Annotated in this window: 54 protein-coding genes and 1 pseudogene (1 of these 55 running past the window's edge); 40 read left to right on the forward strand and 15 right to left on the reverse strand. The window is 61.1% G+C overall.

Annotated elements, in window-relative coordinates:
* Nucleotides 1–354: pseudogene (locus YWU_RS18345) on the forward strand (hypothetical protein); the annotation flags it as partial.
* Between the two features lie 50 nt (nucleotides 355–404).
* Here the strand turns inward: YWU_RS18345 and mtr are convergent.
* Nucleotides 405–1,838, reverse strand: coding sequence for a mycothione reductase (gene mtr / locus YWU_RS0107515; protein ID WP_027019991.1), 1,434 nt, complete (start codon nucleotides 1,836–1,838; stop codon nucleotides 405–407).
* Between the two features lie 28 nt (nucleotides 1,839–1,866).
* Nucleotides 1,867–2,907: an alpha/beta hydrolase gene (locus YWU_RS0107520; RefSeq protein ID WP_034647458.1), complete on the reverse strand. Its 1,041-nt coding sequence runs from the start codon at nucleotides 2,905–2,907 to the stop codon at nucleotides 1,867–1,869.
* Between the two features lie 165 nt (nucleotides 2,908–3,072).
* On the opposite strand from YWU_RS0107520, the gene mqo reads away from it, so the two are divergent.
* From mqo to YWU_RS0107535, 3 genes are all read left to right on the forward strand, one after another.
* Nucleotides 3,073–4,569, forward strand: a complete 1,497-nt coding sequence (gene mqo, locus YWU_RS0107525) for a malate dehydrogenase (quinone) (protein ID WP_027019993.1) — start codon at nucleotides 3,073–3,075, stop codon at nucleotides 4,567–4,569.
* A gap of 76 nt (nucleotides 4,570–4,645) precedes the next feature.
* Nucleotides 4,646–5,767: a magnesium chelatase ATPase subunit I gene (locus YWU_RS0107530; RefSeq protein ID WP_027019994.1), complete on the forward strand. Its 1,122-nt coding sequence runs from the start codon at nucleotides 4,646–4,648 to the stop codon at nucleotides 5,765–5,767.
* 1 nt (nucleotide 5,768) lies between these two features.
* Nucleotides 5,769–6,527 carry a vWA domain-containing protein gene (locus tag YWU_RS0107535; protein ID WP_027019995.1) on the forward strand — a complete coding sequence of 253 codons (759 nt, stop codon included), beginning with the start codon at nucleotides 5,769–5,771 and terminating at the stop codon, nucleotides 6,525–6,527.
* Here the strand turns inward: YWU_RS0107535 and YWU_RS0107540 are convergent.
* Nucleotides 6,524–6,979, reverse strand: a complete 456-nt coding sequence (locus tag YWU_RS0107540) for a GNAT family N-acetyltransferase (RefSeq protein ID WP_027019996.1) — start codon at nucleotides 6,977–6,979, stop codon at nucleotides 6,524–6,526. The two genes, YWU_RS0107535 and YWU_RS0107540, sit on opposite strands and share 4 nt — an antisense overlap.
* Nucleotides 6,980–6,988: 9 nt before the next feature.
* The gene (locus YWU_RS17550) at nucleotides 6,989–7,954 is read right to left on the reverse strand and encodes a DUF4352 domain-containing protein (protein ID WP_051260161.1); all 966 of its coding nucleotides are present in this window, start codon (nucleotides 7,952–7,954) and stop codon (nucleotides 6,989–6,991) included.
* Between the two features lie 169 nt (nucleotides 7,955–8,123).
* Between YWU_RS17550 and cobO the strand changes: the two genes are divergently transcribed.
* From cobO to cobA, 3 genes are all read left to right on the forward strand, one after another.
* On the forward strand, nucleotides 8,124–8,744 hold the full coding sequence (cobO, locus tag YWU_RS0107550) for a cob(I)yrinic acid a,c-diamide adenosyltransferase (protein ID WP_027019997.1): 621 nt from the start codon (nucleotides 8,124–8,126) through the stop codon (nucleotides 8,742–8,744).
* Complete coding sequence (locus tag YWU_RS0107555; protein ID WP_027019998.1) at nucleotides 8,738–10,117, forward strand: cobyrinic acid a,c-diamide synthase CobB; 1,380 nt, start codon at nucleotides 8,738–8,740, stop codon at nucleotides 10,115–10,117. The genes cobO and YWU_RS0107555 overlap by 7 nt, the downstream gene beginning before the upstream one ends.
* Nucleotides 10,118–10,181: 64 nt before the next feature.
* Nucleotides 10,182–11,255, forward strand: coding sequence for a uroporphyrinogen-III C-methyltransferase (gene cobA, locus YWU_RS0107560; RefSeq protein WP_027019999.1), 1,074 nt, complete (start codon nucleotides 10,182–10,184; stop codon nucleotides 11,253–11,255).
* Here the strand turns inward: cobA and YWU_RS0107565 are convergent.
* Entirely contained in the window at nucleotides 11,252–11,977 is a 726-nt protein-coding gene (locus tag YWU_RS0107565; protein WP_027020000.1) for a YaaA family protein, read from the reverse strand. The two genes, cobA and YWU_RS0107565, sit on opposite strands and share 4 nt — an antisense overlap.
* Nucleotides 11,978–12,043: 66 nt before the next feature.
* On the opposite strand from YWU_RS0107565, the gene YWU_RS0107570 reads away from it, so the two are divergent.
* Nucleotides 12,044–13,792 (forward strand): proline--tRNA ligase, encoded by a 1,749-nt coding sequence (locus YWU_RS0107570; protein ID WP_027020001.1) that lies wholly within the window; start codon nucleotides 12,044–12,046, stop codon nucleotides 13,790–13,792.
* 12 nt (nucleotides 13,793–13,804) lie between these two features.
* On the opposite strand, the gene YWU_RS15790 is transcribed toward YWU_RS0107570, so the two are convergent.
* Nucleotides 13,805–14,803 (reverse strand): DUF4439 domain-containing protein, encoded by a 999-nt coding sequence (locus tag YWU_RS15790; protein WP_169718892.1) that lies wholly within the window; start codon nucleotides 14,801–14,803, stop codon nucleotides 13,805–13,807.
* A gap of 43 nt (nucleotides 14,804–14,846) precedes the next feature.
* Between YWU_RS15790 and rimP the strand changes: the two genes are divergently transcribed.
* The 14 genes from rimP to YWU_RS0107645 all read left to right on the forward strand — a co-directional run bounded on the left by rimP (nucleotide 14,847) and on the right by YWU_RS0107645 (nucleotide 29,633).
* Nucleotides 14,847–15,458: a ribosome maturation factor RimP gene (rimP, locus tag YWU_RS0107580; RefSeq protein WP_027020002.1), complete on the forward strand. Its 612-nt coding sequence runs from the start codon at nucleotides 14,847–14,849 to the stop codon at nucleotides 15,456–15,458.
* A gap of 5 nt (nucleotides 15,459–15,463) precedes the next feature.
* Nucleotides 15,464–16,450, forward strand: coding sequence for a transcription termination factor NusA (gene nusA / locus YWU_RS0107585; RefSeq protein ID WP_027020003.1), 987 nt, complete (start codon nucleotides 15,464–15,466; stop codon nucleotides 16,448–16,450).
* 132 nt (nucleotides 16,451–16,582) lie between these two features.
* Nucleotides 16,583–16,942 carry a YlxR family protein gene (locus YWU_RS15795; RefSeq protein ID WP_051260172.1) on the forward strand — a complete coding sequence of 120 codons (360 nt, stop codon included), beginning with the start codon at nucleotides 16,583–16,585 and terminating at the stop codon, nucleotides 16,940–16,942.
* Between the two features lie 116 nt (nucleotides 16,943–17,058).
* Nucleotides 17,059–19,905: a translation initiation factor IF-2 gene (gene infB, locus YWU_RS0107595; RefSeq protein WP_027020004.1), complete on the forward strand. Its 2,847-nt coding sequence runs from the start codon at nucleotides 17,059–17,061 to the stop codon at nucleotides 19,903–19,905.
* A gap of 182 nt (nucleotides 19,906–20,087) precedes the next feature.
* The gene (rbfA, locus tag YWU_RS0107600; RefSeq protein ID WP_027020005.1) at nucleotides 20,088–20,531 is read left to right on the forward strand and encodes a 30S ribosome-binding factor RbfA; all 444 of its coding nucleotides are present in this window, start codon (nucleotides 20,088–20,090) and stop codon (nucleotides 20,529–20,531) included.
* Nucleotides 20,531–21,574: a DHH family phosphoesterase gene (locus tag YWU_RS0107605; RefSeq protein ID WP_051260163.1), complete on the forward strand. Its 1,044-nt coding sequence runs from the start codon at nucleotides 20,531–20,533 to the stop codon at nucleotides 21,572–21,574. The genes rbfA and YWU_RS0107605 overlap by 1 nt, the downstream gene beginning before the upstream one ends.
* On the forward strand, nucleotides 21,571–22,881 hold the full coding sequence (locus YWU_RS0107610) for an MATE family efflux transporter (protein WP_034647460.1): 1,311 nt from the start codon (nucleotides 21,571–21,573) through the stop codon (nucleotides 22,879–22,881). Before YWU_RS0107605 ends, YWU_RS0107610 begins: the two co-directional genes overlap by 4 nt.
* 136 nt (nucleotides 22,882–23,017) lie before the next feature.
* Nucleotides 23,018–23,827, forward strand: coding sequence for a metallophosphoesterase family protein (locus tag YWU_RS0107615; RefSeq protein WP_027020008.1), 810 nt, complete (start codon nucleotides 23,018–23,020; stop codon nucleotides 23,825–23,827).
* Complete coding sequence (locus YWU_RS0107620; protein WP_156892760.1) at nucleotides 23,827–24,477, forward strand: 4'-phosphopantetheinyl transferase family protein; 651 nt, start codon at nucleotides 23,827–23,829, stop codon at nucleotides 24,475–24,477. Before YWU_RS0107615 ends, YWU_RS0107620 begins: the two co-directional genes overlap by 1 nt.
* Before the next feature lie 38 nt (nucleotides 24,478–24,515).
* On the forward strand, nucleotides 24,516–25,382 hold the full coding sequence (locus YWU_RS15800; RefSeq protein ID WP_240484083.1) for a phosphate/phosphite/phosphonate ABC transporter substrate-binding protein: 867 nt from the start codon (nucleotides 24,516–24,518) through the stop codon (nucleotides 25,380–25,382).
* A gap of 27 nt (nucleotides 25,383–25,409) precedes the next feature.
* Nucleotides 25,410–26,258 carry a phosphonate ABC transporter ATP-binding protein gene (gene phnC, locus YWU_RS15805; protein ID WP_034647463.1) on the forward strand — a complete coding sequence of 283 codons (849 nt, stop codon included), beginning with the start codon at nucleotides 25,410–25,412 and terminating at the stop codon, nucleotides 26,256–26,258.
* Nucleotides 26,255–27,895, forward strand: coding sequence for a phosphonate ABC transporter, permease protein PhnE (phnE, locus tag YWU_RS0107635; RefSeq protein WP_027020010.1), 1,641 nt, complete (start codon nucleotides 26,255–26,257; stop codon nucleotides 27,893–27,895). The genes phnC and phnE overlap by 4 nt, the downstream gene beginning before the upstream one ends.
* 44 nt (nucleotides 27,896–27,939) lie before the next feature.
* A complete protein-coding gene (locus YWU_RS0107640) occupies nucleotides 27,940–28,617 on the forward strand; it encodes a phosphonatase-like hydrolase (protein ID WP_027020011.1) in 678 nt (225 codons plus the stop codon).
* Nucleotides 28,614–29,633, forward strand: coding sequence for a zinc-binding dehydrogenase (locus tag YWU_RS0107645; protein WP_027020012.1), 1,020 nt, complete (start codon nucleotides 28,614–28,616; stop codon nucleotides 29,631–29,633). The genes YWU_RS0107640 and YWU_RS0107645 overlap by 4 nt, the downstream gene beginning before the upstream one ends.
* On the opposite strand, the gene truB is transcribed toward YWU_RS0107645, so the two are convergent.
* Nucleotides 29,630–30,541, reverse strand: a complete 912-nt coding sequence (truB, locus tag YWU_RS0107650) for a tRNA pseudouridine(55) synthase TruB (RefSeq protein WP_027020013.1) — start codon at nucleotides 30,539–30,541, stop codon at nucleotides 29,630–29,632. The genes YWU_RS0107645 and truB overlap by 4 nt on opposite strands.
* Nucleotides 30,542–30,570: 29 nt before the next feature.
* Between truB and YWU_RS0107655 the strand changes: the two genes are divergently transcribed.
* The 3 genes from YWU_RS0107655 to YWU_RS0107665 all read left to right on the forward strand — a co-directional run bounded on the left by YWU_RS0107655 (nucleotide 30,571) and on the right by YWU_RS0107665 (nucleotide 34,405).
* Entirely contained in the window at nucleotides 30,571–31,551 is a 981-nt protein-coding gene (locus YWU_RS0107655; protein ID WP_027020014.1) for a bifunctional riboflavin kinase/FAD synthetase, read from the forward strand.
* A 149-nt stretch (nucleotides 31,552–31,700) separates the two neighbouring features.
* Nucleotides 31,701–31,970 (forward strand): 30S ribosomal protein S15, encoded by a 270-nt coding sequence (gene rpsO, locus YWU_RS0107660; RefSeq protein WP_027020015.1) that lies wholly within the window; start codon nucleotides 31,701–31,703, stop codon nucleotides 31,968–31,970.
* A 188-nt stretch (nucleotides 31,971–32,158) separates the two neighbouring features.
* The gene (locus YWU_RS0107665) at nucleotides 32,159–34,405 is read left to right on the forward strand and encodes a polyribonucleotide nucleotidyltransferase (RefSeq protein ID WP_027020016.1); all 2,247 of its coding nucleotides are present in this window, start codon (nucleotides 32,159–32,161) and stop codon (nucleotides 34,403–34,405) included.
* A gap of 90 nt (nucleotides 34,406–34,495) precedes the next feature.
* On the opposite strand, the gene YWU_RS0107670 is transcribed toward YWU_RS0107665, so the two are convergent.
* Nucleotides 34,496–35,944 (reverse strand): MDR family MFS transporter, encoded by a 1,449-nt coding sequence (locus YWU_RS0107670; RefSeq protein ID WP_027020017.1) that lies wholly within the window; start codon nucleotides 35,942–35,944, stop codon nucleotides 34,496–34,498.
* A 294-nt stretch (nucleotides 35,945–36,238) separates the two neighbouring features.
* Between YWU_RS0107670 and dapB the strand changes: the two genes are divergently transcribed.
* From dapB to YWU_RS0107725, 11 genes are all read left to right on the forward strand, one after another.
* Nucleotides 36,239–37,000, forward strand: coding sequence for a 4-hydroxy-tetrahydrodipicolinate reductase (gene dapB / locus YWU_RS0107675; RefSeq protein WP_027020018.1), 762 nt, complete (start codon nucleotides 36,239–36,241; stop codon nucleotides 36,998–37,000).
* 6 nt (nucleotides 37,001–37,006) lie between these two features.
* The gene (thyX, locus tag YWU_RS0107680; protein WP_027020019.1) at nucleotides 37,007–37,774 is read left to right on the forward strand and encodes an FAD-dependent thymidylate synthase; all 768 of its coding nucleotides are present in this window, start codon (nucleotides 37,007–37,009) and stop codon (nucleotides 37,772–37,774) included.
* 137 nt (nucleotides 37,775–37,911) lie between these two features.
* Complete coding sequence (gene dapA, locus YWU_RS0107685) at nucleotides 37,912–38,817, forward strand: 4-hydroxy-tetrahydrodipicolinate synthase (protein ID WP_027020020.1); 906 nt, start codon at nucleotides 37,912–37,914, stop codon at nucleotides 38,815–38,817.
* Nucleotides 38,818–40,905, forward strand: a complete 2,088-nt coding sequence (locus YWU_RS0107690; RefSeq protein WP_027020021.1) for a ribonuclease J — start codon at nucleotides 38,818–38,820, stop codon at nucleotides 40,903–40,905.
* A gap of 99 nt (nucleotides 40,906–41,004) precedes the next feature.
* Nucleotides 41,005–41,619 (forward strand): TIGR03085 family metal-binding protein, encoded by a 615-nt coding sequence (locus tag YWU_RS0107695; protein WP_027020022.1) that lies wholly within the window; start codon nucleotides 41,005–41,007, stop codon nucleotides 41,617–41,619.
* Between the two features lie 87 nt (nucleotides 41,620–41,706).
* Nucleotides 41,707–44,694, forward strand: coding sequence for an FtsK/SpoIIIE family DNA translocase (locus tag YWU_RS15810; RefSeq protein WP_034647482.1), 2,988 nt, complete (start codon nucleotides 41,707–41,709; stop codon nucleotides 44,692–44,694).
* Nucleotides 44,695–44,897: 203 nt separating this feature from the next.
* On the forward strand, nucleotides 44,898–46,025 hold the full coding sequence (locus YWU_RS15815; RefSeq protein ID WP_084141948.1) for a TerC family protein: 1,128 nt from the start codon (nucleotides 44,898–44,900) through the stop codon (nucleotides 46,023–46,025).
* Nucleotides 46,026–46,039: 14 nt separating this feature from the next.
* Nucleotides 46,040–46,666, forward strand: a complete 627-nt coding sequence (gene pgsA, locus YWU_RS0107710; RefSeq protein WP_027020023.1) for a CDP-diacylglycerol--glycerol-3-phosphate 3-phosphatidyltransferase — start codon at nucleotides 46,040–46,042, stop codon at nucleotides 46,664–46,666.
* 2 nt (nucleotides 46,667–46,668) lie between these two features.
* Nucleotides 46,669–47,145 (forward strand): CinA family protein, encoded by a 477-nt coding sequence (locus YWU_RS0107715; RefSeq protein ID WP_420805299.1) that lies wholly within the window; start codon nucleotides 46,669–46,671, stop codon nucleotides 47,143–47,145.
* Nucleotides 47,146–47,291: 146 nt separating this feature from the next.
* Entirely contained in the window at nucleotides 47,292–47,657 is a 366-nt protein-coding gene (locus tag YWU_RS15820) for a helix-turn-helix domain-containing protein (RefSeq protein WP_084141950.1), read from the forward strand.
* 110 nt (nucleotides 47,658–47,767) lie between these two features.
* Entirely contained in the window at nucleotides 47,768–48,589 is an 822-nt protein-coding gene (locus tag YWU_RS0107725; protein WP_027020025.1) for a PspA/IM30 family protein, read from the forward strand.
* 64 nt (nucleotides 48,590–48,653) lie between these two features.
* Here the strand turns inward: YWU_RS0107725 and YWU_RS0107730 are convergent, their stop codons facing one another.
* From YWU_RS0107730 to YWU_RS0107740, 3 genes are read right to left on the reverse strand one after another with little or no spacing between them, the layout of a single operon-like run.
* Nucleotides 48,654–49,277 carry an energy-coupling factor transporter transmembrane component T family protein gene (locus tag YWU_RS0107730; RefSeq protein ID WP_027020026.1) on the reverse strand — a complete coding sequence of 208 codons (624 nt, stop codon included), beginning with the start codon at nucleotides 49,275–49,277 and terminating at the stop codon, nucleotides 48,654–48,656.
* 1 nt (nucleotide 49,278) lies between these two features.
* The gene (locus YWU_RS0107735) at nucleotides 49,279–49,962 is read right to left on the reverse strand and encodes an energy-coupling factor ABC transporter ATP-binding protein (protein ID WP_027020027.1); all 684 of its coding nucleotides are present in this window, start codon (nucleotides 49,960–49,962) and stop codon (nucleotides 49,279–49,281) included.
* A 9-nt stretch (nucleotides 49,963–49,971) separates the two neighbouring features.
* Entirely contained in the window at nucleotides 49,972–50,586 is a 615-nt protein-coding gene (locus YWU_RS0107740; protein ID WP_027020028.1) for a biotin transporter BioY, read from the reverse strand.
* 94 nt (nucleotides 50,587–50,680) lie between these two features.
* Between YWU_RS0107740 and YWU_RS0107745 the strand changes: the two genes are divergently transcribed.
* The 3 genes from YWU_RS0107745 (at nucleotide 50,681) to YWU_RS0107755 (ending at nucleotide 52,855) form a co-directional block, all read left to right on the forward strand.
* Nucleotides 50,681–50,893: a DUF3046 domain-containing protein gene (locus YWU_RS0107745; RefSeq protein WP_027020029.1), complete on the forward strand. Its 213-nt coding sequence runs from the start codon at nucleotides 50,681–50,683 to the stop codon at nucleotides 50,891–50,893.
* A 217-nt stretch (nucleotides 50,894–51,110) separates the two neighbouring features.
* Entirely contained in the window at nucleotides 51,111–52,220 is a 1,110-nt protein-coding gene (recA, locus tag YWU_RS0107750) for a recombinase RecA (protein ID WP_027020030.1), read from the forward strand.
* Nucleotides 52,221–52,252: 32 nt separating this feature from the next.
* Nucleotides 52,253–52,855: a regulatory protein RecX gene (locus YWU_RS0107755; RefSeq protein WP_027020031.1), complete on the forward strand. Its 603-nt coding sequence runs from the start codon at nucleotides 52,253–52,255 to the stop codon at nucleotides 52,853–52,855.
* A 12-nt stretch (nucleotides 52,856–52,867) separates the two neighbouring features.
* Here the strand turns inward: YWU_RS0107755 and YWU_RS0107760 are convergent, their stop codons facing one another.
* From YWU_RS0107760 to gluA, 4 genes are read right to left on the reverse strand one after another with little or no spacing between them, the layout of a single operon-like run.
* Nucleotides 52,868–53,806, reverse strand: coding sequence for an amino acid ABC transporter permease (locus YWU_RS0107760; RefSeq protein ID WP_027020032.1), 939 nt, complete (start codon nucleotides 53,804–53,806; stop codon nucleotides 52,868–52,870).
* Nucleotides 53,806–54,489, reverse strand: coding sequence for an amino acid ABC transporter permease (locus tag YWU_RS0107765; RefSeq protein ID WP_027020033.1), 684 nt, complete (start codon nucleotides 54,487–54,489; stop codon nucleotides 53,806–53,808). Before YWU_RS0107765 ends, YWU_RS0107760 begins: the two co-directional genes overlap by 1 nt.
* 9 nt (nucleotides 54,490–54,498) lie before the next feature.
* Nucleotides 54,499–55,392 (reverse strand): glutamate ABC transporter substrate-binding protein, encoded by an 894-nt coding sequence (locus YWU_RS0107770; protein WP_027020034.1) that lies wholly within the window; start codon nucleotides 55,390–55,392, stop codon nucleotides 54,499–54,501.
* 12 nt (nucleotides 55,393–55,404) lie between these two features.
* Complete coding sequence (gene gluA, locus YWU_RS0107775) at nucleotides 55,405–56,133, reverse strand: glutamate ABC transporter ATP-binding protein GluA (protein WP_027020035.1); 729 nt, start codon at nucleotides 56,131–56,133, stop codon at nucleotides 55,405–55,407.
* Nucleotides 56,134–56,319: 186 nt separating this feature from the next.
* On the opposite strand from gluA, the gene miaB reads away from it, so the two are divergent.
* A protein-coding gene (gene miaB / locus YWU_RS0107780; RefSeq protein ID WP_051260168.1) for a tRNA (N6-isopentenyl adenosine(37)-C2)-methylthiotransferase MiaB crosses the window boundary here: on the forward strand, nucleotides 56,320–57,671 show its 5' portion. The gene runs 235 nt beyond the window's last position; the window shows 1,352 of its 1,587 coding nt (coding positions 1–1,352); its start codon is at nucleotides 56,320–56,322; the stop codon falls past the right edge of the window.

The following is a 57,671-nucleotide window of genomic DNA, read 5'->3' on the forward strand; positions in this document are numbered from 1 at the left end:
GAGAATCTGCAGGCCTTGTGCCAGCGGCACCACAACCTCAAGACCGACAAGCTCTTCGATGTCATCCGGTATTCCGATGGCCGCACCGTGTGGTCCTCTGGCGCTGATGGAACCTCGGCGACGACATATCCGGCCGGACCTGCCAATGGTCCGGGTCGGGTGAGTGTGTCGGCGCGGCTTCGTCGTCGATCTGCTCGGGTGCGTGACTACAACGAACAGCGCATGGGCGGGGCGGACCCGCCGAAGGAGGAGGGACTGCCGCCATGGGAGGAGCCACCACAGCAGGACTGCAAGGCACTGCCTCCGGGCAAGTCCGCAGGTCCGCCTGACCCCGGCGAAAACGAAGGAGCTTGAAGCCGGTCATATGCCCGGGCGGTCAGCCATGCCCAGAGACGAGAGGTGCTCTAGAACTCCAGGCCCAAGAGAGCGTTTTCCAGAACCTCCGGCAGTGCCGGGTGGATCCAATACTGGTTGGCCGCGGCGTCACGGCAGTCGATACCAAACGCCATCATTTGGATGCACTGATGGACCAAGGTAGCGGCCTGCTCGCCGAGGAAGTGAGCTCCGAGGAGCTGTCCGGTCTGCTTGTCAGCGATGAGTTTGCAGATCCCGTGCTTGTCTTCAAGAGCCCAGCCGTAGGCGACGTCGCCGTAATTCTGGACCTTGATGGTGATCTCGGTTCCGTTCGACGCGGCCCAGTCTCGGGCCTCATCTTCGGTCATTCCCACTGCGCCCACCTGAGGGTGAGAGAAAACGGCGGCGGGAACGAAGTCATGATTAATGCTCCGAAGTTCATTGTCGCCGTTGACGGTAGCGAGGACGTTATGGAACACGACCTTCGCCTCGTGGTTCGCGACGTGCTTGAGCTGGTGAGGGGAGGAGACATCGCCCAGGGCCCAGACACCTTCTGCGCCGGTGAAGCCGTGGGTGTCGACGTCGATGCGGCCGTCGGGAAGCAGTGCAACACCAGTGGATGCGACATTCATCTGGTCCCCATTGGGGGTGCGACCAGTGGCGACGAGAAGTTCGTCGCCCTCGATGGTTGTCCCGTCGGAGAGCTTCGCGATGATCCGTCCATCTGATTTCTCCTCAAGAGACTCGACGAGAGTCTCGGGGTGGACATCCCAGTTGGTCGATGCGACCTCGGTGAAACGAGAGGAGATGTCCGCGTCATGCTTGCGAAGGAGCCTCGAGGACCGGTTGACCAGGTGGACCTTGGTGCCGAGTCCGGAGAAGACGTGCGCAAACTCGCACGCAATGAATCCGGCTCCGAGGACAATCAGTTCCTTCGGCAGTTCCTGCAGCCGCATGATGTCCTCGTTCGTGCGGTAACGAACGCCGGACTCCTTGACCACGTCGGGGACCACGGGGCGAGCGCCGGCCGCAATGATCACCTGGTCGCCCGAGATGACCTTCTCCGCGGAACCCTGCCCGGTGCGGATGGTGCGAGGACCGACAAATGAACCGTGCTGGTCGTAGACGGTGATGTTCGGGGTCTCATCGCCGCGTCGGTAGGCTTCGCCGCCGTCGGCGATGGCGTCGACACGCTGGGTAAAGACCCTATCCTGGATCTGCTTCCAATCAATCGAATCGACGGTTGCGTGAACGCCCAGCCGGGATGCTTCCCGGGCATTCTGTGCGGCGTCGGCGGCGAGGACAAACATCTTCGTCGGGATGCATCCGACGTTCATGCAGGTGCCACCGAAACGGCCAGACTCGACGATTGCGATGGAGAGATCGTCGTAGGCAGGGGAAGGGATGGAGTTGCCGGAACCGGCGCCGATGATGATGACGTCGTAGTGAGCGTCAATCGTGTCGGTCTCAACCTGGTCGGACATTGTGATGTTCTCCTGTGGAGGTGTGCTGCTAGTTAACGTACTGACCGAGAAAGTCTACAGATATATCGAATGCACTGTCGCGCACTGGCTTTACTGATAGGTAGACATCGTGTCGGGCTGAGGGGATCTCCCGCTGTACCACCGTGGAGCCCAGGCGAGCGGAGTACTTAGCGATGGCATCGGTGTAAAGAACCGCATCGGAACTGTCTGTCTCTGGTCCATAAGGTTGGCTGACGGAGGAGGCGTCGGAGTACATGGACAACGTCGGTACACCAGTGTCGATCCCACCGTGCACCTTCTTTTGCCCCTCGATCACCGCATTGACCCACGAGAACTTCTTCTCGACCCCGGAAAGCGGTTTGAAGTTCAGGTCAAAGTCCCACTCGCCGTGCTCATCCTTGTGGATGGAGAGCCCGTAGCCACCGAGGCTTGTCGGCGGTGTCCAGGTGTCTGGTGCCACCCGGGCAATCAGCGGAATAGCGAACTTATTGATGGCTAACGATATTCCCTTAAATGGGAGCTCCAACCAGGGACTATTCAGCATTGCTGCGGTTACCTTGGCATGTCGTTCCGGATCAGTGGTTCGCAAACGGTCCAGCCACAACACCACCAGCAGGCCGCCGGTCGAGTGTCCAACAGGCACGATGCCATGGTGGCCAGCCTCGGAGATGGCGTCGAGTGAGGCGTTGAGCTCGACGTCGTAAAGCGAAAGATCGGTGATGTGGTGCCGGACTTGGCCCGGACGATGCGACCGTCCGCACTTGCGGAGGTCGAGCGCGTACACCGCGTAACCCTCAGCGTGGAAACGCTCTGCAACGTGAACCTGGAAGAAATAGTCAGACATGCCGTGCACGAACAGCAGCGCCGGGCGAGAGAAGAAACCATCCGCGGCGGCCTCATCGGCAGATGAATAGGGGAGGTAGCGGATTAAGGTCGCGAAGATGTCGGTCTCGCGATCCGGGTCGTCGCCCAGCGGCATCGTCGCGGCCTGGAAATCAGGCCCGAGGATGTCCTCCTCCCAACGCAGATCCGTGCCGGGAGTGGGAACCGAGAAATAGTCAGATGTCACGGCTCTGAGGCTACCGGTCTATCCGCTGTAGTGAGGCCGGAAGCGAAGCTCATTGCGGAAACTGAGTGGGGCCTATGTCAGAATAGTTGGGTAACCGTGAAATAGTCCGGGGCGACGTTCGGTCGCCGGCCCGGTTTCCAAACTCATCTAAGGATGGCTACTGCCGTGTCTGAGAACAAGAATTCTGCCAAGGTCGGAGACGAGGTGGACGTTGCGCTGATCGGCGGCGGCGTCATGAGTGCAACCCTCGGAATTCTCCTGAAGGAACTCGAGCCGACCTGGACCCAGATCCTGTTCGAGCGCCTGGACGCTCCCGCCGAAGAATCCTCCTCCCCGTGGAACAACGCCGGAACCGGCCACGCCGCATTGTGCGAGCTGAACTACACCCCTGAGGTGAACGGCAAGGTCACCGCCGAAAAGGCCGTCAAGATCAACGAGCAGTTCCAGGTCTCTCGCCAGCTCTGGACCTCCCTTGTTGGCAACGGCACCCTCGGCGATCCGTCCGAGTTCATCAACGCCGTCGACCACACCACCTTTGCCCAGGGCGAGGATCAGATGGCGTACATGCGTCGTCGCTACGAGGTTCTGCAGAACGAGCCGCTGTTCTTCGGTCAGGAAATGATCGAGGACAACGACCGTTTCTCGGAGCTCCTCCCGCTGATGGCTGAGGGTCGCGACTTCTCCACCCCGGTCTCCGCGATCCGTAACCCCAACGGAACTGACGTCAACTTCGGTGCGCTGACCAAGCAGTACCTGAAGGCTCTCGCCGAGCATGGCACGGAGCTGCGCTACGGCCACGAGGTCAAGACCATCAAACGCGAGGGTGGCAAGTGGGTCATCACCGTCAAGAACGTGCACACCGGTGACCTGCGCACCGTCCGCGCGAACTTCGTTTTCGTCGGTGCCGGCGGAAACGCACTGCCGCTGCTGCAGAAGGCCGGAATCCCGGAGATCAAGGGCTACGGTGGATTCCCCGTCTCCGGCCAGTGGCTGCGCTGCACCAATGAAGAGCTCATCGAGCAGCACGCTGCGAAGGTCTACGGCAAGGCTTCCGTTGGCGCACCGCCGATGTCCGTGCCGCACCTGGACACCCGCATCATCGACGGCAAGAAGGGCCTCATGTTCGGCCCGTACGCCGGCTGGACCCCGAAGTTCCTCAAGTCCGGTTCCTACCTGGACCTGGTCAAGTCGCTGCGCCCGAACAACGTCCCGTCGATGGTTGGCGTTGGACTTCAGGAGTTCGGTCTGACCAAGTACCTCATCACTGAGGTCGTCAAGAACTTCGACGCACGCATGAACTCCCTCCGCGAGTACGTGCCGTCTGCCCGCAACGAGGACTGGGAGATCGTCCACGCAGGTCAGCGCGTGCAGGTCATCGCCCCGGCGAAGGCCCCTAAGTTCGGTTCTCTTGAGTTCGGTACCGCTGTGGTTAACTCCGCGGACGGTTCCATCGCAGGCCTCATGGGCGCCTCCCCGGGCGCATCCATTGCACCGGCAGTCATGATTGATCTGCTGGAGCGTTGCTTCCCGGCACAGGCTGATTCCTGGACCTCGAAGCTCAAGGAGCTCATCCCGTCCTACGGCCGCAAGGTCTCTGATGACAAGGGACTGCTGGAGCAGGTCTGGGACGAGTCCCAGTCCGTGCTGAAGCTGGAGCGTTAGTTCCTCTTGCCGATTCTGGCCTGAAGACCCGGACCCTGTTCAAGGGGTCCGGGTCTTCTGCTGTAAACATGGGTTCATGACTGCTTCGACCGTTCCGGGGTACCCGTTCACCGCCATCGTTGGCCAGGACGACCTGCGGCTGGCCCTGTTGCTCACTGCGATTTCGCCGGGTATTGGCGGTGTGATCGTCCGTGGTGAGAAGGGCACGGCGAAGACCACCACCGTCCGGGCCCTCGCCCCGCATCTGTCGGGGCGTTTGGTGAATCTGCCGCTGGGGGCGACGGAGGACCGAGTTGTCGGAAGCATCGATATTGAGACCGTGCTGACCACCGGTCACGCAACGGTCCAGAAGGGTCTGCTTTCTGAGGCTGACGGTGGGCTCCTGTATGTCGACGAGGTGAATCTCCTTCCGGACCACCTTGTCGATGTGCTTCTCGACGCCGCCTCCACCGGACGCATCACCATCGAACGCGACGGAGTGTCGCAGGTACAAGACACCTCATTTGTATTGGTCGGCACGATGAATCCGGAGGAAGGCGAGTTGCGCCCGCAGCTGCTGGACCGGTTTGGTCTGGCGGTAGATGTCGTTGCCTCACGGGAGCCGTCAGTGCGTGCACAGATCCTCCGCAGCCGGCTGAGCTATGAGGATGATCCTGTTGGGTTTGTGAGTAATTTCGCGGATGATGAGTCGGAACTGGGGGAGCGACTCGGCCGCGCGATGGAGCTGCTCGGCCAGATTGAACTTGACGACACGACTCTTGGGCGCATCGCGACGCTGTGCTCTGATTTCGATGTTGATGGCATGCGAGCGGATTTGGTGATTGCTCGTACAGCCCGCGCCCATGCAGCGTGGCGCATCGCCGCTGATGGCGGTGATCTGCGGATCACCGATGAGGACATCCGAATCGCGGCCTTGTTTGCCTTGCCGCACCGCCGGCGCCGCGACCCGTTCGACGAGCCAGGTATCAACGAAGATCAGCTTGACGACGCCCTGGACCACGCCCGCAACGACTTCCCCGACGAGCAGCCGGAGGATCCGGAGGAGCCGGAGTATGACGACTCTGCTGATCCGGAACAAACCGAGCAGCAGCAGACTCCCGACGGCACTGAAGCCGAGAAGGACACCTCGAGTGACGAGCAGGCTCCGACCCAGGCAGGAGGTCGCGCCGCACAGGGCGCACCCTTTCTCCGTTCGTGAGTTGAAGCTTGAAGGAGCGGGCTCGGGTACTTCGGGGCGTCGTTCGGCATCGACGGGTTCTCGCGGATCGACCGTTCGGGCGAAGCGTGGAGCCTCCGGGGTTCACATTCCGGGCACTATCGTTGCTGCCGCAGAGCGTGGCGCCCAGGTGCAGACGGGCCGAGTCCCCCTTTTGTCGACCGACCTGCGCGGAGCGGAAAAGCGAGGAACTGAGTCGAATCTGGTGGTGTTCTTGGTGGACGCTTCCGGTTCGATGGCAGCCAGGGACCGCCTCTCTGCGGTAACCGGTGCGGTCACATCGTTGCTTCGCGACGCGTATCAAAAGCGCGACAAAGTCGCCGTCGTTGCCTTCCGCGGCGCGGAAGCGGACATTGTGCTGCCCCCAACGAAGTCTGTCGATATCGCGGTGAAAAGACTGGAGAACCTCACCACCGGAGGTCGAACGCCATTGGCCGAAGGGCTGGCGTCGGTGGAGGAGATTCTGGCGAGGGAGAGCAGGCGCGAGCCGGAGCGCCGGGCCATGCTGGTGGTGCTGTCCGATGGACGGGCGACCGGCAAAAATGGCCGCCTTCGCGCACGCACCGTGGCCGACTCGATCCGCCGGAAGAAGCTTGCAGGCTCGATCGTCATCGACTGTGAGAGCGGACGCGTAAAGCTTGGTCTCGCCGGGGAACTGGCGACCAGCTTGGGCGGGACTTTGGTGTCCCTCGGCTCACTCGACGCTGATTCAGTCGCCGGGGTCGTACGCGCCGGAATTTAGGCCCTGCGCATGGGAACGTGAGGGATTCCCTCGTCCAGGAAATTTTCTCCATTGCGCTCGAACCCAAACGAGGAATACCACTTCTCGAGGTACTCCTGGGCATCCAGGACGAATACGCCACCTGATTGATCCAGCGCTTCCTCCATCAGGACGCTGGCGATGCCTTTGCCGCGCTCATCTGCAGCAACGCACACTCGGCCAATGCGAAGTGCGCCTTGTTCATCAGCATCCGGGAACACCCGGGCAACCCCAAGTGGCTCGTCCGACTCATCCCCGTACGCCACCAGATGCAGTGTGGTGGGTTCTGCGTCGGTGTCGTCGATTTCGGCGAAGGGTTGGCGCTGTTCGTGGACGAAGACGTCGACACGCAGCTTGTAGATGCGGTGCACGTCGATTGCCCGCAGATCAGTGAGGCGGGCGGACATGACGGTAACGGCGGGGCTTTCAGACATACCGACAGATTACGGGCCGGAGTACCACTGACCGTTGGAGCACAGGAGTAGCCGTCCCTGCGCGTCCTGTCCGCCCTGCTCACCTTCTGTGCACGAACCTCCCAATTCTGCGGTGCCTGCCCCGCGGGGTGCAGGGCCGTAGACCCATGAGAATCCGGACGCGCCCATTCCCGTGCAGACGAGGTTGGAGCCGTCCGGCCCGGTCGCGGGCATGCCTGCCTGGCCCGCGGAGCAGGAAGCGCCGTAAGCGGGCGACGATGCCGCAGGTTGCTGGGTAGTAGTCGTCGTGGTTACTGCAGCAGTGGTCGCAGCGTCGGTAGTTTGCGTTGCCTCTGTTGTAGTGGACGGGTTCGGGCCGTCCGAGTGCCGCTCGCTCTTAGACTCGTAGTCTGCGAGGGAGATACGGGTTTCGCGTTGTTCTTCTATGGTGACCGTGCCGTCGTACCGGTAGAAACCGAATTTGGTCGGCTTCTCATTCTCAGGTATCTCGAAGATGTATTTGGCAGTCTCGGTCAGCCCGGGGCCCAGATCTACCAGGCACGACCCTTGATAGTTGACGGTAAATTCCTGGTCGCTTTGAGCGGTGTAGGCGCGGTCGCCAACATAGAGGTTCTCGCCAAGATCTCCGCCGCACGTTGGGTTCATTGAGCCATCACCGGTGTTCTCGACCGTGGCTCCTACAACAACGTACGTGGCACCTGACCGGGGAGTCAGCACTGCTTCGGGGTCGGTGTAATCGCTCTGAATGAAAGGTTCAAGGTCGTCGGTGAGCTCCACGTAGTCGACGGTCATCGCTACGCCGTCGCCCTCGGCCTTCTCACCGATTCCCGGCAATTCGGGGGCAGCGTCCTCGGCAGTGTTCGAGTCGTTGGTGTTGTTGACATCGGCGCCGGCTGGTGCCGTTCCGCCGTCCGAGCATGCACTAAGAGTGAGCACGGACGCGGCGAGCGCCGCGAGCAGTGACAGCTTCTTCATTCTGGGGTCCTCTCCCAAAGGATCAAAGTCGATCAGAGTGTATTTCTGTGACCGACATATGGGATATCGTATTGGCCCGGAAATCACTCACCTGTTCGGGGTTGTGGACGCAGTACGGGTTAGGCTGATCCAGACAATTCAGGCCTACCGACCTAGAAGGAGCCTTTTCGTGCCCCAAGGACAAGTCGCCCCGGAGAACATCCCCGATGACGGACTCACCACGAGGCAGCGTCGACAGCTTCCGATTACTGCGGTGCACACCGGTACGGGCAAGGGAAAATCCACCGCGGCATTCGGCATGGGGTTGCGGGCCTGGAATCAGAGGATGGACATCGGAGTGTTCCAGTTCGTGAAGTCGGCGAAGTGGAAGGTCGGGGAGGAGTCCGTCTACAAGCGCTTGGGGGAATTTCACGACGAAACCGGCGAGGGCGGATCCATCCAGTGGCACAAGATGGGCGAGGGCTGGTCCTGGTCTCGTAAGCGAGGTTCTGAAGAGGACCACGAGCGCGACGCGGCCGAGGGCTGGGCAGAGATCAAGCGACGCATCCTGGCTGAGGAACACGACTTCTACATCCTCGACGAATTCACCTATCCGATTAAGTGGGGATGGGTGGATGTGGATGATGTCGTCGAGACGCTGCGTACCCGACCGGGTAAGCAGCACGTGGTGATCACCGGGCGCAATGCCGACCCGAAACTGATCGAGGTCGCAGATCTGGTCACCGTGATGGAGAAAGAGAAGCATCCGATGGATCAGGGGCGCAAGGGCCAGAAGGGCATCGAGTGGTAACCACTACTGCGCCGGCTGTAGTCATTGCGGCTCCAGCCTCGGGGACAGGAAAGACGACGATCGCGACGGGAATCATGGCCGCATTGGCTCGTCGTATGGAGGTCGCGCCGTTCAAGGTTGGCCCCGATTACATCGACCCTGGCTATCACACGTTGGCGGCAGGTCGGATTGGCAGGAACCTTGATTCCGTCATGTGTGGACGGGATCGCATCGGGCCGTTATACGCGCATGGTGCGGCTGGCACGGACATTGCTGTCGTCGAAGGTGTGATGGGGCTGTATGACGGCCGTATCGGCGGCGACCCTCTAGATGCTGAAGGCTCCACCGCCGAGATCGCCAGGCTCCTGGGAGCGCCAGTGATTCTTGTCGTCGATGCGCGGCACATGAGTCAGTCGGCGGCGGCGTTGGTCCACGGCTTCGCGACAATCGACGACCGAGTGCGTATCGCCGGGGCGATTATCAATCACGTGGGCTCGCCGAGACATGCGGACATTGCGACCCAGGCCGTGGAAGCGGTGGGAGTTCCAGTGTTGGGAGCGATCCCACGAGTCGATGACATTGAGGTGCCCTCGCGTCACCTGGGGCTCATCACCGCGGCGGAGTCGGGGCAGCGCGCGCATGATGTGGTGCAGACGATGGCTGATCTGGTCGAGAAGCATGTGAACCTCGATGAGCTAGTTCGCCTGGCGTCCCTTAATTGGACAGGTGTGCCATGGGATCCGGAGGCTGAGGTCGGGAAGACCAATTGTCCGGGCACGAAGATTGCCATCGCCGGAGGCCCCGCCTTCACTTTCGCCTATGCAGAGCATCGTGAATTGTTGGAGGCCGCCGGCGCCCAGGTGGAGGTATTCGATCCGCTTTCCGACGACCTGCCCCACAGCGACGGCTTGATCATTCCGGGAGGATTTCCGGAGGAGCATGCTGCAGAACTTGCTGCACGAGAGGATTTGTCGAGGGACTTGAAGCAAGCCGTCGATGGGGGACTGGCGGTGCACGGCGAATGCGCCGGATTGCTGTGGCTCCTGGACTCCGTAGATGGCCACCGAATGTGTGGAGTAATCCCTGCGGAGGCAACCATGGATCGGAGGCTGACTCTCGGGTACCGGTCTGCAACGGCGTTGGGGGACAGTGTCGTCGCACAGCCGGGTCACCGGGTCACAGGTCATGAATTCCATCGGACCGGACTCGTGGGGGACACCAGCCAGGCACGGGAGTCGGGCTGGGTGCCGGTTTGGGGATGGCGCGACTGGCTAGGTGCTCCTGTGACAGAGGGCTTTGCCTCGCCCGACGGTCGGGTTCACGCCTCCTACCTTCACGTTCACCCGGCAGGCTCGCCGGGGTCTGTTTCCAGGTTCGTGGAGGCGTGTTCCTAACCGCACCACGCGAAGCGGTACCTGAAGCAAGCATGGCCCAGCCGCGCTGACTAAGCTCACGGGCATGAGTCTGCTGCTGAAGGGTCGTTCCGTGTTGGTCGTCGGTGCCGGGGCGGTCGCTGAGCAGGTGATCCCCAGATTGATCGCCGCGGGAGCGAACATCACTGTTTGCCATGAGGGAACAATTAGCGCTGACATTGACGACTGGGCCGAAGACGGCAAGATCCGCGTCGAGCGAGTGGCCTTCGCTCCCGCGATGCTCTGGGCAAAGGCAATGGTCGTGTGTTGTGACGCAAATGCGCTTCGCGACGTTGTGGTCCACGCCGACAAATACGGCGTCCTCGTCGAAGACCTCACTGACGGCGAGGAGCAAGACCTCAGCCCGGTGCAAGGCCGACGTGCCTCCCGTGCCGGCGATCTGGCAGGAACGGTCGCCCTCATTGGCGGAGGCCCAGGAGAGCCGGATCTGATCACGGTCAAGGGACGTCGACTGCTGCGCCTTGCCGATGTGGTTCTTACCGACCACCTGGGGCCGTTGTCGCTACTGGAAGAGCTTGATCCAGACGTCGAGATCATCGACGCCGCGAAGCTTCCGTACGGACGGGCAATGGCACAGGAGCGCATCAATGAGCTCTTGATCGAGAAGGCAAAGCAGGGACTGTTCGTCGTCCGACTCAAGGGTGGCGACCCGTACGTCTTCGGCCGCGGATACGAAGAGGTTCTCGCGCTGCGCGATGCGGGGATCAAGGTCAAGGTCATTCCCGGCATTACGTCGGCGATCTCAGTGCCGGCGGCGGCAGGAATCCCGGTGACGCAGCGGCGGGTAACGCATGACTTTACGGTCGTCTCCGGACACGTTCCCCCGGGACACCCGACTTCCTTGGTCAACTGGGAGGCTCTCGCCCAGATGAACGGCACCCTCGCGGTAATCATGGGCGTCAAAAACGGCCCAGCCATCGCCGAAGCACTGCTAAAGGGTGGCCGCTCCTCCGCGACACCAGCGGCAGTAATCCAGGAAGGCACCACCGCGAACCAGAAGGTTCACCGGTGCACCCTCGGCGGCCTCGCCGACACGATCCGAGACAACGGCGTGATGCCGCCGGCAGTCATCCTCGTTGGGGACGTCGCGGCGCTCTAATTCGCGGGTGTCGTAATGACGATGACGTCGCCGTCCGCAGCAGCAGTCAACCCTGCGGACTGAGCGACCTTCACAGCCTCCGCCACTGACTCCGCCGGAGACTGCGCCAATGCTCGGGCCAACAGGCCCTTGTGATGCTTATTGAAGTGGGACACAACCTTCCCCTCCGGAGTGACCACTTTCGCTGTAACCGCGCCGGGCACTTTCCCCAAATTCTGATAGGTGCCAGACCTCAGATCCACGATCAGGTCATCGCGACCTGACAAAGTCTCGGTGATGGTCCGGCCCCAGCGTTTGCGCATTGTGGGGAGGGAACCGTCGGGAAGCGGAAGTTTTACAGTCCCCGAGAGACGGTACGCGGGGATCAGATCCTCGCCGCCGACGACACCGAACAATGCGGACCCCACCGCCAATCGCCCCCGCGACTCCGCATCGAGTGTCGCCGGGTCCAACGCCTCGAAGAGTACACCGGTGTACCGGTCCAATGCCGGAGTAGTCGGTGAGGTGCGGAGCTCGGAGTTCAGTTCAACCTCGTCGGCTGACTTCGGGCCCAAACCCAGAACATCGCAGGCCACCGGGGCATCTGAACTAAGTTCGCGCAGATCATCGATCAGCGATTTTCGCGTTTCATTAAGCGAGGCGAACGACAGGGAATCCAGATCGAGGGGCCCGCAGTCGCCGCCACGGGCCTTCGTCTCAGACGGAGGGAGGAGGATGAGCATGGACTGCATGGTAGCGAGGGTGGTCCCGACGCAATTAACGGGTACCGAGGGGCTAGTATTTCCGACATGATCACGCGAATGTCCCAGCTGTTCCTGCGCACCCTGCGCGAGGACCCAGCTGATGCCGAGGTAGCCAGTCACAAGCTCCTCGTCCGAGCCGGTTACATCCGGCGAACCGCTCCCGGCGTCTACTCTTGGCTGCCTCTCGGGCTGAAAGTCCTGCGGAACGTTGAGAACGTCGTCCGCGAGGAAATGAATGCCATTGGGGGACAGGAGATCCAGTTCCCGGCGCTGCTGCCGCGCGAGCCGTACGAGAAGTCGAACCGGTGGACCGAATATGGCGATGATCTGTTCCGACTGAAGGACCGCAAGGGCGCCGACTACCTGCTTGGACCCACACACGAGGAGATGTTCACTCTTGCAGTGAAGGACCTCTACTCGTCCTACAAGGACTTCCCGGCGAAGCTTTATCAGATCCAGACCAAGTACCGGGATGAGGCGCGTCCGCGTGCCGGTCTGCTGCGTGGCCGTGAATTCATCATGAAGGACTCGTACTCCTTCGACATGGACGACGAAGGGCTGGTCAACTCCTACCAAGCCCACCGTGGCGCGTACTGCCGGATTTTCGACCGTCTGGGCATCGACTACGCGGTCTGTTCCGCAGTCTCCGGCGCGATGGGTGGCTCCGCCTCTGAGGAGTTCCTGGCGATCTCTGAGGTCGGTGAGGACACATTCGTGCGCTCGACGGCCTCGGGTTACACCGCGAACGTAGAAGCTGTGACAACCCCGGCTCCGGCTGCTGAATCCATCGAGGGCAAGCCGGAGGCTGTCGTCCACGAGACCCCGGATGCCACGACCATCGAGGCGCTGGTCGATTGGGCCAACAGTGCTGAACTCGGTCGCGGCGAGATCACTGCCGCTGACACGTTGAAGTGCGTCATGCTTGCCGTCACCGAGCCTGGCAAGGACGAAGAACTCCTTGCCGTGGGTGTGCCCGGTGACCGCGAGGTCGAGATGAAGCGTGTCGAGGCGTCACTCGCGCCGGCTGAAGTGCGTTTGCTTGACGACGCCGACTTTGCCAAGAACCCCTTCCTCGTCCGCGGCTACATCGGACCGCGGGCACTGGTCGAAAACGAAGTTCGATTCCTGGTGGATCCGCGCATTGTCGAAGGGTCCGCCTGGATCACCGGTGCGGACGAGTCGAATCGCCATGTCGTGGACCTGGTTGTCGGCCGTGATTTCACCCCGGAGGGCACCATCGAGGCCTCGGACGTCCGCCAGGGCGATCCGGCTCCAGATGGGGAGGGCACGCTGACCCTGGAACGCGGCATCGAGATCGGTCACATCTTCCAGCTCGGCCGAAAGTACACAGATGCCTTCGAGGTCGACATTCTGGACGTCAACGGCAAGCGGTCCCGGCCCACCATGGGCTCCTACGGCATCGGTGTGTCGCGACTGGTTGCCGTCCTGGCTGAGCAGAACCACGACGAACGTGGTCTGAGCTGGCCGCTCGCAGTTGCACCGTTTGCTGTCCATGTGGTGATCGCGAACAAGGACGCGGAAGCAGGAGAAGCCGCGGCAGCGTTGGCGGAGCAGATTTCCGCAGCGGGCGTCGAGGTGCTCTTCGATGACCGTCCGAAGGTCAGCCCAGGCGTGAAGTTCAAGGACTCCGAGCTCCTTGGTGTCCCGTACGTGGTGGTGCTCGGCCGGGGGTTCCAGGAAGGGAACGTCGAACTGCGGGACCGCCGCACCGGAGAGACCCGCGTGCTGCCCTGCAACGAGGCAGCAGCGACCACTTTGGAGCTCGTGCGGTAGCTGCCGCTGGAGTTAGTTCTCGTCTTCGATCGGCGCGGGAGTGACCGCGTCGTCGAAGCCGGGCATCGCGGCCGTGGGGGAGCCGCTGAAGATGGAGGCACCGGCTTCACTGAGGCCGGCCGCCTGCAACGCGAACTGGCGAACCTGCGGGGACCTAGCCTCCAGCAGGACCGTGCGCCACGATCCGGCAACGGAGCGCTCGAGCGCGGTGGCATACGCCGCGGGGTCCTCATCGACTTCGTGTCCGTCGACCGTTGCTGAATAGCCGGGGGCGGGCACGGGGACATCGACGCCGGATTCACCAAGGATCCGGACAACCTCGTCACGAACGGCGCGGTGGCGGTCAGCAGACGTTGCCGTTGACTCAGACAATTCCGCGGAGACTCGCGGAGCGGCCACGCCCATGCCGTAGATCAGCGCGTACTCAGAGTCCAGCGCTTGAGCCAGGAGATCGGCGTCCGAACCATTGAGGTCTGTGCCCTCTGGGAACTGCGGGGACAAGTCAGTCCAGCTCACGCCGAGCTCTCGGGCCGACAGAACGATTCCACCGGTGACTGAGGAGGCGAGGAATGCGGGATATTCCTGACGCAGCGCATCCCTGCTGTCCAATGCTTCGTACATAGAATCGGAGGGGTCCAGTGAATTGAGAAGCAGCTGGGCTTGGTGGCTCAGGTGGACGTCGCCGTCGACGGTAATGTCCTCAGCAGGGGAGGGAAGCGCGAGGCAATCCTCCGGTGCGGAGCCGTCGCGGTGGGTGCCGCAGGCCCTCGCCACTTCCTCCTCCAGCGACTGGGATTGGGTGGCACGAGACTCTGCAGGAGCCCCCTCCAACAGGTCCGCATCGCGCAGCGACAGCGACAGCATGTGGTCAATAACCGGATCCGGCTGAGGTGCAGTCAGGGTGGAACATCCGGACACTGCCAGGGACAACGCCCCAAGTGTCGCGCCTACGGCACCGATTAAGGTCCTTCTCCGCAGTCGCGGACGCTGATTGAGTCTCAGATCTCTCACACCGACCATCGTGCCATGACGAGGGCTCGATAGAATCGACCGCATGCCACTTCCCAGTCAAGAGATCCTCACCGACATCATCGATCCCGCGCTCGCCGAGCATGGTTGTCTCGTTGAAGACATCAAGGTCGTTCGCGCCGGTGCTAAGTCACAGATCACGGTGCTCCTGGATGCCGTCGAGGGCCGCCCGAGCCCCGATCTCGACCAGTTGGAGATCCTCACCGCGGTGGTCAACGACGCCATCGACGCCGCTGAGGAGTCCGGGAAGGTCGATTTCGGAACTCAGCCGTTCACCCTGGAGGTATCCACCCCAGGCGTCACTCACCCGCTAACTTTGCCGCGCCATTGGAAGCGCAATCGCGGTCGCCTTGTGAACCTTCGGGACACCAATGACGTGCAGTCGGTATGGCGCATTGGCGCTGTCTCGGAGGACGGTAGCCAGGTGATTTTGGTTCCCACTGCCCAGGCTGGTTCCGCCAAGGGAGCCAAAAAGAAGGCTCCGAAGACTGGCGACGGAAGTGTGGTGCGTGTCCTCGAATTGGAGCAGGTGAAGTCCGCAGTGGTAGAAGTTGAGTTCTCAACTGCACCGGACCATGAGGTGCAGCTCGCGGGAAAAGATTTCGATGACGCCGCAAATGCGCGGCTGGAGGACTGAAACAAGTGAAGATTGAATTGGCAGCACTCAGGACCCTGGAAAAGGATCAGGGGATCCGGGTTCAGGAGATGCTGGGACTTTTGTCCCGTACCCTCCGTGAGTCCTACCGCGAGACCACCGCTCCGGCCGATTACGCCCGAATCGACATTGATTCGGTCACCGGCGAGGTCACCGTCTTCGCGCAGGAGCGCGACGAAGATGGCAATCTCATTGCTGAGTGGGAGGACACTCCGGAGAACTTCGAGGCTGTCGCAGCGCACAAGGTCCGCCAGACGATCCTCAGCCGCCTTCGTGACGCCCGGAATACTGAGATCTTCGACGAGTACTCTGATCTGACCAACCAGGTTGTGTCCGGCGTTGTGCGCAAGGATGTCTGGGCGAACGAGAAGGGCATCCTGGTCGTTCACATCGGCTCAGAGGTCAATGGACGCGACGGAATCCTGCTGCCGGCCGAGCAGCTGCCGGGTGAGAACCTCACCCACGGTGACCGCGTGAAGTGCTACGTTGTCGGTGTCGACAAGACCCCTCGCGGCGTCACGATCAACCTGTCGCGGACGCACCCGGAACTGGTTCGGAAGCTGTTCGAGTTGGAAATCCCGGAAGTTGCTGACGGCGCCGTGGAGATCGTTTCGATCTCCCGCGAGGCCGGACACCGCTCGAAGGTTGCAGTCCGTCCCTTGGTGAAGGGCCTGAACGCCAAGGGCGCCTGCATCGGTCCGCGCGGTCAGCGTGTCTCCGCGATCATGGAGGACCTTGGCGGTGAAAAGATCGACATCATCGACTACAACGATGACCCGACCGTGTTCGTTGGGAACGCGCTCGCGCCGTCGAAGGTTGTCTCCGTCGAGGTTCTCGACGCGGAGGAGCGTCGCGCACGCGTCGTCGTTCCGGACTACCAGCTGTCTTTGGCTATCGGTCGTGAAGGCCAGAATGCGCGCCTCGCAGCTCGCCTGACCGGATGGCGGATCGATATTCACTCCGACGCGGAGTAGCTGCTTGGGCGGCGGGCTGGAAAAAGTTGCCCCCGCCGGGTTATGCTGAAAGACGGTCGAAGAACTGGTGACGGCAGGAAAGCGGGTAGGACGCTGCGTAAGGGAGATTTCCGGGTGAGTAGCCCGGAGGAGATCGCGGATGGAACGGAAGTTCCGACCGCGGAGTCAGCCCTGAAGCGTCCGATTCGCACTTGTATCGCCACCAGGCGCCGCCACACGGACTCGGAGTTACTCCGGGTCGTGGTCCGGCGCACCGGGGATGACATTTCAGTTGTTCCTGACCCGAACCGGTCAATGCCGGGTCGGGGCGCATGGTTGACACCCACGCTTGATGCGTGGGAGATCGCCGAGAAACGACGCGCATTCGGCCGCGCACTGAAGGTGTCCATGACCGTGGACGCTGACCCTGTCCGTACCTACCTCGCGAAAATCGGGGATCCGGTGGAGCGTAGCTCCGGTGGAGCAGGGTCCGAGATCAATAGAAAGACCTGAAAACTGATGAGCATCCGATGAAGCATCAGCGATGAACGGCAGTAATTAGTCGGAGTCGAATCTCTTCCGTGGGCGGTACGTCCCGGAGCTGTTCGACTCCGTAAGTGAGGAGAACAGTGTCCGGAAAGCTTCGTGTCCATGAGCTGGCTAAGCAGCTCGGGGTCACCAGCAAGGAACTTCTCGCCGAGCTCAAAGAGCAGGGCGAGTTCGTCAAGACCGCGTCGTCGACGGTGGAAGCACCCGTCGTCCGCAAGATGAAGAAGGTGTACGCCGAGAACTCCGGCGACACCAACGCAAAGGAATCGGCTGCAAAGCCGGGCGCAGCTAAGCCGGGTCCGGCTGCTGCGAAGCCTGGCGCGGCTAAGCCGGGTCCGGCAGCCAAGCCGGTTGCGGCTGCGAAGCCGGGCGCTAAGCCCGCTTCCAAGCCGACCCCGGGCCCGCGTGCACCCAAGGAGACCCCGGCTGCTGAAGAGCAGCAGCCGGCGGCTCCGCAGGAAGCACCGAAGGCTGCTCCGGCAGCTCCGGCTACCCCGAAGCCAGCCGCAGCTAAGCCGGGCGCAAAGCCCGGTCCGGCTCCGCGTCCGCAGGGTGGAGCATCGAAGCCGGGCGCCAAGCCTGGTGCCCGTGCCCCGCGGGTCGCTAACAACCCCTTCTCTACCGGTGGCGGTTCCGACCGCCCGGCCCCGCGCCCGTCGGCTATGCCGCGTCCGCAGGGTCGTCCCGGTGCAGCAGCCGGTAAGCCCGGCGGCGGCCCCGGCGGCAAGCCGGGCCCGCGCTCCCAGGGCGGACCTCGTCCGCAGGGCGGTCAGCGTCAGGGCGCACCCGGTAAGCCCAGTGGCACCGGTGAGCGCCGTGGCGGTCCTCGTCCCGGTGGCGCAGCAGGTGGCGGTCGTCCGTCGCCGTCGGCAATGCCGGCGTCCCCGAGCCCGGGACAGATGCCCGCTAAGTCTGCTTCCGGTGGACGCGGCGGCCGTAGCGGTGGACCCGGTGGGTCTGCCGGTGGCGGCGGACCTCGTGGTGGCCGTGGTGGCCGTCGCGGCGGTACCGCAGGTGCCTTCGGTCGTCCGGGTGGAGCACCCCGCAAGGGTCGCAAGTCGAAGCGGCAGAAGCGGAATGAATACGAGGCGCTGCGCGCACCTTCCGTCGTCGGTGGCGTGAAGCTGCCGAGCGGCCAGGGTCAGACTCTGCGTCTTGCACGCGGTGCCTCCCTGTCCGACTTCGCTGAGAAGATCGGTGCAGATCCGGCAGCATTGGTTCAGGCACTGTTCAACCTCGGTGAGATGGTCACGGCAAACGCCTCTGTCTCCGATGAGACGTTGCAGCTGCTGGGCGACGAGATGGACTACAAGGTCAACGTTGTCTCCCCGGAGGACGAGGACCGCGAGCTTCTCGAGTCCTTCGACCTACAGTTCGGTGAAGATGAGGGCGGCGATGACGATCTCGTCATCCGTCCCCCGGTGGTCACCGTCATGGGCCACGTCGACCACGGTAAGACCCGCCTTCTGGACTCGATCCGTAAGGCGAACGTCGGTGGCGGCGAGTCCGGCGGCATCACCCAGCACATCGGTGCATACCAGGTTGGCGTCGACTTCGAGGACTACGAGCGTCGGGTTACTTTCCTGGATACCCCGGGTCACGAGGCCTTCACGGCTATGCGTGCCCGTGGTGCTCAGGCAACCGATATCGCGATCCTGGTCGTCGCAGCCGACGACGGTGTCATGCCGCAGACGGTTGAGGCGATTAACCACGCCAAGGCCGCCGGTGTCCCAATCGTCGTTGCAGTCAACAAGATCGACAAGGAAGGTGCTGACCCGCAGAAGATCCGCGGCCAGCTCACCGAGTACGGTCTGACCGACGAGCAGTGGGGCGGCGACACCATGTTCGTCGACATCTCCGCTAAGCAGGGCCTGCACATTGAGGATCTGCTGGAGGCCGTTCTTCTGACGGCTGACGCAGAGCTCGATCTGCGCGCCAACCCGGAGATGGACGCACAGGGCCTCGCCATTGAGGCACACCTTGACCGCGGCCGCGGTCCGGTGGCGACCGTCATCATTCAGCGCGGTACCCTCCGCGTCGGTGATTCGATCGTCGTCGGTGATGCCTATGGTCGTGTCCGTCGAATGATCGACGAGTACGGCAACGATGTCACTGAGGCTGGTCCGGCTCGCCCGGTCCAGGTTCTCGGCTTGACCTCCGTTTGTGGTGCAGGCGATAGCCTGCTCGTGGTGAACGAGGACCGCACGGCACGTCAGATCGCTGACCGTCGTGACGCACGCCGCCGTAACGCGCTCCAGGCGCGTAACCGTAAGCGTGTCTCGCTCGACAACCTCGACGAGATCCTCAAGCAGACCAGCACCCTGAACCTCATCCTGAAGGGCGATAACGCCGGTACGGTTGAGGCTCTGGAAGAGGCGCTGCTGAAGATCGAGGTGGACGACGAGGTCCAGCTGAACATCATTGACCGCGGTGTCGGTGCTGTGACGCAGACCAACGTTGACCTGGCATCCGCATCGGACGCTGTCATCCTTGGCTTCAACGTTCGTGCGGAGGGCAAGGCCACCGAGCTCGCCACCGCCGAAGGTGTGGATATCCGTTACTACACGGTCATCTACCAGGCCATCGACGACATCGAGCTTGCTCTTAAGGGCATGCTTAAGCCGATCTACGAAGATCGCGATCTGGGCCGGGCCGAGATCCGCGCCATCTTCAAGGCCTCCGCAATCGGTCTCATCGCCGGTTGTATGGTCGAGTCCGGCAAGATGCGTCGTAACGCGAAGATCCGCCTCATCCGTGACGGCAACGTCATCACGGAGAGCGCAAAGATCGAGTCGTTGCGCCGTGAGAAGGACGACACGACCGAGGTCAGCGCCGGCTACGAGTGCGGTATGGTCCTGTCCTACCCGGACATCCAGGTCGGAGACTTCATCGAGGCTTACGAGCAGGTTGAGGTCCCCCGCGACTAATCTGTGCGCCGGAGGGTGAACCTCCAAGAACACAGGTGACTGAAGGCCTGTCCGATCCCATGAGAGGGGTCGGGCAGGCCTTTGTCGTTCGGTACGTTCTTACGGTTAAAGTGTGGGGTGAATGTTCATGTTCGGGGCGGTGATTAATCCGCGTCCGGACCTCGTTTCGAGGAGTGGTAGTCATGGCTGATCAAGCACGTGCCCGCAAGTTGGCGAAAAGGATCCAAGAGATTGTCGCGACGGCCGTGGAGCGGGAGATCAAAGACCCCAGGTTGCAGTACGTGACGATCACCGACTGTCGTGTCACCGGTGATCTGCATGACGCGACGATTTTTTATACCGTCCGTGGCAAGACGCTGAACGATGATCCTGACTGGGAAGAGGCCGCTGACGCCTTGGAGAGTTCCAAGGGGCTGCTGCGGAGCATCGTTGGCCGCGGCACCGGGGTGCGTTTTACCCCGACCTTGTCCTTCGAAGTGGATACCGTTCCGCAGGCCTCCGCGCATATGGAAGATCTTCTTGAGCGCACTCGCCGTCGAGATGCTGAGTTGGCAGAGGCTTCTCGCGGTGCGACCCCGTCGGGCGGAGACAATCCGTACCGCTCCGAGGACGAGGATCAGAGCTAGTGGCGGTCGACACCCCGCAGACGACCGTCCCGCCGCAGCAGGCGATCAGCCGAAAGATGTCTGCGGCATTCGAGAAGGTGTCGAATGCGCTCGCAGAGACCGAGGTCGCTGTGGTCGTTTGCCATGTGCATCCTGATGCAGATGCGGTCGGATCGGCCTCTGCAATGGTGATGGCGCTGCGTCAGCGTGGCATCCGAGCGGTGTGGACCTACGGGGAGACGGACGCACCGAGCAAGTCCTTGCTCACGATTCCTGGTTGGGACGCGTTTGTTCCTATGGACGAGCTGCCGGAGGACATCCGGATCGACACGTGGATCGCCGTCGATTGCGCTTCCACGCAGCGCCTCGGTGCGCTGGCTGACCGGATGGTTTCTGCTGACCGCCTCGTCGTTATCGATCATCATGATTCGAACGAGAACTTCGGTGACATCAACATGGTTGACGTCGAGGCGGAGTCCACGACCATGCTCCTGCTCGACTTCTTCGAGGTCTGGGGTGTGAAGCTCACCCCGGATATGGCGCATGCGCTCTATGCAGGGCTGTTGACTGACACGGTCCGTTTCCAGTTTGGCCGTCCGCGGATGCACCTCGCGGCGGCGAAGCTTCTGGGTAGGGGCCCGGATCCGCGTTTGATCGGTGAGCAGTTGACCGGTGGACACCCCTTTGAGTTCCTTCCCTTCGTTGGCGCGGTGTTCTCTACAGCGGAGTTCGCTCCCGAGTGGGGAGGTGGTGCTGGACTGGTTCACGTCACCGTGTCCAATGAGACGATGAAGTCTGTCGGACATGACGAGGTCGAGGCGGTCGTAAACATCGTCCGGACCACGACCTCAGGCGATGTGACGGTGGTGCTGAAGGAGTACGAGCCGAACTACTGGACTTTGTCGCTGCGTTCGACCAAGGACATCGACGTATCTCAGGTTGCTGGATTCCTCGGCGGTGGCGGCCACATCAGGGCCGCTGGCTGCAGCGTTGAGGGGACCCGTGAGGATGTCCTCGCCGCCCTACAGTCGGCATCGGAAACTGCCATCGCTTCCCGACGGTGACTTCTCCCGACTCCTACAACCGGGTCACACCGGGACGAATTCTCGGTCTTGCACTTCCAGCTCTGGGCGTGTTGACCGCGGTCCCGCTGTATCTCCTGTTGGATACTGCTGTGATCGGCCGTCTGGGCGCAACCGATCTAGCAGCCTTGGCGGCAGGCGCGACCATCCTCGCGGTGGTTACGACCGACCTGACCTTTCTCGCTTATGGCACCACCGCGCGTGCATCACGGGCATTTGGCCGTGGCGACATGCCAGGGGTTGTTCGCGAAGGAGTCCAAGCCACCTGGGTGGCGATTGGCGTCGGCTCGATTCTGTTCTTGCTCATCCAATTATTCGGCCACGTGCTGACTCGGTGGATTGCGCCAGCGGACGGCGTCGGTGCTGCTGCTGCGTCGTGGTTACAGGTCGCTGGGCTAGGTATCCCACTGGCGCTGATCTCTCAGGCCGGCAACGGCTGGATGCGTGGACTACAGGACACTCGGCGCCCGCTCCTTTTCGTTCTCGCTGGAGTAATTCCCTCTGCGCTCACGGTCGTGCCTTTAGTTTTGATGTTTGGACTGGTCGGATCCGCATGGTCCAACGTTCTTGGACAGTCGATCACCGCACTGTTCTTCCTCTTTGTTCTCGCCCGTGAAGCGAAGCGCCGGGACGTATCGCTTCGGCCGGATTTCCCCTTGATCAAGGCGCAGTTGGTACTCGGTCGCGATCTCATCCTTCGATCCGCCGCCTTTCAGATTGCCTTCCTGTCGGCTGCGGCGGTGGCCGGGCGAATGGGAGCGCCGTCGTTGGCCGGACACCAGGTGCAGCTCCAACTGTGGAGCTTCCTGACCCTGGTGCTGGATTCGTTGGCAATTGCCGCGCAGATTCTCGTAGGTGCGGCACTCGGGGCAGGTTCGGCTGCTACCGCAAGATATGCCGGACGCAAGGTCATTCTCTGGTCGATGATCTTTTCTCTGGTTCTCGCAGCAGTTTTTGCAGCGGGGCACTCGTTGATCCCGCGCATGTTTACCAACGATCAGTCAGTCCTCGAGGTGCTTGGAGCCGGCCCCTGGTGGCTGCTGGTGCTCTTGATCCCTATCGGCGGAGTTGTCTTTGCGATTGATGGGGTCTTGTTAGGAGCTGGGGATGCCGCGTTTCTTCGAAATGCGACGATCCTCTCAGTCGTAACTGGGTTCCTGCCACCGGTGTGGATGTCCTACGTCTTCGATTGGGGACTAACCGGTATTTGGTGGGGGTTGGTCCTCATGCTGGTAGTTCGTTGTGCCGCAGTTGTTCTGAGGTACCGAGGTGACGCGTGGATCAAGTGAACGGTGTTATGGTAGGCCTTAGCGCATTTTAGTGATCTGCATCACGGGGCTGCTATTCTGCGGCCGAACTGTTATTATTCCGTGATTATAGGCGTGTGCTGAGAACGAATTCGACCGACGATCCATGGAGGCCCTTGTGACGGAAACCGACCGTCCGACGGTGTTATGGGCTGTTGCGGACCTCCACGTGGCGAACCGTGACAACCGGAACATCGTCGAACGTCTGGTTCCGCCGAATCCGGATGATTGGCTCATCGTTGCAGGGGACGTTGCGGAACGCCCCGAGCTCATCTTGGACACCCTCCGGTCGTTGTCTGAACGCTACGCACAGGTGATTTGGGTGCCTGGCAACCATGACCTTTTCTGCCGTGGCACAGACGAGATCACTGGGGAGGCTCGTTACTGGCAGCTCATCGAAGGCTGTCGGTCCATGGGGGTTCTCACCCCGGAAGACCCATATCCGGAGTTTGGCGGAGTGACGGTGTGTCCGTTGTTCGTGCTCTATGACTACTCATGGCGTGATCAGTCCATGACCGTCGACGAGGCGGTGAACTACGCAGTAGAGCAGCAGATGATCTTCACTGACGAGTTCGCCATCAAGCCGTTCGAGGACCCGATCCTGTGGTGCCGGCGTCGCTTGGATTGCACAGTCCGGAGGCTGTCCCGTGTCGAAGGTCCGACGATTCTCATCAACCACTGGCCCCTTATCCGGGAGCCGGTAAACGCGATGGCGTTCCCCACCCTCGGGATGTGGTGCGGGACGAGGCACACGGAGGACTGGCCCCAGCGTTACCGCGCAGAGGCAGTCGTCTATGGGCACCTGCACATCCCGGACGACAGGATGTATGACGGAGTCCGTCACATCGAAGCGTCACTCGGATATCCCAGGGAATGGCGGCGTCTGCCGTCCGACCGCACATGGCCGGTATCGGTCAAGGAGGTTTAATGTCTGTGCTCACCAAGTCAATGCTTCCCGTTGAATCCGCCTTCCATCAGATGCGGACTAACGGAGTTGATCTGAGCAACTACAACGGTCTCCAGGAATCGGAGAAGGCGCTGGTCTCCGGTGCCATCGATTCTCGGAAGGCTGAGTTTGGCGACGCCCGCACCTGCGCGCACTCTGCCATTGCGGAACTCACCGGAGCCCCATCGCTGACGCCGATTCTGCGCGGCCGACGTGGGATGCCGGTGTGGCCGGAGCCGGTGATCGGCTCGATGACCCACACCGATGGATTCCGAGCTGCCGTCGTGTCGCCGCGCTCTCTGGTGCGGAGCATCGGCATCGACGCAGAACTGGCACAGCCGCTTCCGGCAGGAGTGGTGGATTCCATCTCGACGCCGCAGGAGCGCAAGGCACTCAAGTCCTGGGGAGCGGACTTCGGAAGCCGGCTGCTCTTCTGCGCCAAGGAAGCCACCTACAAGGCGTGGTACCCGGTGACAGGCAAGTGGCTCGGTTTCGAAGACGCTCAGGTGGATCTCCACCCGGATGGAACCTTCATCTCGTACATTCTCTTGCGGCCGACCATGATCCACTTCATTGAAGGCAACTGGAGTGTTGAAGACGGTTACGTTATCGCCACTGCCGTGGTGCGTTAGCCGGATCATCGTCACCGGCAACGATGGTGAACGGTGGGGTGGAACCCCGTACCGTCGTTAGTACGAAGTTGGTCATATCTGGCAGGTATCGGTCGTCGGAATCCTCGCAGTCGCTCGCTGGTTCCTTCGAGAACGTAGTGCAGGTAATTGAGCAGGCGACCGGCAAGACCGTCGAATTTCAGTCCGCCTCTGACTACGCCTCAGTCATCGAGGGTCAGCGCGCCGGCCAGATTGATATCGTGTCCTACGGTCCGTTCTCCTACGTCATCGCAAAAGACAGTGATGTCGATCTAGAGGCAGTCGTCGCCCCGGTGAATGCCGAAGATGAATCCCCGTCCTACACCGCGCTTGCGTACGTCAAGCAGGGCTCGGACATCTCCAGCTTGGAAGATGCAAAGGGTAAGAAGGTCTGCTTCGTCGAGGCCGCTTCCACGTCCGGGTACCTGTTCCCGTCCGAAGGGCTGATGGAGGCCGGACTGAACCCGGAAACCGACATTGAACCTGTGATGGCCGGAGGTCACGACGCGTCCTTGCTGGCATTGGAATCTGGCCAGTGCGAGATTGCCTTTGCCCATGATGCGATGCTGCCGACGCTGGAGCGCACCGGCCAGATCCAGGAAGGTGCCCTGGAGCCGGTGTGGGAGTCAGCCGGAATCACTGAAGATCCGATCGCGCTGAACCTGTCGACTTTGGATCCCGAAGACGTCGATGCGATCACCACCGCCATGCGCGAGCGTGCCAACAAAGAGGCAATGGTCGAGGACGGTATCTGTGACTCCGTCGACGATTGCATTCTTCCGGAGGAGACCGAGTGGGGCTACGTGTCGGTAGCTGACTCTGACTATGACTCGATTCGCGAGGTATGCGAGGCCACTGCGGCTGACGCATGCCGGAGCGTCGGGTAACCGGCCCGAGGAACTGGAGACGACAACATGAACGTTCAGCACAACCCGGACCGCATGACCCCTGAACTGCAGCGAGAGCTCGACGCCATTTACGCGGTGCAGCTTCGCCACGTCACCAAGGAGTTTCCGGGAGGAGTGAAGGGGCTTGACGACGTCAACGTCGGTTTCCGTACCTGTGAGACCACCGTTTTGCTCAGATTGTCCGGATCTGGAAAGTCCACCTTGTTGCGGCACCTCAACGGTCTGCATACCGCGACAGAGGGCACGATCCGAGTGCTCGGCGAGGATCTTGGCGCCACGGACCGGAAGGCACTGCGCGAACTGCGCCGGGACATTGCCGTGATCTTCCAACACTTCAATCTCATAGGCCCCATGTCGGTCCTAGAGAATGTCTGCACCGGCCGACTCGGATCACTACGTGGGCCGCGGCTAAGCCTGTTGATGTACCCGAAGTCGGTGCGGGAAGAAGCCCTCACTCAGCTGGATCGGGTTGGGCTGGCAGACAAGGCGTACCAGAGGGCGGACACTCTCTCCGGAGGGCAGCAGCAGAGAGTCGCCATTGCCCGTGCGCTAATGCAAAAGCCCCGGATCTTGCTTGCCGACGAGCCGGTCGCCTCCCTCGACCCGGTGAGTTCCCTGCAGGTGATGAACCTGCTGCGGGAGATCTCTGTCGAAGACAACCTCACGGTCATCGCCTCGTTGCACCAGGTGCAGTTGGCGATCGATTTCGCTGACCGGATCGTCGGGCTGCGCTCGGGTGAAGTAGTGTTCGACCGGAACACCGGCGACATCGATGCCACTGAAGCGAGCCGAATCTATGAATCCGTCGCCGGCACCCGCGAGAGCGTCGACGAGGTTCAGGTGGAGCGCCGATGAGCAGCCGAACCCTCGAACGGCCGGCGCGAAGGGCCACCTTTAGCGGCGTCGCCGTTCCGCTCGTACTGGTGGCAATGGTTGTTGTTGGTGCCTGGTCTGTCTATGACCTTGGGATCAACCCGGCATCGATTATCAATTCCATGGAGAACGCCGTCGCCTTCACCGGCCGGATGTTCCCGCTGGACTTTCCACCCATTGGGGAACTGCTCTCCCTGATCGCAGAGACCTTCGCCATCGTGTTCCTCGCGACAGTGCTGTCGGTGCTGTTCTCGGTGCCGATCGCCGTCGCTGCAGCCTCATCCACTGCTCGCAACAAGCTTGGCCGCGGCACTGCCCGCACTGTCATCGTTATCGCCCGAGCAATCCCAGACTTGGTCCTGGCCATCTTGTTTGTCCGAGTCTTCGGACTGGGCGCAACCGCAGGCATTCTCGCGATGGGCATCCACTCTGTCGGCATGGTGGGCAAATTGTATGCCGATGCCATCGAAGAGCTTGACGACGGCCCGCGCACCGCCATCGAATCCGCCGGTACCCGCAGAAGCCAGCAGTTATGGGCGGCGATTCCTCAGAAACTCATGCCCCAGCTCATCGCCACGGCGCTGCACCGTTTCGACATCAATCTGCGTACGTCGGTCCTTCTCGGATACGTGGGAGTCGGTGGTCTCGGTCTCGCCATTGCTGATGCTCTGCGAGTCCTGGACTACCAACGCGGCATGGCGCTGGCCCTGGTGGTGCTGGCGATATGCATCATTACCGAGTTGATCTCCGGAACAATCCGGGCAGCACTACTTGGCGGCTCGCATGCAGCGAAGGGGACCTGGGTTGATCGGATGTGGGGTGGACGTCGGGAAGCAACTGGCACTTTGCCCCCATGGTCCGTGGACCGTGTTCGACGGGTTCTCACCTTCGTCGCTGTGATCGGGCTGGTTCTCTGGTCGTGGTCAGTTGCCAACATCTCGGTCGCGAACCTCGCCACCGGCGTGATGAATCTCCCCGAGGTCCTAGCGCTGTTCTTCCCGCCCTCGGCCGGCGGCATCGGCACCGTGATTTGGCAGCAAATGCTGGTGACTGTGCAGATCGCCTTCGCAGCAACATTCCTCGGTGCGATCCTCGCACTGCCAATTGGCATCTTTGCCGCGCGCAACATAGTCCGCAATCGGTATGTCCATGGCTTCTTCCGAATGATCATCGTGGTCATCCGCGGCATCCCGGAGCTGATCCTGGCGATCATCTTCGTGGTGATCTCGGGACTGGGCGCGGTGGCAGGAACTCTCGCGCTGGCGGTCGGTGCGGTGGGCTTGTTGTCGAAGCTCAGCGCTGACTCGCTGGAAGAAACGGACGTACGGGTCCAAGAGGCTATCCGCACTGGTGGTGCCTCCGAACCACAAGTGTTCTTCTCAGCGACAGTCCGGCAGTCCGCACCCGCGTTCGTCGCGCACATGATTTACCTGCTGGACACGAACATCAGGTCAGCCACGTTGCTGGGAGTTGTTGGCGCCGGAGGAATCGGATTCCAGCTGCTCAACGCCACCCGGGTCAACCAGTTCGAGGTGGTCACCTACATCCTGCTGATGCTCATCGCCGTTGTCCTCATCATCGAATTGCTGGCGATGTGGATCAGAAAATCTGTCCGCTAGACCAGCCACAGCGCACCATCAACAACACACAATCAGGAGAGACAATGAAGACCCTCGCAGTATTCGACATGGCCGGCACCACCATTGACGACGGAGACCACGTGTACCGCGTGCTTCGCGAGTCCGTGGAAAGGGAAGGAGCCGTATTCACCGACGCGGAGTTCCAGCAGTGGATGGGAACAGAGAAGAAGTGGGCAATCCGCAACCTCTTCGAGATCGGAGGCGTGCCTGCCGATGACACGCTCGTTGAGCGCACCTTCGGCTGGTTCCTCGGGGAACTTGCCACCGCGTACCGCGAAGATCCGCCGGTCCCGCTGCCGGGAGTGGAGGACGCTCTGCAGCGATTGCGCTCTGCCGGCACTAAGGTCGCGCTGACCACGGGATTCTCCCGTCAGATCGCGGACCTCATTCTTGGGCAGCTTGGGTGGGGAACAGAAGGAGAAGAAGATCTGCTTCTCGACGCCGTCGTGTGCGGCGATGAAGTCTCCGCCGGACGCCCGGCCCCAGATCTAATCTTCGCTGTTATGGAGAAGACCGGAGTCACTGACCCCGAGAGTGTCATCTCGGTGGGAGATACCGTGGTGGACGTGGAATCGGCGAAGGCCGCAGGGGTTACCTCCGCTGGAGTGCTCACCGGTCACCTCACCGGAGCGGATTTTGAGACTGCTGGAGCGGATCTTGTTCTCGGATCGGTTGCGGACCTCGCACTGGAGACCGTGTGAGCGCGAGCGCACTGGTCTGGCTTGGCGGCTCCGACTTCGAGCTAAGGGCCATTGACCTCCCTCAGCCCGGTGACGGCGAGATACTCGTTCGGGTGGACACAGCAACTGTGTGTGGTTCCGACCGGCATTCAGTCACCGGACGCCGGCCGGCAGCGTTTCCATCGATTCTTGGACATGAGGGCGTTGGGCACATCGAGGCCACCGGCTCAGACGCGGTATTGGTTGACGGAAGCCCGGCGAGGGTCGGGGACCGGGTGGTGTGGTCGGTTACCGCCCCGTGCATGCAATGCGATCGATGCATCCAAGGTCGAACGGCGAAATGCCGCGCGGTACTGAAGACCGGCCATGAGCCGATCGACGGACCGTGGCCGCTGTCCGGTACCTATTCGACCCACATTCTGTTGCGTCAGCACCAACCGGTGGTGCAAGTTCCCCCTGAGGTGGCCGACGGTAGTGCGGCTGCTGCAGGGTGCGCACTGGCGACAGTGATGGCTGCAGTGGAGGCCGCTGGCACTCTCAACGGTCGCAGTGTCCTAATCAGTGGAGTGGGCATGCTCGGGCTTATGGCGGCAGCAGTGGCTTTGACCCAAGGAGCAGCGTTGGTCGAGGTATCTGACCCCGACCCGCGCCGGGTAGCCCTAGCGGCGGAGCTCGGAGCTGAGGAAAGCCTCAGTGATGCACCGATGGACGTGGTCTTTGACTTCTCCGGGAACATCGGTGCTGTCGGAGACTGCTTCGAGCGCCTGGACATCGGGGGAGTGCTGGTCCTCGTTGGCAGCGTCAGCCCTGGCCCTGTGGTGCCCATTGATCCAGAACGACTCGTCCGTGGCTGGCACACCATCACTGGCGTCCACAACTATGAGCCGCGGCATTTGCAGGAGGCAGTGGACTTCCTCACGACATATGGCCGGATGATCGATTGGGATCAAGTGCTGTCCGAATCGGTCCGATTGGACGAAGTGCCGGACTTGTTCAACCGCCGCCCAACCGCTCTGCGTGAGGTCGTCTCAATTTAGAGCGTCGAAGGGCGCAGGACGAACGACGTCTTCAGACGCTTGCCTGATTCCTCGACTAAGGCAGGTACTCGACCATCCGGGGTTCGAGCAGCGTGAACGCCCTTCAGTCCCCGGGCAGTGAGCCACTTGCCCTGAGCCAACGCGGCACCGTCCTCGGCTGTGATGTCTACGGCAGGGAAACACCGCAGCGCGGCCTCATCAAGAGACATCGATGGCACGGGCTCTGCCTCAAGCTGTTCCAGGGTCCGAGCGTCTGCAATCGTGAACGGCCCGGCCGCAGTGCGCCGCAGAGCTGTGAGGTGCCCACCCACGCCGAGGGCAGCGCCCATATCCCTCGCTAGCGACCGAATAAACGTGCCGGCTGAGCATTCCACCACAACATCCAGGTCCACCCACGTGTCTGTACGGCGGATGGCCGTGACGTCAAAACGCGACACCGTCACCGGCCGCTCTGGAAGCACTACATATTCACCACGACGGACCCGCTCATGTGCCCGTACACCATCAATCTTCACCGCAGACACCGATGCCGGTCGCTGCATGATGTCGCCGCTAAGAGCCAGAACTTGCTTCTCGACGTCCTCATCCGACACCCCAGAAGCATCCGCTTCCGACAGCACCTCACCTTCCATATCGTCAGTGAGAGTCGATGCCCCGAGCCGGATCGTTGCCTCATAAGCCTTCGTGTCCGCATGCACCGACGGAAGAAACCTCGTGCCCCGGTTAAGCCCCAGCACCAGCACACCCGTCGCCATCGGGTCCAGCGTCCCCGAATGCCCCACCCGCTTAGTTCCGAAGATCCGACGGAGCCGCGAAACCACGTCATGGCTAGTCATTCCGGACGGCTTATCGACGATAACGAGACCGGAATCCGCAAGCGGATCCGGAGTGAGAACCGATTCATTCATGTCAGCATCGTATGTCGTAGTCTGGCGGAGTGGACATCTGGCACGGACTGAATGAAGTACCCGAAAACTTCGACCGCTCAATTGCGACGGTTGGATTCTTCGACGGCGTACACCGCGGACACCAGGAGCTCATCCGTACCGCGGTCGCTGCAGCGAAGAGCAAGGGGCTTCCCTGCGTTCTCGTTACCTTCGACCCGCACCCGAGGGCAGTGTTCGCGCCGGGTACTGAACCTGCAGCGTTGCTGTCAGTTGAGCGCAAAGCGGAGCTTGCGGGGGCGCTGGGCGTGGACCACATGCTGGTGGTCCCGTTTACCAAAGAATTTGCGGCCCTGTCGCCGGAGCAGTTCGTCGGGGACATCCTTCATGACGCTCTAGGTGCGCAGGAAGTCTTCGTTGGAGACAACTTCACCTATGGCTCCAAGGCAGCCGGAACTGCGAAGACGCTTCCAGGTCATGCTTCAGCGCACGGGATGTCGGCGACCATTGTTGACCTGTTGGAGCAGACAGACGAGACGGTGTCGTCGACTCGGATCCGGCGAGAGCTGGCGGAGGGGCGAGTCGACATAGCGGCAGAACTCCTCGGACGCCCGCATCGGCTCACCGGCGAAGTGATCAACGGTCAGGGCAGGGGAGGCGCACAGCTCGGCTTCCCGACGGCCAATCTTGACCTTTCCGAAGGCACCGCCGTCCCTGTTGACGGTGTGTACGCGGCCTGGTTTGCCGTCACCGACGGTCCGGTCCGAACCGGGTCAGATCCAGATGGTGACATGCTCCTGGGTGTGAAGTACCCGGCTGCGGTCAGCGTGGGCACCAACTCCACCTTTGATGCCACTGAACGCACCGTGGAGGCTCACGTCATTGGGCGCAGTGCTGATTTGTACGGTTTGACCGGACACCTCGACTTCGTTGGGTTCATCCGAGGCATGGTGAAGTTTGACAATGTCGACGACCTCATTGACCAGATGAACGCCGACGTGCGTACGGCGATGGAGCTTCTCGGGGAGAACTAACCAGCCGGCGGTGCAAATTAACCGAACACCGGAAGCACCGTGTAACATTCTCCTCTGGTCGCGACTGTGGTCCACGAACAGTTGCTGCATCCAGAACTCTGGAGACCACTGTGGACTGAAATAACCGATACAACAGAAGGAGTCGCGCCATGTCGCTGACCACTGAGCAGAAGTCCGAAGTTCTCAAGGAGTTCGGCCTGCACGAGACCGACACCGGTTCGCCGGAGGCTCAGGTCGCACTGCTGACCACCCGTATTCGTCAGCTCACCGAGCACCTCAAGACCCACAAGCACGATCACCACTCCCGTCGTGGTCTGCTGCTGCTGGTCGGTCGTCGCAAGGGACTGCTGCAGTACCTGCAGGACAACAACGTCGAGCGCTACCGTGCGCTGATCGGCAAGCTCGGCCTGCGTCGCTAAGCTTTCCGTAGAGAGCCCCGCACCTATGAGGTGCGGGGCTTTTTCAGCTCTGTGTGGCTGAGCTCATCTGGGAAACCAGCGTTTCGCCTGTTAATGTGGTCGTGATGTCCCGTGAAAGAAGAACAAAGAGGGCGACACCGATGATCGCCCTGGGGGACACATGATCGAAAGACGTGAATTAGCACCGTATGAGTGATAACAACCAGTTTGACTATGACGATGACTACGACGACATCATCGAAACCGTAGCCGTCATTGACAACGGTGATTTCGGTAAGCGTGAGATCCGCTTCGAGACCGGTCAGCTTGCACTGCAGGCTGACGGGTCGGTCACCACCTACCTGGACGACGACACGATGCTGCTGTCTACCACCAGCGCATCTAACAAGCCCCGCGAAGGCTTTGACTTCTTCCCGCTGACCGTGGACGTGGAAGAGCGCATGTACTCCGTCGGCCGCATCCCGGGCTCCTTCTTCCGTCGTGAAGGTCGCCCGAGCACCGACGCCATCTTGGCCTGCCGCCTGATCGACCGCCCGCTGCGCCCGACTTTCGTGAAGGGTCTGCGCAACGAGGTCCAGATCGTAGTGACCGTGCTGTCTCTCGACCCGAAGGACATGTACGACGTCGTCGCGATCAACGGCGCTTCCGCCTCCACCGCGCTGTCCGGCCTGCCGGTCTCCAGCCCGGTCGGCGGTGTCCGCATGGCACTCGTCGTTGACGAGAAGCACCCGAAGGGCGCCTGGGTTGCCTTCCCGACCCACGAGCAGCACGAGAACTCTGTGTTCGAGATCGTTGTTGCCGGCCGTCTGGTCGACGACAAGAAGTCCAAGGGCCGCGGCAAGAAGAACGACAACGTCGCCGTCATGATGGTCGAGGCAGGTGCGACCGACAAGGTCTCCGCACTCGTCGCTGATGGCGCCCAGGCGCCCACCGAGTCCGTCGTCACCGAGGGCCTCGAGGCTGCCAAGCCGCACATCGCTGAACTGTGCCGTGCACAGCAGGCGCTGGCCGACGAGGCTGCCAAGGAAACCCGTGAGTTCCCGCTGTTCCCGGCCTATGAGGACGATGTCTTCGCTGCCGTGAAGAAGATCGCTGCCAAGCGACTTCCGAAGCTGCTGAAGCAGGCGAACAAGCAGGATCGCGATGACGCGACGAATGAGCAGATGGCTGAGACCGTCGAGAAGCTCTCGGAGCAGTTCCCGGGCCGTGAGCAGGAGATTCGTAACGCCTACAACGGCCTGATGAAGGACGTTGTTCGTGAGCTCATTCTCACCGATGGCTTCCGCATCGACGGCCGTTCGGTCGACGCGATCCGTGACCTTGGTGTCGAGATCGACCTGATCCCGCGCGCCCACGGCTCCGCACTGTTCGAGCGCGGCGAGACCCAGATCCTGGGTGTCACCACGCTGGACATGATGAAGATGGAACAGCAGATCGATTCGCTGAGCCCGGTGGACTCCAAGCGGTACATGCACCACTACAACTTCCCGCCGTACTCCACCGGTGAGACCGGTCGCGTCGGTTCCCCGAAGCGCCGCGAAATCGGCCACGGCGCACTCGCCGAGCGCGCCATCGTGCCGGTCCTGCCGTCCCGCGAGGAATTCCCCTACGCGATCCGTCAGGTCTCCGAGGCACTGAGCTCCAACGGCTCCACCTCCATGGGTTCCGTCTGTGCATCGACCCTGTCGCTGTACAACGCCGGTGTCCCGCTGAAGGCCCCGGTTGCCGGCATCGCTATGGGACTTGTCTCCGGCGAGGTCGACGGCGAGACCCGATTCGTCACCCTCACTGACATCCTCGGTGCAGAAGACGCATTTGGTGACATGGACTTCAAGGTCGCAGGTACCGCTGAGTTCATCACCGCCCTGCAGCTCGACACCAAGCTCGACGGCATCCCGTCCGAGGTCCTCGCTAACGCGCTGGGCCAGGCCCGTGACGCCCGCGAGACGATCCTTGAGGTCATGGAGCAGGCCATCGACTCCCCGGACGAGATGAGTGCCCACGCCCCGAAGATCACCACCATCTCGGTCCCCGTGTCCAAGATCGGTGAGGTCATTGGACCCAAGGGCAAGGTCATCAACACCATCACCGAGGAGACCGGCGCCAACATCTCCATCGAGGATGACGGCACCGTCTACGTCTCTGCAGCCACCGGCTCCGAGGCAGACGCCGCGATCGAGAAGATCAACGCCATCGCCAACCCGCAGCTGCCGAAGGTCGGCGAGCGTTTTCTGGGCATAGTCGTCAAGACCACTGCCTTCGGTGCATTCGTCTCCCTGGTTCCGGGCCGTGACGGCCTGGTCCACATCTCGAAGCTCGGTGACGGCAAGCGCATCGACAAGGTCGAGGACGTCGTCAGCGTCGGTGACAAGATCCAGGTCGAGATCGCCGACATCGACAACCGCGGCAAGATCTCGCTGGTTCCCAGCAAGTAACTTCAGCGCCGAATAAACCCCGCCACTTATGTGGCGGGGTTTATTCATGGAGTGGGTGAGGGGGACGTCGTAAAGCGACGTCCTTTTTCCTTAGACCGACTCGAGAACCGAGGTGTTCCTCTTGTGCGGCTTGATCATGAATGCCAAGACGATGACACCGACCGAGAGGACGGCACCGACCGTGAACGCGACCCGGTAGCCGGATACCCAATCAGTAGTCGTGGGAACGTCGACGCCGGACGATGATGCAGCGGCTGCTGCGGCCATACCCGCGATCGTGACGAACAATGCGGTACCGACGGCACCGAAGACCTGCTGCAGAGTATTGACGATGGCTGAGCCATCCGCATACAGCGACTTAGGCAGCGAACCCAAGCCCCAGCTAAACAGCGGGGTAAACAGGAATCCAAGGCCGGACATCATGATGATGTGGCAGCCAATAACCCACGCCAGGGGAGTCTCGGTACCGACGAACGCCAGACCAGCAATGCCCACGGTCAGCAAGACCGAACCTGGGATCACCAGGGGACGCGGACCGAGGCGGTCGTACAGTCGGCCAATGATCGGTCCCATCAGACCCATCAGCAGCGCACCTGGCATCATCGCCAGTCCCATCACCTGTGCGGATACGCCAATATCGGCGAGGTACAGCGGCAAAAGGATGATCAGTCCGAACATCGACAGCATGCCGGCGCAGAGAATGACGACAGAGATGGTGAAGCTGCGCTGGGAGAACGCACGGAAGTCCAGCAGAGCTTTGTTCTGCGGAGCAAGAGTGAGCTGTCGGCGAATAAAGACAAACAGGCTGACTGCACCTGCGACGCCGAAGACGGAGATCGCCAGGACACCGCCATCGGAACCGACCAGGTTCAGTGCGTACACCAGACCACCGAAGCCAACTGCGGCGAGAACGACCGACGGGAAGTCGACCTTCTTGTCCTTACGCTCACCGACGTTGGGCAAGACCCACGCGCCGACGGCACCGACAATCACGACGATCGGGACCATGGTCCAGAACAGCATGTGCCAGTTGTTGTCGGTAGCGGAGAGAATGCCACCGGACACTGCCGGGCCGATCGCGGGAGCCACGGCGATAACAATGGAGATGTTTCCCATCATCTTGCCGCGCTCATTCTCCGGAACGAGGTTGAGGACCGTGGTCATCAACAGCGGCAGCATCACCGCGGTGGCAGATGCCTGGACAACGCGGCCGAGAATGACCAACGGGAAAATTGGCGACAATGCGCCGATCAAGGTACCGGCGAGGAACACGACCATCGCGCCGATGAAAAGCTGTCGGGTCGTGAACCTGCCAATGAGGAATCCCGTGACTGGAATCACGATAGCCATGGTCAGCAGGAAGCCCGTAGTGAGCCACTGGGCCGTCGACGGCGGAATTCCGAAGTCCGTCTGCAGGACGGGAATCGCGATCGACATGAGCGTCTCATTGAGGATCGCGACGAATGCTGCGGCCAGCAGCACGTAGATAGCCAAATTCCGGGTTCTCCGGTCAATGGTCTCTGGGGTTAAGTCGGGCACGACCGTCCTTCCTGTGACGTAACGGGTGTCGATACGGACCCGGGGTACCCTACGCTGTTCTTATTTAACTGTCACTACCAACCGAACGAGGCAATGGGAGACGCGAAGGCCGCAATCGCGGCTCCGGGTGTACCAAAGGGGTATTAACGCGCGAATGCGCTGAATACTTCCCGGACTTGTCGGCGAACCTGGACAGCGATGTCACAGCTGCCCGGTACCGGTACAGACGGTCCTAGTCGCGGGGTACGGTGTGGTGGAAGAAACAGATTCAACAACCAGGGGAGATACGTGAGCATGGGCAACATCTCAGTCGGAGTTCTCGGGGCAGGCGGCAAGGTAGGCCGTACCATTTGTGACGCGGTCGAGGCCGCCAGTGACCTTGATTTGGTCGCTCAGGTCGACGCAGGTGATGCGTTGACTAACCTGACCGATGGCGGCGCGAGCGTCGTCGTGGACTTCACTCAGCCGGACGCTGTGATGGGGAACTTGGAGTTCTGCATCGCGAACGGCATCCACTCAGTCGTTGGTACGACCGGCTTCACCCCGGAGCGACTGGACACGGTGCGAGGCTGGATCTCTGAGGCCGCGGATAAAGGTGTGCGCTCCAACGTGCTGATCGCACCGAACTTTGCCATTTCGGCAGTGCTGACGATGAAGTTCTCCGAACTCGCCGCCAAGTACTTCGAGTCGGCTGAAGTCATCGAGATGCACCACCCGCATAAGAAGGACGCTCCGTCCGGCACTGCGATTCACACTGCCGAGGGAATCGCGCGGGCCCGGCGAGAAGCCGGAATGGCACCCCAGCCCGATGCCACCGAGCAGGCTCTCGATGGCGCCCGCGGTGCAGATGTCGACGGAGTGCCGGTGCATGCAGTGCGCATGACCGGATCTGTGGCACACGAGACCGTGATCTTTGGCACCACCGGCCAGTCGCTGACGATCCAGCAGGATTCCTATGACCGCACCAGCTTCGTGCCAGGTGTGCTGGTGGGCGTCCGCCAGATTGGTGACAACGAAGGCCTGACCATCGGCCTCGAGCACTACCTGGGGCTCTGATTCGACGTGTCAACGACGGTCCAGCCGGAGGTCACTCTCATTGCCGCGACCTCTTTCTCTCCCCCTGCCGGAATTGACTGGGAGGCTCCGGAGTTCGGTGGTGGGGTACGTGACGGAGAAGCGTTGGTCGAATTCGCCGGCCGCGCTTGCTACGAGACCTGGAACAAGCCGAATCCGCAGACCGCGGACAATGAGGCGTACCTACGGCATGTTCTCGAAGTCGGACACGTGGCGTTGTTCGAACACGCCACCGCGACGATCTATATCCGAGGCCTGTCGCGTTCATGTGCGCAAGAGCTGACCCGGCACCGTCATTTCTCGTTCTCCCAGTTGTCGCAGCGGTTTGTCCCTGATTCTGCGAACAATGTCGTCGCCCCGGCGGCGATAAGGGAGGACGAAGAACTTCTGAAGTTGTTCGATACCGCTGTTGACCAGTCTCGTCAGGCATACAATGAATTGCTCGGCGCGCTGGAAGCGAAGACCGAGGGCGAACCCAACGCGTTGCTGCGACGCAAGCAGGCGCGACAGGCCGCGAGGGCGGTTCTCCCAAACGCTACTGAGACACGTATCGTGGTAACGGGCAACTACAGGACGTGGCGTCATTTCATTGGCATGCGTGCCACTGAACACGCCGACGCCGAGATCCGCGAACTGGCGGTCTCCTGCCTCAGAGAACTGAGGAAGGTGGCTCCCAACGCTTTCGCGGACTTCGACATCGGAACGCTTCGCGACGGCTCAGTCGTTGCGTCGAGCCCGTACGCTTTCGAGGGGTAGCCCTTCGGGGGCGGGCCTGTACAAGTGAAAGAACCGGTCTTAGCTACCGGTTTGACGGATGGAACCAGTGGGGCAGCCGCGCCCCACCGCGGCCTGGGAGAAGACGAAGGGCCGCCTTGAGCAGAAAGCCGGAGAAAATGACCACAGGACATGCATCGACCCGACAGTCCGACGTACTCGGCACCGTCGGTGTCGCCATGGTTACCCCGTTCAATGAGGACGGCTCCATTGACGTCGAGGCCGGAATCCGCATCGCCGGACATTTGGCTGACGGCGGCGTCGACACTCTCATCCTCGCCGGAACCACGGGTGAGTCACCCACGACGTCGGTAGACGAGAAGCTGGGTCTTCTCCGAGCTGTCCGCGCCGAGTTTGGTGATTCGCTGAAGCTCGTCGCTGGAGCTGGTACCTACAACACGGCTGAGTCGGTGGAGTTGGCCAAGCAATCGGCTGATGCCGGTGCAGATGCACTGCTCGTGGTCACGCCGTATTACTCCAAGCCGAACCAGGAGGGGTTGTACCGGCATTTCTCCACCGTCGCCGACGCGACTGAGCTTCCGGTGTGTCTGTATGACATTCCGCCGCGCTCTGTCGTTCCGATTGCTACGGAGACTCTCTACCGGCTCGCTGATCACCCGCGCATCGTCGCGGTTAAGGACGCCAAGGGTGACCTCGGTGCCGCAGCCGGTCTGATCGAGAACACTGACCTCGCCTGGTACTCAGGCGACGATGTGCTCAACCTTCCGTGGTTGTCGATCGGTGCTACCGGTTTCATCTCCGTTATCGGACACGCCGCACCCGCGCGCCTCGCTGAGCTTCGTAGGCTTTACGACGCTGGCGACGTCGAAGGTGCCCGGCGCATCCACGCCTCTTTCACACCTCTTTTCAACGCTCAGGGTCGCCTGGGCGGAACCGCGTTTTCCAAGGCAGCCCTGAATCTTCTGGGCGTTCCGGCCGGAGAACCACGTCTTCCTCAAATTGCACCCGATGACGAGCAGATGAACCTGCTCGCAGATGACCTCCGAGAGGCTGGTGTTCTCTAAGTGACTGAGAACCGTAACCGTTCCCGCAAGGTGACCCGCAAGGCCGGGCCCCCGCAGGAAGGTGATGCACCCCGTAAGCAGGACCAGCAGCCGAGCGAATCCGCCCGGTCTGAGTCCTCCAACGAGGGCGGAAAGTCCCGTTCCGATGCCAACAAGGGCAGGAACGGCGGCTCCAACAAAGAAGGAAACAAGGACGGAAACAACGCTTCCCGACGCTCCGGTGGCCGCGGTGGCCGCGGCCGCGGCGGTCAGGGTGGCCAGGGCGGCGGAAACCGCGGCCGTGGTGGCCGTGGCGGAGGCGGCGGCGAGCGTCGCAACGTCGTCCAGTCCATGCAGGGCGCGGATCTGACCAAGCGCCTGCAGGAGCCGCCGAAGACTCCTAAGGACGGACTGCGCATCGTCGCCCTCGGTGGTATCTCCGAGATCGGCCGCAACATGACTGTCTTCGAGTACCGCGGCCGCCTGCTTCTCATCGACTGTGGTGTGCTGTTCCCGAGCTCCAACGAGCCGGGCGTCGACCTGATCCTGCCGGACTTCTCCTACTTGGATGGCAAGTGGGACAAGGTCGACGCACTGATCGTCACCCACGGTCACGAGGACCACATTGGCGCTATTCCGTGGATGCTCAAGCAGCGCGCGGACATCCCCGTGGTTGCCTCGAAATTCACCCTCGCGCTGATCCAGGCGAAGTGCCAGGAGCACCGCCTGCGTCCGAAGTGCGTTGAGGTCGACGCGGACTCCCGCGTCAACTACGGACCGTTTGACGTCCGCTTCTTCGCCGTCAACCACTCCATCCCGGACTGCCTCGGCATCGCGCTGAAGACTGGCGCCGGCCTGGTTGTGCACACCGGTGACGTCAAGCTCGACCAGACCCCGCCGGACGGACGTCCGACGGACCTGCCGGCACTGTCCCGTTACGGTGACGAGGGTGTTGACCTTTTCCTGTGTGACTCCACCAACGCCGCTACCCCGGGCGTCTCCGGCTCGGAGTCGGACATTGTTCCGGCGATGCGTCGACTGATCTCTGAGGCCAAGCAGCGTGTGATCGTCGCGACCTTCGCGTCGAACGTGTACCGCGTGCAGGTCGCCATCGACGCTGCTGTCGCAGCCGGCCGCAAGGTTGCCTTCAACGGTCGTTCCATGATCCGCAACATGCGGATCGCCGAGGAGCTCGGTTACCTCAACGCGCCTCGCGGCACCATCGTTGAGATGAACGAGGCCGCGAAGATGGCCCCGCACAAGGTCCTCCTGGTCACCACTGGTACCCAGGGTGAGCCGATGGCCGCCCTGAGTCGCATGGCTCGCCGTGAGCACCGTCAGATCACCGTCCGTGACGGTGACCTGATCATCCTGTCCTCGTCGCTCGTTCCGGGTAACGAAGAGGCCGTCTTCGGCGTCATCAACATGCTGTCGCAGATCGGTGCCACCGTAGTGACCGGCAAGGACGCTAACGTGCACACCTCCGGTCACGGTTTCGCCGGCGAGCTGCTGTTCCTCTACAACGCAGTTCGTCCGTCCAACGCGATGCCGGTCCACGGTGAGTGGCGTCACCTGCGTGCCAACAAGGAACTCGCAGTCTCCACGGGAGTGAAGCCGGAGAACGTCGTCTTGGCACAGAACGGTGTAGTCGTCGACCTAGTCGATGGCCGTGCACGCGTTGTTGGTCAGATCCCGGTCGGTCAGCTGTACGTCGACGGCGTCACCATGGGTGACGTCGACAAGGACGTGCTCGCAGACCGCACCGAGCTCGGCGAAGGTGGTCTGGTGGCCATCACCGCCGTGATCGACAACCGCACCGGCCGTCCGCTGGAGGTTCCCAAGGTGCAGGTCCGTGGTTTCTCGGACGACACCAAGGAGCTCGCCGGTGAGGTCGCAGACCTCGTCGACAGCACGATGATTGACCTGGCTGGCACGGGAGAGAACAACCCGTACCGCATGGCCCAGGAGGTCCGCCGCCGCGTGGAGAAGCAGATCAACTCTAAGTGGAAGCGTTCCCCGATGGTCCTGCCGACCATCGTCCCGATGTCCTCGGACAACGTCATGAATGACGAAGAGGACTCAGTTGAGGGCACGCGCCCGAGCCTGTAAGTGGTTAAGGGGCACGGAACCTCAGGTTCCGTGCCCCTTTTGCATGCCTATGGCACCTCCGGGTGATCATCCTCCCGGCGATGTGTCTAGAGTTACGGCATGAACTATTCACGCCAGGAACGTATCGCGCTCGCAGACCTCTTCTTTGAGGTTGGACCGGACCAGCCGACTCTCTGTGGCGGCTGGGACACCCGTGACCTTGCCGTGCACCTGATGCTGCGCGAACACCGTCTGGATGCGGTCCCCGGCATGTTTGTCCGTCTCTTTAAGGGGCACACGGACATGGTCACGCGCCGCGTGGAGACTAGTTCCTTCGAGGACATCGTTCGGATCTGGGCCCGCGGACCGCGCCCGTGGCACCCGCTGGCATGGCTCGATCGTTCGGTGAACCTGGGTGAGAACTTCGTCCACCACGAGGATGTCCGCCGAGGAGTTCCAGGATGGAAGCCCCGTGACTTGGCTCCGGAGGAGACCTGGGAACTGTGGCGGCTGCTGCGCAAGGTATCGCGCCCGCTGTTGCGCAAGTCGAAGTGTTCGATCGTCTTGGAGCACCCGAGCGGGTCCCGGACCCGCCCAGTGAAACGCAACGGAAGCCTCCCGACGGTCACAGTCCGCGGAGAGATGGGCGAGCTTCTGCTGTGGGTCTTTGGACGTGACGCGGTCGAGGTTGAGATTGATGGAGATGCCTCAGGAGTCGTTCGCGGAGGACTCTAGTTCCTGAGCGTCACGTTATGGGTAGGTAAGACGCGCCGCATGTGACTGATGTGAACAAAGTGGCGGAAACCAGCTATCCTCGTGGACATGTCTGCCACGAGTCGATCCCGGAACAAGGATTCACGCGCCACTCCCCAGCGGGGGAGTGGCGCCTCAGGTGGTCCCGAGCGCTCAACTCGGCAGGCCCCGGCTACCCGGGCCTATGACACCGATGAGTTCGAGCGCACTGGCAGTGCCTTTCGTGCTGTTGGCTCCGGCTTCCGCTCTGCCTGGGGGCAGGTTGCCGGAGGCATCGCAGGTCTGACCCGCAAGGTCGCCCGCCAGACTCCGGATGAATTCCGTGATGAAGACGAGTTTGCTGCAGCGTCCGGTCCGGCCGGAGACAGTCAAGACGACAGGCTAGACCCAAATGGGGAAGATTGCCGTTCACACGATGGTCTGGCTCTTCTGCTGTTGGCCGTTGCCATCGTGTTGGTGTGCACCTCGTGGCTAAACCTTGGCGGGCCCATCGGCCATGGACTCGAGACGGCCTGGGCAACAGTCGTCGGTCTTGGGACGCTTGTGGTGCCCGTCCTCCTCATCATCGCCGCAGTCATGATGATGCTGCACCGGATGCCGCCTCGCTCTAGGACTGGTGCGGTTGCCGGAGGCGGTGTAATCATCGCGGTCGGACTGCTTTCGGTGGTGCACATCGGATCCGGTCTGCCCGCAAGCTGGGAAGGCCGGCGTGCAGCCGGAGGTGCGGTCGGAGCATGGGTCGGGCAACCCCTAGCGGCGGGATTCTCGGCACCTTTGGCCATCATCCTTCTCTTGGGCTTCATCTTCTATGGTGCGCTGGTGTTCTCCGGAACGAGCGTTCGGCAGTTGATCGATGTTCTTCGTGACTACCTCGGAGTTGGCCTGCGTCACGACGATTACGACGACTATGACGATTCCGATGACCCCTACGCAGGTGTCGACACCATGCTCGAGCAACAGGCTGACGCCGACTCTGAGGGCTCTGAGCCGCCTCTGGAGGAGCCCAAGCCCCGTCCTCGCCAGCGTCGCCGTCGTGCCCGTCAAGTCTCCGGCGATGATCTGCACGAGTTGGTGGACCAGCCGACTGAGACGGCACGCCGTCGCCCCACCCCGATGGAGAATTACCCCGTCGAGGAGCCAGACGTTCAACGCACAGAGGTCATCGATACAGCCTCCCACGTCGATAGCTCGCTGTACGAGGATTTGGGGGACGAGAACGTCGAGAAGCAAACGCGTGTGATCCCCGCGCCGGTGAGTCGGTCGCGACCGCAACCACTGGCACCGCAACCGGAGCCGGAGCTCGATTTCGACGAGCCCGAAGAACTTTACGACGAGCAATGGGACGAGGAGCCGGAAGAAGCACCGACTGAGGCGCCGGCTCCTGACGCCGTCGATGCAGCTGCGCAGCGGCAAAAGGAGGCCATTCTGGCCCGGTCCGGTGTTGATCCGAGTGCCGTGCCTGCAACGGTTCCGGAGCCGAAGCCAGAGGTGAAGAAGACTAAGCAGATTCGTCCGGAGAGTGACTACCGCATTCCCTCGACCAATTTGCTTATCGCAGGTGACCCACCGAAGACTCGTACTGCGACCAATGACCGGATGATCGAGTCGATCACCGCTGTATTCCGTGAGTTCAAGGTCGACGCCGAGGTCACTGGATTCTCCCGTGGACCGACGGTGACCCGGTACGAGGTGGAGCTCGGCCCAGGTGTGAAGGTCTCGAAGGTGACGAACCTGCAGTCCGATATTGCCTACGCAGTAGCTACCGATAACGTCCGTCTGCTGACCCCGATTCCTGGCAAATCCGCCGTCGGCATCGAGGTTCCCAACGAGGACCGTGAAGTGGTGCGTTTGGCCGATGTGCTGGAGGCTCCTGCCACGTATGAGAACCCCGACCCGATGCTCATCGGTTTCGGTAAAGATATCGAAGGCGAATTCGTTTCCCACTCGGTGCAGAAGATGCCGCACTTGTTGGTGGCAGGTTCGACTGGCTCCGGTAAGTCGGCGTTCGTGAACTCGATGCTCGTGTCGATCCTGACCCGAGCAACCCCTGAGGATGTTCGGCTGATCCTCGTCGACCCGAAGATGGTGGAATTGACGCCGTACGAGGGAATCCCGCACTTGATCACTCCGATCATCACTCAGCCGAAGAAGGCTGCAGCCGCACTGCAGTGGCTCGTGGAGGAGATGGAGCAGCGATACCTCGACATGAAGTCCGCCCGAGTGCGGCACATTAAGGACTTCAATCGGAAGATCGAGACCGGTGAACTTCAGGCCCCGCTTGGCTCGGAGAGGGAGTATCGGAAGTATCCGTACATCGTCTGCATCGTCGACGAGCTTGCTGACCTGATGATGACTGCCCCGAAGGATATTGAGGACGCCATCGTCCGCATTACTCAGAAGGCGCGTGCCGCAGGTATCCACCTGGTACTGGCGACCCAGCGTCCGTCCGTCGATGTGGTCACCGGCTTGATCAAGACCAACGTTCCGTCGCGTCTTGCGTTCGCTACTTCGTCACTGACTGACTCCCGAGTCATCCTTGACCAGGGTGGCGCCGAGAAGCTCATTGGTATGGGCGACGCGTTGTTCATTCCTCAGGGCGCTGGAAAGCCAAAGCGTATTCAGGGCGCATTCGTTACCGACGAAGAAGTCCAGGACGTGGTGGATGCCTGCAAGGAGCAGGGAGAGCCGGAGTACACCGACGGCGTCACCGAAGACAAGGCCGCTGAAGCGAAGAAGAACATCGACGAGGACATCGGAGACGACCTCGAAGACCTGCTTCAGGCTGTTGAACTTGTCGTTACCGCGCAATTCGGTTCGACTTCGATGCTCCAGCGAAAGCTCCGCATTGGATTCGCCAAGGCTGGTCGTTTGATGGATCTCATGGAAACTAGGGGAGTGGTTGGCCCCTCCGAAGGATCAAAGGCACGCGATGTGCTGGTGAAGCCAGAGGAACTCGAGACGATCAAGTGGATGATCAAGGGTGCCAACCCTGCCGACGCACCGAAGGAAGACGAGCCCGAGTTGGTTGACGCTGAGCCAAATAACGGAGCATTCTAGCTGTCGCAGTCAGCTTCCTGAATGTGTAGAGTGGTTTTTCTGTGGAGGGGAGTATCCCCGGAAATACCGCGACGGTGGTCGTCAGCACGGGTGTGAGGACACCCCGGCCCCGTGACCAGGACGCTTGACCCAGGCGTCGGTGGCGGGAGAGACCTCCGGTTCAGATTCGCTCGTCAACGATCCTGTCCGGAGGACAACTACACATGGATGTTCCCTTTTGGGTATGGGCCGTCACCATCATCGTGGTCATCGGCTTCTTCACCTTCGATTTCTATACTCACGTCAAAACTCCCCACGAGCCCTCACTGAAGGAGTCCGGCGGGTGGACGATTTTCTACGTCGTCCTCGCCATGCTCTTCGGTGGATTTATTTGGTTGTTCTGGGACCACCAGCGCGGAGTCGAGTTCCTGTCCGGTTACGTAACCGAAAAAGCATTGAGCGTTGATAATCTATTCGTCTTCGCGCTGATCATCGGAGCGTTCCAGATCCCGCGCAAGTACCAGCAGAAGGTTCTGCTTTTCGGTATCGCGATGGCACTGGTATTCCGTACCATCTTCATTCTTGCCGGTGCTGCTGTCATTGAACGCTGGTCCGACGTGTTCTACCTTTTCGGATTGTTCCTGCTGTACACCGCAATCAAGACGATCTGGGATGAAGCCTCTGACAAGCCGGAAACCGATCCGTCCGACATGGCGGTCATCAAGTGGACCCGCAAGGTGATCCCGATGACCGACAAGTACGACCGGGACAAGATGACCACCCGCATCAACGGCAAGCGGTTCTTCACACCGATGGCTGTGGCCCTGGTAGCAATCGGTTTCATCGACATCATGTTCGCGTTCGACTCGATTCCGGCTATCTACGGTCTGACGAATGAGCCGTACATCGTGTTCACGGCCAATGCGCTTGCCCTGATGGGCCTGCGCCAGATGTACTTCCTGCTGGACGGCCTGCTCGACCGCCTGGTGTACCTGCCATACGGCCTCGGACTCATCCTTGGCTTCATCGGTGTGAAGCTGATCCTGCACGCTCTGCACGAGAACAACCTGCCGTTCATCAACAACGGCGAAGATGTCACGGTGCCAGAGGTCGGAACGTGGACCTCCCTTATCTTCATCGTCCTTGTCATCGTCATCACGGTCCTGGCCTCCATGTGGAAGCACTCCCGTGACCGCGCCCACGGCGCAGTTGGACCGAGGACCTGGATCGGCGATCCGGAGCATGAGGACGTTAATGATTCCGTGTCGTCCGCCCACAAGGCTGGAGCCGCACCAGAAGGCGACGGTGGCGTCACCGTCGACCGACCTGAAGATCGACCTGAAGGTTCATGACCTGACGGCGGCGGGTGGGGGGTATTGTAGGGAAAGTGAGCGACAGTACCCAGCCATCCCCGCAGGTTCCGGCACCGGCAGATCAGCCGTCGCCGTGGAACCTCCCCAATTTCCTGACCGTGCTCAGGATCATCGCGGTTCCGGTGTTCCTGTGGCTGTTGCTGAAGGATGGCGGTGATGACGCCGGCTGGCGCTGGTGGGCATTGGCCGCATTCCTGATTCTGATGGCGACTGACCGCCTCGACGGACAGATCGCCCGCAGCAGAAACCTCATCACCGATTTCGGAAAGATCGCCGATCCCATCGCCGATAAGTTCCTGATGATCGGTGCGCTGGTCGGATTGAATATCATCGGTGTTCTGCCGTGGTGGATTACCGCGATCATCGTTGTGCGTGAACTGGGTATCACCGTGTGGCGCATGGTTCTGTTGCGCGGAGGCAAGGTGGTGCCGGCCTCTAAGGGAGGTAAGCTCAAGACGGTCCTGCAGACCGCTGCTGTCGCACTCTTCATCATTCCCTTCAATGTCGTCGACTCGATTGAGTGGATCATGTACCCGGCATGGATCGTAATGATCGCGGCCGTTGCCGTGACGGTGTGGACCGGAATCCAGTACCTGCTCGATTCGAAGAAGCACAACTGATTGTGTCTGCCGCCGATCTGGTCCAGGTGTTGACTTCCCAGGCTCAGACGGTCGCGACGGCTGAGTCGTTAACTGCAGGATTGCTCGCCGCGACCATCGCGGATGTCCCGGGAGCGTCTGCTGTTCTGCGTGGTGGGCTAGTGGTCTACGCCACCGACCTGAAGGCATCGCTGGCCGGCGTCGATGAATCGGTGCTCGAGGAATATGGTCCGGTTTCATCGGCCACCGCAGCGCAAATGGCGCTCGGCGCCCAAATCAGATGCGGTGCTGACTGGGGAGTCTCGCTGACTGGAGTCGCTGGTCCGACACCGCAGGCCGGGCATCCGGTGGGGGAAGTCTGGCTCGGACTCGCGGGCCCACACGGCTCCGTGGCGACATCCAACCTCGACCTGCCGCCTGAATTTTCCCGCAAACAGATCAGGGGAGAGTCCGTGGCCCGAGCCATTTCGGGTCTTTTGAACTCGATCCGTGGACACTGACTGTTAATAGGCGGTTTTCTTCGCTCCTGACAAGTGTTGCTCTGGTAGCATCGGCAGTCATTCTGAAGGGCGTAAGCCTCGACCGATATGCGCTTCGGATCAAACTAGCGGGAACAAATAACCCGCTCTGTCCGTTATGTGAACTGATGATGAATTACGCACCGTCCACCGTGACCTCTCGAGAAATCCAGGTCCCCGCCGTTCCGCAGGGGCGAGAGCCCCTGTTGCGCGAGGCCCTGGGTGGAGCCCTGCGTGATGTCCGCAACCGGAACGGACTTACCCTCCGTGAGTTGTCGCAGGTAGCCTCCGTCAGCCCGGGGTATCTCTCCGAGCTGGAACGCGGACGTAAAGAAGTGTCTTCCGAACTCCTGGCATCAGTGTGTGGTGGCTTAGGTCTGTCGGTCGCTGATGTCCTCATGGAGGCAGCGGCAGCAATGGCGTTGCACGCAGTTCGCCCTGAGATGGCGTCGATGGAACACGACTCCACCCGTGCAGAGATGGCAAACGTCTAGGTTCGCACCGCAGCCGCTACAATGCGGGTATCGTGATTCGGCGGGCACGCCCCGTCACCGGCTATTCGCCGAGCACCCAATAACCCTCCTGAGGAAGGCACCTAGCAGTCATGGCCAATCCCTTCTCCAAAGCCTGGAACTACTTGATGGCATTGTTCGACTCGAAGATCGAGGAAAACGCCGATCCCAAGGTCCAGATCCAGCAGGCGATCGAGGATGCTCAACGCCAGCATCAGGAGCTGTCGCAGCAGGCTGCGTCCGTCATCGGTAACCAACGCCAGCTCGAGATGCGCCTCAACCGCCAGCTGGCGGAGATTGAGAAGTTGCAGGGCAACACTCGCCAGGCAATTCAGCTCGCCGATAAGGCTCGTGCGGAGGGCGACCTGGGTAAGGCCACTGAGTACGACAACGCTGCTGAGGCGTTCGCCGCTCAGCTAGTAACCGCCGAGCAGTCGGTGGAGGACCTCAAGGGTCTGCATGATCAGTCGCTGCAGCAGGCCGCACAGGCCAAGAAGGCAGTTGAGCGTAACTCCATGGCACTGCAGCAGAAGGTGGCAGAGCGCACCAAGCTGCTCTCGCAGCTGGAGCAGGCAAAGATGCAGGAGAAGGTCTCCGAGTCCCTGCAGTCGATGAATGCGCTGTCTAGCGGAAGCTCCCCGAACTTGGATCAGGTCCGGGAGAAGATTGAGCGTCGTTACGCGAATGCCCTGGGTCAGGCTGAACTGGCTCAGGACTCCGTTCAGGGGCGTATGGCGGAGGTCGAGCAGGCGTCGGTGCAGCTTGCCGGTCATTCCCGTCTGGAGCAGATCCGCGCTGAGATGGGCGGCGGAAACGCTATCGAGGGCGGACAGCAGAAGGCTGTGGAGCAGGGGAACTCCGGTTCTGCTGATCCGGCCGTCGAGGCTCGTCTGCGGGAGCTGCGCGGAGAGTAACACCGCGACTTATTCCGCCGTACCCATTGGGTACGGCGTTTTTTGCTTTACGACGTTCCCAACCTCACGAATCCCCGACTCCTCGCGCGAGTAGTGCATCTGAGGTTGCGCGGGACCTGCGGACAGTTCGGATAATGAGCGGAACCCCGAAGGTTGCGACAGAACCCTTGGCTCCTCGTGCTCGGCGGGCGTCTAACACTTCCCGTACTGACTGGACCTGCAGAGGGATCATGCGGAGGGTGAGTGAGACGGCGAGGGAAATAGTCTCGACTGGGACACCAAACCGAGCCAGCGGGGCCATCGCCCGATCGAGTGTGTCCATCAGGTCGGTAACTCTCGTCGTCAGCGTCAGCAGTGTCGCGGCGACCACACACGCCAGTAGCGTCATGAACAACACCGCGGCTCTGCTCCAGCTGACTGAGAAACCCTGGAAGATCGCCAGGAACAAGAGCAGCGGGACGGCGCCGAACATCTGCCACAGCGCGGTTCTGACGGGTATTTGAGCGATGAAGTAGCCGAGTGACGCAACTGCGAGCGCGACGCCGGCGGCGAGGGGCGTGCGGGCGAAAATGGTCACTCCGAGGACGAACGCGATGAGTGTCACCAGTTTGATCCCTGACGGAATCCGGTGAATCACCGAACCTGACGGAACGTAGACGGACAGTGGAATCGGTAGCTGCCGTGGCATGTCAGGGTTCCATCCGTACGAGGTATCGTCTGACGACCTCATCGGGGTCACCGTCGTCGACTATCTGACCATTTTCGATGCAGATCACTCGGTCGAAGCCCGTCAGGATGTCGAGATCGTGGGTGACGACGATCAGTTGTTGCGATAGTCCCTCGAACACTGCTCGCAGCTTCCTGCGGTTGCGGAGATCGAGGAGTGTCGTTGGCTCATCGGCGATGATCAGTTCAGGTTCTAGGACCAGAACCGAGGTCAGAGCGAGTAGCTGTTTCTGGCCACCGGAGAGAGTGTGGGCAGAATCGTCGTAGTGCCCGTCGAGACCGACCGCTGCCAGTGCAGAACGAACATTGGCCTCTCGCTGAGCAACTGGCACTTTCCGCTGCCGTAGGGAGAAGGACACGTCTTCGCCAACGGTGGGCATCACGATCTGATTGTCGGCGTCAGAGAAGACGAAACCGACTTGCCGACGGACCTTTTTCCCATCCTTGGAAGGATCTGTGTCGTCAACAGTCACCGAACCAGAGGAGGCGTCTTCAAGACCGTTGATGAGGCGTACGAATGTTGATTTGCCGCCACCATTAGGGCCGATGACACCAATACGCCGCTCGGACAACTCGGTGCTGAGAGGGCCGAGCGCCCTCCGGCTCGGATAGTCAACGACTGCTTCAGAAAAGGTGATGGTTGGCACGGAGACAGCCTAGGACGCCGGTGTAGCTGCAGCGTCCGTGGAGGTCTGCTTCGGCTTTTTGGAGGGTGTCTTCCTAGGCCGCAGGTCCGGTAATGCGCGAAGCACCGGGACGGCGATCAGCGCAGCGATAACGACCTTGATGATGTCGCCCGGAATGAATGCGCCGTTGGAAACCAGCGCGGGAATGAAGTTCATGTCAGCGCGGTACACGAGTCCGACAGAGCCCAGCAGGTACTGAATTGCTACACCGACGAGCCCAGCGGTGATGAACAGTGCAATCTGACCGCCGGCCTTCAGCGGGCGTCGCTGCGTCATCAGGCCTATGACTAGGGCCGCAAGGATGTATCCAATGAGGTAGCCGATCGACGGGCCTGCCAACGCCGATAATGTGGATCGGAAACCGGAGAGATTCGGGACGCCGATCAGCCCGACTCCGAGGTAGAGAACGACCGCGAAGGTACCGCGACGGGCACCGAGGACCATGGCGGCCAGAGCGACGCCCATGTTCTGCAGGACGATCGGGATACCGAGACCGCCGATCGGAACTGCCACCGCACCCAAGGCGATGATAAGTGCGGCAAATGCCGCGATGAGGACGAGGTCCTGGATGGTTTTCTTTTGCACCTTGAAGAGGATAGCGCTCACTTGATCGCCGTTCAATTGCCATGTGGGGCACAGTGCGTCGTACTTCAGGCATTGTCTGGACTACCGTGGTGCCATGCGTTTGGCGGAATTTTCCAGATTGGTCGAGTCTGAGTTCGGAGCTGCCCATGGAAGGTGGCTGCTTTCGACCCATGTTTTGTCCACTCTCGGCGTGACCGCAGATGAGGCCATTGATCGCGGCGATGACGTCCGCGAGGTCTGGTGGGCGCTGTGCCGGGACAACGATATTCCTCAGGATCGTTGGCTGGGGCCTGATCTGGCGGATTAGCTGGAAAGTATCCTTTTCGACTCGCGGTTCGAATATTCGTTCGGGTATGGTCTATGGAGAAGGTGCCGGTGTCGGGTTTGCCCGTATTAGTGGGGGCATCGGATCCGGCCCGGGATATAACATCCGGGAACCGCGAGGGCATTCGTTACGTCTAACTAGATGCCAGGCACACAGGTAATTTCGATTGGGCGGCAAGCGGCCCTGAAGGAGAACAACGGTGGCAAAGAAGAAGACCGCGACTGCAACGGCTGGATCAGGTGCTGACCGGCTGAAGGCGCTTGATGTTGCATTGGCCAACATCGAGAAGGATTTCGGCAAGGGCGCTGTCATGCGCCTCGGCGACGATGATCGTCCGCCAATCCAGGCAATCCCGACCGGAAATATCGCTGTAGATGTTGCACTCGGCATTGGCGGGTTCCCCCGCGGCCGTGTCATCGAGGTCTACGGGCCGGAGTCCTCAGGTAAGACGACTGTGGCGTTGCACGCGATCGCTGAGGCACAGAAGCTCGGCGGCATTGCGGCGTTCATCGATGCTGAGCATGCACTTGATCCGGAATACGCGCGCAAGCTCGGCGTTGACACCGACAATCTGCTGGTGTCGCAGCCGGATACTGGTGAGCAGGCACTTGAAATTGCAGACCTCCTGATCCGCTCTGGTGCTATTGACCTGATCGTCATCGACTCCGTTGCGGCCCTGACGCCGAAGGCTGAGATCGACGGCGAAATGGGTGACTCGCACGTCGGCCTGCAGGCTCGTCTGATGAGCCAGGCTCTGCGTAAGATGACCGGCGCGCTCTCGAACACCGGAACCTCCGCAATCTTTATTAACCAGCTGCGTGAGAAGATCGGCGTCATGTTCGGCTCCCCGGAGACAACCACCGGTGGTAAGGCTCTGAAGTTCTACGCCTCGGTTCGTTGCGACATCCGTCGTATTCAGACCCTGAAGGACGGCCAGGATGCGGTCGGTAGCCGCACCAAGCTCAAGGTCGTCAAGAACAAGGTGTCGCCGCCGTTCAAGATCGCGGAGTTCGACATTCTCTACGGAGAAGGAATTTCTCGTGAGGGCTCGATCATCGACATGGGCGTGGACCATGGTCTGATCAAGAAATCAGGCTCGTGGTTCACCTATGAAGGTGACCAGTTGGGTCAGGGCAAGGAAAAGGTTCGCCTTCACCTCAAGGAGAACCCGGACCTCGCCACTGAGATTGAGATCAAGATCAAGAAGAAGCTCGGCGTCGGTGAATACGCCAATGCTCAGGACGAAAGCGCCGATGAGCCGGTAGACCTGGTCCCAGACATCGACTCGTTCGATGACGACGAAGAGTAGAGAGCAGTAGGGAGCCGCCGTCAGTGAGTCCTGTGGAACCGCACGCTAACAAGATCGAGCGTGCCCGAGCCGCATTAGCGGAGGCACTAGAGAATGCGGACGGCACCGGCCTCATCGACTCGGCCGCTGAGGAGTCGAAGGCCCCAATCCGCTCCAGGGCCCTGAGGCTTTTGGACCAGCGCGCGAGATCTCGCGAAGAGCTGCGGGGTCGACTCGCGGAGAATGAAGAGTGGGAGCCGCGGGTCATCGAGTCTGTCCTCGATGACTTAGAAGGTGCGAAACTCCTCAACGACGGCGCCTTCGCCCAAGAATGGGTTCGCCAGCGAGCGGTGCGTCGAGGAAAATCACGACGCGTGCTCGACCGGGAACTGCAGCAGAAGGGTGTCGCAAGCCATCTCCGAGTGGAAGCTCTGGAGCAGGTAAGCGAGGATGACGAGCAAGAAGTCGCGCGCAGCCTCGCTGAGAAGAAGGCATCAAGCATCCGCGACGTGCCGTCGGACCGAGCCGGCAAAGACAAGGATCTCCGTCGCGTGGTCGGAGTTTTGGCCCGCAGGGGATTCGCTCAAGGTATGTCAATGGATATAGCCCGGTCCGCTCTGGATGAGCGGTACCGGGCCATATCAGTGGGGGAGTAGGTCAGCTACTAGCTATTGACCTGGATTCTTGATCTGGTGGTAGTTCGGGTCGAGCTTGTCCACGTTTTCCTGGTCCTTGGTCAACAGACCCTGGTCAGGCTGGTGCGGGACATTAGCCACGATGTTCTTGCGGTGGCGCCCTGCTCGCAGCTGCTGCTCAATGCGGGTCGCAGCCCTGGACAGCAGGTAGTTGATCAGGATCATGATGACGGCGACCACGAACAGCGCCGGCAGGTAGTTGCGGTAGAAGGATGCAACCTGGATACCGGATCGGACGAACTCGACGTATCCGATGATGTAGCCCAGCGCCGAGTCCTTCAGCGCGATGACCATCTGCGCGATCAGCGCCGGCAGCATGGCGGCCACCGCCTGCGGCAGCAGCACCTTCACCATCATCTGGGAGCGGCTCAGGCCGAGGGCCTTTGCGGCCTCAGTCTGGCCCTTGGGCAGTGAGAGAATTCCCGAACGCAGGATCTCTGCAATCACGGAGCCGTTGTAGAGGGTCAGTCCGAATACGACCGCGGTGAACGACAGCATTGACGCCGGCACTAGGTTGTAGAGCCCGAACAGCGCGTACGCGAACAGCATCAGCAGCAGGACTGGCACTGCGCGGAAGAATTCCACGATGATGCCGCAGATCCAGCGGACCCAGGTGACTTCGGATAGTCGTCCGAGGCCCAGGACAGTACCAAGGACCAACGCCAGCAAGATCGAGACGACGGCTGCTGAGATCGTTCCGAAAAGTCCCGGAAGCAAGTACGTGGTCCAGGTTGTGGACTCCAAGAATGGGGTCCACATATCAGCGGCGAGGTGCCCGTTCGCACCCAGCTTCGTCAGCACTAGGGCAAGTAGCGCCACGATGATCACGATGCTGACAACAGACAGGATCAGGTTGAGACGTCGTCCCTTGGGGCCGGGGGTGTCATACAGAACAGTTGCACGGGTACTCATTAGCGCTTCACCGCCAGACGGTTATTGGCCCAGCCGAAGAGCAGACCGATGGGCAGGGTCAGGATGACGAATCCCATGGCGAAGATGAAGAAGATCGGGATCAGCTGATCCGCGTAGTTCTCCTGCATCGTCTTCATCAGAAGTGACGCTTCAGCCACACCAATTACGGATGCGACCGTCGTGTTCTTTGTCAGTGCGATGAACGTATTTCCCAGAGGGATCAGGGCACCGCGGAAGGCCTGCGGGAAGATGATCTTGCTGAAGACCTGACTGAAGGTCAGTCCTAATGAACGAGCAGCCTCGGCCTGGCCGAACGGGACGGTGTTAATGCCCGAACGAAGAGATTCGGACACGAAAGCCGAGGTGTACAGGACGAAGCCGAGCACCGCGAGCCTGAAATTGTTGTTGATTGAAAACATCTCGTTGTCCCTGGCTAGGGCGACGTCCATGTTCATGTAGAGGCCGAGCGAACAGAACAAGATGACCAGCGTCAGCGGGGTGTTTCGCATGATCTCGGTGAAGACTGAGGAAATCCGGCGCATCGCGGCGACGGGTGAAACTCTCATGCCGGTGAGGATGATTCCCAGGATCAATGAACCGATTCCCGAGTACAGCGCCAGCTTGATCGTCATCCAGAAAGCCGCGGGAAGTTGAGGGGCGAGTTCCGCCCACATTTCACTCATGGTGTTCTCCTACCTGCCTTCCAGGAAACTGAGGTCGCCGGCGGGGACAACTTCGACGGTCTCGCCGTACTCGCCGAGGTTGTCCTCCATGATTCGGGCGAATTCGCCAGAGTCGTCCATCTGGTCAACGGCTTCGTTGATCGCCTCGGTGGATTCGTCGTCGCCGAGAGTGTGTCCGACTCCGTAGAACTCGTCGGTGAAGGAGGTTCCGTCCTCCTGAACCATGTCGACGACACGGAATTCACCGTTGTACTGAGCTGCGTATCCGGCCAGGATCGTCGCGTCGGTCGTCATGGCGTCGACCTTGCCGCGACGAAGTGCCTCGACACAGGTCGTGTAGGAATCGAATTCCTGGAGCTGGACGCTCGGCAGTGCGCTCTTGATCGTCTGCGCTGGAGTGGATCCGGTGACCGAGCAAAGCTTGCGACCGTCCAAGTCAGCGAGAGTGTTCAACGAGTTGTCGTCGTCACGGACCAGAAGCGCCTGGTGGGTGAGCAAGTACGGGCCGCCGAAGTTCACCGCATTGGCACGGCCCTGGTTGATGGAGTACGTCGCGACGATCATCGTCATCTCACCGTTTCGGATGAGCATCTCGCGCTGTGCCGAAGGGGCCTCGCGCCAGACGATTTCCGGATGCTCCCAACCGTTGTTGTCGGCGATGGTATTGACGATGTAGGTGGCCACGTCTACGTCTACGCCTGACATGGCTTTGTCTGGTTCGCGCAGGCCGAGACCTGGCTGGTCATACTTGGTACCGATGACGACTTCTCCGGACTGGATGTCACCGAGAACGCTCCGCGGCTGCGATGAACCGCAGGCGGTGAGCCCAGCGACGAGGCCGAGGCTCGTCACCACTGCGGCCGCGCGGGCGAGCAGGCTCCTTCTTCGAGTTGTAGTATTCATGCCCGGCACCTCCTAGTGTCCGAGGATCTTGCCCAGGAAGTCCCGGGCCCGATCCGTCGCCGGATTGCTGAAGAAGTCTTCGGGGTCTGAGTCCTCGACGATTTCGCCGTCTGCCATGAACAAGATTCGGTCGGCGGCACGTCGGGCGAAGCCCATTTCGTGGGTAACCACAACCATCGTCATGCCCTCCTTAGCCAGCGAGGTCATCACGTCGAGGACTTCGTTGACCATTTCCGGGTCCAGAGCTGAGGTCGGCTCGTCGAAGAGCATGACCTTCGGCTTCATTGCCAAGGCGCGGGCGATCGCTACACGCTGCTGCTGACCACCGGAGAGTTGTGCCGGGTACTTGTCTGCCTGAGCAGAGATTCCGACACGGTCCAAAAGCTCACCGGCCAAATCGTTGGCATCCGATTTGGACAGCTTTCGCACCTTCGTCGGCGCGAGCGTGACGTTGTCGCGAATCGAGAGATGGCTGAACAGGTTGAAGGACTGGAACACCATGCCCACCTCAGACCGAAGTTCGGCCAACTGCTTGCCTTCTTCTGGAAGCAGAACGCCGTCGATGAAGATTTCGCCTTCTTCGATGGTCTCCAGGCGGTTGATGGTGCGGCACAGGGTTGATTTACCGGAGCCGGAAGGCCCAAGTACCACGACCACCTGGCCGCGGGGGATTTCGATGTTGATGTTCTTCAGGGCATGAAAATCGCCGAAGTACTTCTCCACGTCCGTCATGCGGATCATCGCGTCCGTGGTGTTTGCCTGGTCATTGGTCATAGCCATAATCTACTCAACAGGAACCTTTAAGTTAATAGTCAGAACGTTAAGCTTGGTCACAGGAGTGTTAAATGCTGACTCAGCGTCACCTTCAGGTGTTGTGTATGTCACAGTTGAGAAAGTCTTGCCTCTTCCCGCGGCCGATTCCCGTACATGCCAGGTGGGCGACTAACGTCTGGGGATGTGACCATCCCCAGCCCCAGCACCATCCCCGGTTCACACACGCCTGGTCGTACCTACGAGGTCCGCACTTTTGGCTGTCAGATGAACGTCCATGACTCCGAGCGCCTGTCCGGCCTCCTTGAGGAGAACGGCTACCGTGCCGCTGCTCCCGAGGAACGACCAGACGTCATCGTGTTCAACACGTGCGCTGTCCGCGAGAATGCGGACAACAAGTTGTACGGAACCCTCGGTCAGCTCAAGCCCCTCAAGGATGCTGACCCGACTATGCAAATTGCCGTCGGTGGCTGCATGGCGCAGAAGGACCGCGCGACGGTGGTGAAGAAGGCTCCGTGGGTGGACGTCGTGTTCGGCACCCACAATCTTGGTTCTCTGCCGGCGCTATTGGAGCGCTCCGCTCACAATGGAGATGCCCAGGTTGAGATCAAGGATGCGCTGGAAGATTTCCCGTCGGTACTGCCGGCGAAGCGTGAATCTGCGTATGCGGGCTGGGTCTCAGTGTCCGTCGGCTGTAACAACACGTGTACTTTCTGCATCGTGCCGGCACTACGAGGCAAGGAGCTAGACCGCCGCCCCGGCGACATTCTTGCTGAAGTCCAGGCACTTGTGGAACAGGGTGTTTCCGAGGTGACCCTTCTGGGCCAAAACGTCAATGCCTACGGCGTGAATTTCGACGACCCGGAACTGGAACGGGATCGGTCGGCTTTCTCCAAGTTGTTGCGTGCCACCGGTGACATTGAGGGCCTGGAAAGGGTCCGATTCACCTCACCACACCCGGCAGAGTTCACCGATGACGTTATCGATGCAATGGCAGAGACTTCGAATGTTTGCCCGCAGCTCCATATGCCGCTGCAGTCCGGTTCGGACAAGGTTTTGAAGGAAATGAAGCGGTCCTACCGTTCCAAGAAGTTCCTCGGAATCCTCGATAAGGTCCGAGAACGGATGCCGCAGGCATCGATCACCACTGACATTATCGTTGGTTTTCCTGGAGAGACCGAAGAGGATTTCCAGGCGACGCTCGACGTCGTGGAAAAGGCTCGCTTCACCTCTGCGTACACCTTCCAGTACTCGCCGCGCCCGGGTACTCCGGCAGCGGAGTACGCCGATCAGGTCGACCCAGAGGTTGTCGGCGACCGGTACCGCAGGTTGCAGGAGCTTCAAGAGCGCGTCAGCGCCGAGGAGAACACCAAGCTCATCGGGGCAGAGGTAGAACTGCTCGTGATCGATAATGAGAGCCGTCGCAATGCCGAGAGTGGACGCATGACCGGCCGCGCCCGCGATGGTCGACTTGTTCACTTTGCGCTGTCTCACCCAGATAGCACCGT

It is taken from the genome of Corynebacterium sputi DSM 45148, from assembly GCF_000427865.1.
GTDB lineage: Bacteria > Actinomycetota > Actinomycetes > Mycobacteriales > Mycobacteriaceae > Corynebacterium > Corynebacterium sputi.

Bases quoted from the DNA above. Each gene is read 5' to 3' on its own strand.
- YWU_RS17550 (WP_051260161.1), bottom strand. From the start codon at position 7,954: ATGAAGAAGCTGTCACTGCTCGCGGCGCTCGCCGCGTCCGTGCTCACT.
- YWU_RS0107620 (WP_156892760.1), top strand. From the start codon at position 23,827: ATGTCTGTGCTCACCAAGTCAATGCTTCCCGTTGAATCCGCCTTCCAT.
- YWU_RS0107570 (WP_027020001.1), top strand. From the start codon at position 12,044: ATGATCACGCGAATGTCCCAGCTGTTCCTGCGCACCCTGCGCGAGGAC.
- YWU_RS0107745 (WP_027020029.1), top strand. From the start codon at position 50,681: ATGCGTTTGGCGGAATTTTCCAGATTGGTCGAGTCTGAGTTCGGAGCT.
- YWU_RS0107530 (WP_027019994.1), top strand. From the start codon at position 4,646: ATGACTGCTTCGACCGTTCCGGGGTACCCGTTCACCGCCATCGTTGGC.
- mtr (WP_027019991.1), bottom strand. From the start codon at position 1,838: ATGTCCGACCAGGTTGAGACCGACACGATTGACGCTCACTACGACGTC.
- YWU_RS0107565 (WP_027020000.1), bottom strand. From the start codon at position 11,977: ATGCTCATCCTCCTCCCTCCGTCTGAGACGAAGGCCCGTGGCGGCGAC.
- YWU_RS0107640 (WP_027020011.1), top strand. From the start codon at position 27,940: ATGAAGACCCTCGCAGTATTCGACATGGCCGGCACCACCATTGACGAC.
- YWU_RS0107770 (WP_027020034.1), bottom strand. From the start codon at position 55,392: ATGAATACTACAACTCGAAGAAGGAGCCTGCTCGCCCGCGCGGCCGCA.
- rpsO (WP_027020015.1), top strand. From the start codon at position 31,701: ATGTCGCTGACCACTGAGCAGAAGTCCGAAGTTCTCAAGGAGTTCGGC.
- YWU_RS0107730 (WP_027020026.1), bottom strand. From the start codon at position 49,277: ATGCCACGGCAGCTACCGATTCCACTGTCCGTCTACGTTCCGTCAGGT.
- dapB (WP_027020018.1), top strand. From the start codon at position 36,239: ATGGGCAACATCTCAGTCGGAGTTCTCGGGGCAGGCGGCAAGGTAGGC.
- YWU_RS15810 (WP_034647482.1), top strand. From the start codon at position 41,707: ATGTCTGCCACGAGTCGATCCCGGAACAAGGATTCACGCGCCACTCCC.
- rbfA (WP_027020005.1), top strand. From the start codon at position 20,088: ATGGCTGATCAAGCACGTGCCCGCAAGTTGGCGAAAAGGATCCAAGAG.
- phnC (WP_034647463.1), top strand. From the start codon at position 25,410: ATGAACGTTCAGCACAACCCGGACCGCATGACCCCTGAACTGCAGCGA.
- YWU_RS0107760 (WP_027020032.1), bottom strand. From the start codon at position 53,806: ATGAGTACCCGTGCAACTGTTCTGTATGACACCCCCGGCCCCAAGGGA.
- YWU_RS0107540 (WP_027019996.1), bottom strand. From the start codon at position 6,979: ATGTCTGAAAGCCCCGCCGTTACCGTCATGTCCGCCCGCCTCACTGAT.
- cobA (WP_027019999.1), top strand. From the start codon at position 10,182: ATGAGTCTGCTGCTGAAGGGTCGTTCCGTGTTGGTCGTCGGTGCCGGG.
- gluA (WP_027020035.1), bottom strand. From the start codon at position 56,133: ATGATCCGCATGACGGACGTGGAGAAGTACTTCGGCGATTTTCATGCC.
- truB (WP_027020013.1), bottom strand. From the start codon at position 30,541: ATGAATGAATCGGTTCTCACTCCGGATCCGCTTGCGGATTCCGGTCTC.
- YWU_RS0107665 (WP_027020016.1), top strand. From the start codon at position 32,159: ATGAGTGATAACAACCAGTTTGACTATGACGATGACTACGACGACATC.
- YWU_RS0107725 (WP_027020025.1), top strand. From the start codon at position 47,768: ATGGCCAATCCCTTCTCCAAAGCCTGGAACTACTTGATGGCATTGTTC.
- dapA (WP_027020020.1), top strand. From the start codon at position 37,912: ATGACCACAGGACATGCATCGACCCGACAGTCCGACGTACTCGGCACC.
- rimP (WP_027020002.1), top strand. From the start codon at position 14,847: ATGCCACTTCCCAGTCAAGAGATCCTCACCGACATCATCGATCCCGCG.
- YWU_RS0107765 (WP_027020033.1), bottom strand. From the start codon at position 54,489: ATGAGTGAAATGTGGGCGGAACTCGCCCCTCAACTTCCCGCGGCTTTC.
- YWU_RS15820 (WP_084141950.1), top strand. From the start codon at position 47,292: ATGATGAATTACGCACCGTCCACCGTGACCTCTCGAGAAATCCAGGTC.
- YWU_RS0107695 (WP_027020022.1), top strand. From the start codon at position 41,005: ATGAACTATTCACGCCAGGAACGTATCGCGCTCGCAGACCTCTTCTTT.
- YWU_RS15815 (WP_084141948.1), top strand. From the start codon at position 44,898: ATGGATGTTCCCTTTTGGGTATGGGCCGTCACCATCATCGTGGTCATC.
- phnE (WP_027020010.1), top strand. From the start codon at position 26,255: ATGAGCAGCCGAACCCTCGAACGGCCGGCGCGAAGGGCCACCTTTAGC.